The sequence below is a fragment of the Piscicoccus intestinalis NBRC 104926 genome, from assembly GCF_001515525.1.
Taxonomy (GTDB): Bacteria; Actinomycetota; Actinomycetes; order Actinomycetales; family Dermatophilaceae; genus Kineosphaera; species Kineosphaera intestinalis.
Genome location: NZ_BCNQ01000018.1, coordinates 1 through 52,809, shown reverse-complemented (window position 1 = coordinate 52,809; position 52,809 = coordinate 1). Strand labels below are relative to the sequence as shown.

Here is a 52,809-nt window from a genome sequence, read left to right as displayed (position 1 = left end):
AGGCCAAGGCGGACGAGTTCGTCGCGGCGACGCTGGCCGAGACCGGCGCGCCGGGCCACTGGGCGCAGTTCAACCTGGGGCTCGCCGCCGGCATCCTGCGCGAGGCCGCCGGGCTGACGACGCTCGTGCGCGGCGAGACGATCCCCTCCGACGTGCCCGGCAGCCTCGCCATGGCGGTCCGCCAGCCGGCCGGGGTCGTGCTCGGCATGGCGCCCTGGAACGCCCCGATCATTCTCGGCGTGCGCGCCCTGGCCACACCGCTGGCCGTCGGCAACACGGTCGTCTTCAAGGCCAGCGAGAAGTGCCCGCGCATCCACCGGCTCATCGTCGACGCCCTCCTGGAGGCGGGCCTGCCGGCCGGAGTCGTCAACTTCGTCTCCCACGCGCCGCAGGACGCCCCGGCGGTCGTCGAGGCGATGATCGCCCACCCGGCCGTGCGGCGCGTCAACTTCACGGGATCGACGCAGGTCGGCCGCGTCATCGGCCGGTTGTGCGGCGAGCACCTCACGCCGTGCGTGCTCGAGCTCGGCGGCAAGGCCCCATTCGTCGTGCTCGACGACGCCGACGTCGAGCAGGCGGTCGACGCCGCGGCGTTCGGCGCCTTCGCCAACTCCGGGCAGATCTGCATGTCGACCGAGCGGATCATCGTCGACGAGGCGGTCGCCGACGAGTTCGTCGAGGCGCTCGCCGCCAAGGCGGGCTCGCTGCCCGTCGGCGACCCGAGCGGGCACGTCGTGCTCGGCTCGGTCATCGACGCGGGCACCGTGGAGCGCTGCAACGAGCTGCTCGACGACGCGGTGGCCGCCGGGGCGCGGGTCGTCGCCGGCGAGCGGGCCGACTCCACGCTGATGGGCGCGACGCTGCTCGACGGGGTCACCGCGGACATGCGGATCTGGCGCGAGGAGTCGTTCGGTCCGGTGAAGTCGATCATGCGGGTCGCGGGCGTCGACGCAGCGGTGGCCGCGGCGAACGACACCGAGTACGGCCTGTCGGCGGCGGTCTTCGGGCGCGACGCGGCGCGGGCGCTGGAGGTGGCCGGGCGCATCGAGTCGGGCATCTGCCACGTCAACGGGCCGACCGTGCACGACGAGCCGCAGATGCCGTTCGGGGGCGTCAAGGCCTCGGGCTGGGGGCGCTTCGGCGGCGAGGCCGGGGTGCGCGAGTTCACCGACCTGCGCTGGATCACCGTGCAGCAGGGCGCGCGGCACTATCCGTTCTGACCCTCACCGGCCGTGGCGAGCCGGCGTTTAGCCTGGTCGGGTGGGTAACGACAGGGCTGGGGACGAGGGCGATCCGAACGGGCCGCTCGTGCTGCTCGTCGAGGACGACGAGACGCTGCAGGTGACGACGCGATTGGTGCTGCAGCGGCACGGGTTTCGGGTGGCGACCGCCGACGACGGCATCGACGGCCTGGAGAAGCTGGCGACGGTCGACCCCGACGTGCTGCTCGTCGACGTCGTCATGCCGCGCATGGACGGCATCACGTTCGTGCGGCGCGCCCGCGAGCGCCTCGACGTGCCCGCGGTCGTGCTCACCGCGCGCGACCTGCCGCACGACCAGCTCGCGGGCTTCGAGGCGGGCGCCGACGACTACGTCGTCAAGCCGTTCGACGGCGACGTGCTCGCCGCGCGGCTGCGCGCGGTGCTGCGCCGGGGTGGGGCGCCGCGCTCGCAGGAGGTGCGCCTCGGGGCGCTGCGCATCGACCGCCCGGGCATGGTCGTGCATCGCGACGAGGAGCGGATCACCTTGTCCAGCACCGAGTTCCGGCTGCTGGAGGCGTTTCTCGACCACACCGGACGGGTGCTCTCACGGCCACAACTTCTCGACCTCGTCTGGGGCGACGCCTCGTGGGGCGACCCGCACGTCGTCGAGGTCACCGTGCAGCGACTGCGCGCCAAGATCGGCGCCGAGCACATCGTCACCGTGCGCGGGGCCGGCTACAAGCTCGTCGGGGCCTGAGCCGACCCCCTCTGGAGCGGGCCCCGCGGCGGGTCGAGACGAAGTTGGCATACATACTCGTCCTGACGTGCGTCGCGCTCGCGCATCACCGCAGTTCACGAGCCCGTCGGCGGCGCGGCGACGCGAGTATGTCAGCGATTCTCGTCTTCGGCTCCCGGCCGGGCGGCGGCCGACGGGTCGTCGCGTGCTCAGCGACCATCAGGAGGGAACTCATGACGAACGTCCTCGGTCCCGAGGAGAAGATCGGCGTCGACGGCGAGCGCCTGTGGCGGTCGCTGCACGAGCTCGCCACGATCGGCGCCTACGACGACGCGGAGACGGGACTGGTCGGGGTGAACCGCCAGTCGCTCACCGACGCCGACGCCCAGGGCCGGCGGCTGCTCGTCTCGTGGCTGCAGGAGGCGGGCCTGCAGGTCAGCGTCGACGAGCTGGGCTCGATCTTCGGCCGTCGGGAAGGCACCGACCCGAGCCTCGCGCCGGTCATGGCCGCCTCGCACATCGACAGCGTCGGCACGGCGGGCGCCTTCGACGGCTGCGTCGGCGTGCTCGGGGCGCTCGAGGTCATCCGTTCGCTGAACGAGCAGGACGTCGCGACGCGCCGCCCGATCGTCGTCGCCGCGTTCACCGAGGAGGAGGGGGTGCGCTTCGGCACCGACATGCTCGGTTCGGCGGTGGCCGCGGGCCGGCTCGGCCTGGACTACGCGTACGGCCTCACCGACTCCGCGGGGTTGCGGCTCGGTGACGAGCTGGAGCGGATCGGCTTCAAGGGCAGCCGGCCGGTTCGGCTGGAGCCGCCGTACGCGTACGTGGAGTGCCACATCGAGCAGGGCCCGGTGCTGCTGCGGGAGGGCTACGCGGTGGGCGTCGTCACCGGCGTGCAGGCGATCTCGTGGCAGCAGGTGACGTTGCACGGTCGCGCCGCGCACGCCGGCACCACCCCGACCGAGCTGCGCATCGACGCCAGTCTGGCCGCCGCTCAGGTCGTCGTGCACGTGCGCGAGATGGTGGACTCGGGCCGGTACGGGCAGCTGCGCGCCACGGTCGGGCGGATCACCGTCTCCCCCGGGCTGCCGAACGTCGTGCCCGACCGCGCCGAGCTGACCGTCGACCTGCGCAACCCCGACGACACCCACATGGCCGCCGCCGAACGCGACCTCGCCGCCTTTCTCGCCGAGCTCCCCGACCGCCAGCCGGGGTTGCGCGTCGAGACCGCCCAGATGGCCCGGACGGCGCACGTGCCGTTCGATGAGTCGGTGCAGCGCGAGATCGAGGCGGTCGCGGCCGACCTCGGGATGCCGACGCGCCGCCTCATGAGCGGCGCCGGCCACGACGCGCAGGAGATCGCCGCGATCGCGCCGACCGCGATGGTCTTCGTGCGCGGCCAGTACGACGGGATCTCACACAACCCGCGGGAGTACTCCACGCCGCAGGACTGCGAGGCCGGCGTCACCGCGCTGGCGAACACGGTGCTGCGGCTGGCGCAGCGCCCCGATTGATAAATTGTTCGGGTGGCCATGGAACTCCAGGGAGTCAACCGACAGACGCTGCGCGAACAGGTGCTCGACCTCCTTCGCGCCGCGATCACCAGCGGCCGGCTCCCGCTGGGGTCCTCGCTCATCGAGACCGAATTGGCCTCGACCTACGGCGTGAGCCGCGGCACGGTGCGCGAGGCGCTGCGCGAGCTGCAGGCCGCGGGCCTCGTCGCCGGAGACAGCCGAGGCAAGCTGCACGTGCGCACCCCCGGGCGGCGCGAGATCGCCGAGCTGTTCCGGGTGCGCGGGGCCCTCGAGGGCCTGGCCGTGCGTGAGATCGTGCGCTCCGAACGGCTCGAGGACGCCGCCGCCGACCTGCGCGCGCACCTGCCCGCCGACAGCGGCGACTTCACCGAGCGGATGAACGCCGACCTCGCCTTCCACGAACGACTCGTGCAGCTCAGCGAGAACGCGACGCTGCTGACCCTGTGGAAGGGCCTGGAAGACCGCATGCGCATCATCTTCTTCGCCGGAGACGGCCCCGAGGACTCGCCCCTCATGACGTACGCCCAGCACGAGCCGATCGTCGACGCCATCGCCTCCGGCGACCTGCGCGCCGCCCACGACACCCTCCTCGCGCACATGGAGGACGCCGCCCACCGCTGGGCCGCCCAGCCGCTGTCCGCGGCCTCCGCCGACTGACGGCCGCCCACCTCGGCCCAGCCTCGCCCTCGGCTTCGCCTCACCTCGATTCAGCCTCACCTCGATTCAGCCTGGCCTCGGTTCAGCCTCGCCGCGGCTCACCTAGGCCTCCGGTTGCCTCGGCCTCGTGTCGCCCTCCCTCACACGCGCGCCCTCGCCTCTCCTCCCCCATTCGACGCCAATTCTCACCTACGCGTTGACTGTCAACAGTCAACACTGACATACTCGTCCTAGCCGATCACCGCAGATCGCAGGAAAGGACAGAGTGTGATGCAAGTGCAGTCCCCCGCCCGCCAACGCACCGCCGTCGTCACCGGAGCCGGGTCGCCGCGCGGCATCGGGCTCGCCACGGCGCGCCGGTTCGCCCAGGAGGGCTGGGCGGTCGTCGTCACCGACCTCAACGCCGAGGGCGTCGCCGCGTCCGCGCAGACCCTCACCGACGAATTCGACGTGCCGGTCCTGGGCGTCGCCAGCGACGTCGCCGACCCCGCCAGCGTGGCGGCGCTCGCCGAGCAGGTCGCCGCCTCCGACCTGCCGCCCGTCGGCGCGGTCGCCAACATCGCCGGAATCCCCTCGCCCTCCTCGTTCCTCGAGATGGGCATCGAGGAGTGGAACCGGGTCATCGCGGTCAACCTCACCGGCGACTTCCTCGTCGCCCAGGCCTTCGTGCCGCAGATGATCGAGAACGGGTACGGCCGGGTCGTCAACATGTCGTCGGTCACCGCCCAGCACGGCGGCGGGGTGTTCTCCAAGACGGGGTACGCCGCGGCCAAGGCCGGCGTCATCGGGCTCACCAAGGGCATGGCCCGTGAACTGGCGCAGTACGGCATCACGGTCAACGCGGTGGCGCCCGGCGTCGTCGACACCGACATTCGCGTCGGCTCCAGCGACGAGAACGAGAAGGCCCTGTCGGCCGCGGTGCCGCTCGGGCGCCAGTGCCGGCCCGAGGAGATCGCCGCCCTGTACGTCTGGCTCTGCAGCGCGGACGCCGGCTACATCACCGGCACCACGCAGAGCATCAACGGCGGCACGTACGTCTACTGACGCAGGAGAGACGATGAACGCAATCAAGGAAACCAACCGCGACAAGGATCTGCAGACCCGCGTCAAGGAACTCACCGACGCCGCCTACCGCGTGCGGATGGGCGTGCTCGACGAGGGCGAGGCGCAGGGCGAGGGCTACGTCGGGCAGGCGCTCGGCGCCGCCGACATCATGGCCGCCCTGTACGGCGACGCGATGCGCTACCAGCCCGGCGACCCCGACTGGGAGGACCGCGACCGGCTCCTCATGTCGGTCGGCCACTACGCGCTGCTGCTCTACGCCGGCCTCGCCGAGGCCGGGGTCATCCCGTTCGACGAGCTGGGCACCTACGCCGCCGACGACTCGCGGCTGCCGATGTCGGCCATGTCGACCTACACCCCCGGGGTCGAGATCTCCGGCGGCTCGCTCGGCCACGGTCTCGGTCTCGGGGTGGGCACCGCGCTCGGCCTGCGCCACCAGGGCAAGACCGACCAGAAGGTGTTCGTGCTGTTCAGCGACGGTGAGCTCGACGAGGGCTCGACGTGGGAGGCGGCGATGTCCGCCTCCAACTGGCAGACCGGCAACCTCATCGCCCTCGTCGACATGAACGGCATGCAGGCCGACGGCCGCACCGCCGACGTGCTCTCGATCGACACCGCCTCGCAGGCGAAGGCGCAGGAGCACCGCTGGGAGTCGTTCGGCTGGCACGCCCAGCGCGTCGACGGCAACGACCTCGAGGCGCTGCTCACCGCCCTCGACGCCGCGACCGACGAGGCCTCGGCCCAGGGCCGGCCGCACATCATCATCTGCGACACGAAGCTGGGCAAGGGCGTACCGATGCTCGAGTCCCGCGAGAAGCTCCACTTCATGAAGATCGCCGCCGAAGAGTGGCCCGTCTGCAAGCAGCAGCTCACGGACGGTTACGAGGGGAAGGATGCGCGATGACCTCCGCACCTGAGAAGAAGCAGCCGCCGCTGCGGTCGGCGGCGATGATCGCCTCGATCGCCGACCCGGGCATGCGCACGACGAAGGCCCCGTTCGGGGAGGCCCTCGTGGCGGCCGCGGAGCAGGACGAGCGGATCGTCGGGCTCTCGGCCGACCTCAGCAAGTACACCGACCTGCACATCTTCGCGCAGGCCTATCCGGAGCGCTTCTACCAGATGGGCATGTCCGAGCAGGCCCTGATGATGGCGGCCGCGGGCATGGCGCAGACCGGTCTCGTGCCGTTCGCCTCCACGTACTCGGTGTTCGCGACCCGCCGGGCGTACGACTTCATCTGCCTCGACATGGCGGAGCCGGAGCTCAACGTCAACATCGTGTGTGCGCTCCCGGGCCTGACCACCGGTTACGGGCCCTCGCACCAGGCCACCGAGGACGTCGCGATCCTGCGCGGCATGCCGAACCTGACGATCGTCGACCCGTGCGACGCCGTCGACCTCGAGCAGGCCGTGGCGCAGCTGGCAGCCACGCCCGGCCCGACGTACACCCGCCTGCTGCGCGGGGCGGTGCCGCGGATCCTCGACGACTACGACTACTCCTTCGAGCTGGGCAAGGCCAAGGTCGTGCGCCCCGGCGACGACGTCGTGTTCGTCTCCAGCGGGCTCATGACGATGCGCGGCCTGCTCGCCGCCGAGGAGCTCGCCAAGCAGGGCGTCGACGTCAGCGTCGTGCACGTCGCGACGATCAAGCCGTTCGACACCGAGGCCGTGCTGCGCGAGATCGACACGGACCGCGCGGTGTTCACGCTCGAGAACCACACGGTGGTCGGTGGGCTGTTCGAGGCGGTCGCGGGCGAGATGGCGCGCCGGGGCCTGGGCAAGAAGATCAACCCGATCGCGTTGCCGGACGAGTTCATCGACGCCGGTGCGCTGCCGACCCTGCACGACCGGTACGGCCTGTCGACCCAGGCGGTCGTCGACCGAGTCACCCGGGAGCTGCGGGGCTGACGCGCAGCCGGAACGCCGAACGGGCCGGTCGTATCGACCGGCCCGTTCGCCGCGTCTGCGGGAGCCACCGCTCGGACTATTATCACGCTCGCGCCGGGCGTCGGCTCAACGCTGTGACCAGGCCTTTCTTCGCCAGGGCCTCGGTCGGCCGGCCGCGGTGATGGTCCGAGCGGTGTCCACAGCCCTGTGGATAACCCGTCGGGGCTACGGCGTGATGATGACCTTGTTGGCGGACTTGTCGGAACGCACGGTGTCCAGGGCGGTGCCGTAGTCGTCGAGGCCGAAGCGGTGCGTGATGATGCCGTCGGTGCGGGCGCGGCCGGCGCGCAGGGCGGCCAGCGCCTGCGGGAACGACTCGATCTCGGCGAACGAGCCCTTGATCGTGATCTCGCGGCGGAACACGTCGTAGGGCGAGATGGAGATCGTCGCCGACTCGTCGGCGACGCCGTAGAACACGGCGGTGCCGCCGTTGCGGGTCATGGGCACGAGGGCCTCGGCGATGGCGGGCACGCCGGTGGCGTCGACGACGATGTCGTAGCCGGAACCGCCGGAGAGTTCGCGCAGCTTCTCCAGGTCGCCGGGAAGGTCGCCGCGGTTCATCGTGTACGAGTCGTCGACGCCGAGCTCCACGGCGGTGTCGAGCTTGAACTGGGTGGGCGCCGCGATGCGCACGTGCGAGGCGCCGGCGGCCTTGAGCAGCTGGGCCAGGATGATGCCCGTGGGGCCGGCGCCGAAGACGAGGGCGGTGGAGCCGTGCCGCGGGGCGATGACGTCGATGCCGTGGGCCACGCACGAGGTGGGCTCGGTGAAGACCGCCGTCTCGACGGGCAGCCCCTCGGCGGAGAACACCTGGGCGATGGGGGCGAGCACGAACTCGGCGAAACCGCCGGGCAGGGTGGAGCCGATGCCGCTGAAGTTGCCGCACAGCAACCGGCGTCCCTCGCGGCAGTATTCGCAGCTGCCGCAGGCGGCGTTGGGGTTGATGACGACCTGCTCGCCGACCTTGAAGTCGTCGACGCCCTCGCCGAGCGCATCGATCAGGCCGACGGTCTCGTGGCCGGGGGTCATCGGGTACACGGCGAGAAACTGGCCCTCGTGCAGATGCAGGTCGGTGCCGCACACACCCGCGGCGAGCACCTTGATGCGCACCTCGCCCGGGCCCGGCTCCGGGACCGGCACGTCGGTGACGGTGAAGCTGCGGGGTGCGTCGTAGACGACAGCCTTCATCTCAAACTCCCTTTGATTGTGGCCGGGCGCGTCATCGCGCACTGCCTCGGCTGGGTCCGACGCTAGTGGTGCCGGGTGGGCTCTCGGGGCGTCATCGAGGGGGTGACGAAGATTTGTCCCGCCGCGACGGCGGCGGCGACGACCGCGCGGCGGCGGGCGGGATCGACGAGCAGGTCGACCGTGTCGGTGAGCTGTTCGACGGAGCCGACCCCGGGCGGGAGGGTGGGCACGGTCGGCCCGCCCGGCCCGCTCGGCCCGGTGGGCCTGGTGGGTACGGCGCAGGTCGGTTCGGCCGAGGATCGCTCGGCCGCCAGGGCGGGGATGATCTCCGGGGCGATCTGCAGGTAGGGCCGGTCCCAGAACGCGGCGGTGGCATGCGGCGCCGGGCGGCCGAGGCCGGCGGACTCCTGCCGGTCGAGGAGCGCGTCGAGCGCACGGGCGCAGGCGGACTGCCGCTCGGGCCAGGCGTCGGCGTCGAGCATGGCGTCGACGTGGGTGCGCAGCGGTTCGACGCCGGGGAGGCGGTCGAAGAGGGTGCCGCGCCACTTCGAGTAGGGGGCCCAACGCTTGGAGAGCACGAACGCGAGGTGCGTGACGACGCCGGCCAGTCGCGCGGCGATGAGCCGGGAGCCGGTCTCGTCACCACGGTCGGCGGCCCGGCTCATCAGGGGCAACTCCTGGTCGAGGCGCTGCCAGCCGGCAGCGACGATGTAGCGCCAGATGTCGTCGGGGTACCACGCGAGGGCGTCCCGTCGGCGCGTCAGTTCCCCGGTGCGGTCGACGAAGACGGGTCCGGCGATGACCTCGAGGACGGCCTGTCCGGTGAGACTGAGCCAGTCGACGGGCCCCGGGTCGTCGACCGGGTCGAACCCGAGCCGATCGAGCACGAACCCGCGGGGGGTGTCGACATCGACGCGGTGGCGCGTTCGGCTCGACCCGGTGAACGTGAATCTCGTCGGCAAACCGAGGAATTCGGTCGGCAGGTCGGCCTCGAGCGCGGCGTCGACGGGCCCGCGCAGCTCGTCCGGAACGAACAGGCTCAGCCGCGGCCCCCAGTCGTGATCGCGCGACATCGCATCGTCGAGTCCGAGCACCTCCGAGCCGTGGCCGAGGCGCCCCGCCGCGTACGGCAGCCGCGGCCAGCGGGCGAGCAGCAGCGGCCGCACCGCCTCCTCGTGGAAGCGGCGCGAGAGCTCGCTGCCGGTGAGGCTGTGGGCGGCCGTCATTCAGCGCGACCCGATCGCGCCGGTGATGCCGACCCCTCCGTCGGGCCCTGCGTCGGACCCTCCGTCCGGCCCTGCGCCGGGCCCTGCGTCGGACCCTGTGTCGGGCCCGGCGTCGGGTGCTGCGTCAGCCCTTTCTGTCACCTGCTTCGGGCCCTGCCAACCGACGAGGTCGGGGTGGTGCGCGGCGGCGACGTCGGGGTGGGCGCGCAGCCGCGACTTCAGGCTGTTGGCGCCGTAGCAGTCGAACAGTCGGTTGTGCGCCTGTTCGCTGACCCCGCCGGAGCGCGCGGCGAGTTCGGCCAGGTGCGGCGGCAGCTCCAGCGGGACGAACCGCGCGGACAGGCCGGGCGCGTGGAAGAACGGGATCGAAAGGCGTTCGCGGTCGCCGGGGCGCAGCACGCGGTGCTCGGTGGCCTTGAGCAGGCCGCCGGTGGCCACCTCGAGCAGCTCGCCGATGTTGACGATGAACGCGCCCGGCAGCGGGTCGGCATCGATCCACCTGCCCTGGTGCTCGACCTGCAGGCCGCGCGTGCCCGGCTCCGGGAGCAGGAGGGTGAGCACCCCGGCGTCCTTGTGGCCGCCGACGCCCTGGCCCTGCGTGTCGGTGCCGGTGCCCGTGTCGGTGTCGGTGCCGGAGGCGGGGTAGCGCACGATCTTCAGCAGCGGAGCGGGGCGGTCGGCGAAGGCGTCGTCCCAGACGTCGGGGCGCTGACCGAGCGCGGTGGCCCACAGCCGCAGCGGCCGAATGCCGACCTGCGACAGGTCGCGTTGCCAGGCCTGCACGACCGGCAGGTCGTCGGCGAGGGCGGCGGGCCACAGGTTGGGACCCTGAAGCACGTACCAGGGCTCGTCGGCGGGCACGTCGATCGCGGGGCGCTCGATGCCGACGTCGATCTGCTCGCGCCAGTCGACGCGGCCGCGGGTCAGCTCGCCGCCGAGGCGGGTCCAGCCGCGAAAGTGCGGGCTGCGCAGCATCTCGACCTCGTGCTTGGCCGCCTCCGGCAGCGCGAACAGGCGCCGCGCGACGTCGAACATCTGCTCCTGCCGCTCGGGGCCGATGCCGTGGCCGACGAGGTAGAAGAAGCCGACCTCGTGGCTGGCCGCGAACAACTCCGCCCGCAGCGCCTCGACCTGCGCGGCGTCGTCGGCGCGCGCGAGGTCGATGACGGGCAGCGCCGCCTGCGCGGCGCCCGACACGGAAGCGGTGTGCTGGGCCATGGATTCAGCCTAGGACCGCCGCGACGTCGACCTCGCGGGCCTGCTCGACGTAGCGGCACAGGGCGTTGACCGCGCGCAGCTGCTCGGGGGTGGAGACAGAGGCGTCGAGGAGTGCCGGTGAGGCGACGACGATCGCGAGCGCCTTCGCGCGGCTGATCGCCACGTTGAGGCGGTGGATGTCGAAGAGGAAGCCGACGCCGCGGGGCGCGGTCTGCGCCGTGGACGACGCCATCGAGTAGATGACCACGGGCGCCTGCCGCCCCTGGAACTTGTCGACCGTGCCCGCGCGCACCCCCGGCGGCAGCACCGCGCACAGCCGCGCCACGTGGGCGTTGAAGGGCGCGACGACGAGCACGTCCGCGGGCGTCATCGGCCGCGTCACCCCGTCGGAGTCGGTGAACGTGCCGGTCAGCAGCCGCCGCACCAGCCGCGCGACCGCTGCGGCCTCGACCTCGCTGTCGGCCGAGCAGCCCTCGTGCCGGCACGGCGCCCACACCAGCCCCGAACCGGCCAGCGGGTCGGTGGCCGGCGCGTCGCTTCGCTCGTCAGCCGCCGGGCCGCCGCTTCGCTCGTGATCGACCGGGTCATCGCCCGGCGACGCCGTCGGCTCGCTGTCTGGCGACACCGCTCCGCTGTCGGGCGGCCCCGCCGCATCACCAGGCAGGTCGATGCGCTGCCGCTCCCGGTCGGGGGCACCGAGCAGCCGCTCCTCGTACGACAGCTGCGAGACGAACCAGGCGAGCTCGGGGTGCATGCGGTAGGTGCGGTCGAGGAACACCCCGCGGTCGGGCGGCACGGTGTCGTGCAGCACCCCGTCGACGGTGAGCAGGTGCTCCAACGCCGAGACCCCGCCTCCGTCGGGGTGCGCGGCCTGGGTGGGCTGGGTCAGCTGCTGCGGGTCGCCGAGCAGCACGAGGCCCCGGGTTGCCGCCGGGGCGACCGCCACCGCGTTGGCCAGCGAGAACTGCCCGGCCTCGTCGATGACGAGCACGTCGACGGCGCCGGCGAATTCCTCGCGCGCCCACAGCCAGGCGGTACCGCCGACGAGCGCGACCTCGCCGTCGCACAGTCCCCGTGCGATGTCGGCCGGCTGACCCACCCCGCGCACCAGGCCCGCCGGCTCGTCCGCGTCGGAGCCGGCCGCCGCGGCTGCGGCCCCCGCGGCGTCCACGGCGTCAGCGGCGTTCACGGCGTTCGCGGCCCCCGCGGCGTTCACGGCGTCTGCGGCGTTCACGGCGTCTGCGGCGTTCACGGCGTCTGCGGCGTTCACGGCGTCTGCGGCGTTCACAGCGTTCGTAGCGTTCACGGGGTCTGCAGCGTCCACAGCGTCTGCAGCGTTCACGGCGTTCCTAGCGTTCACGCCGCTCGCGGCATTCGCGGCGCCCGTAGCGTTCGCCGCCGCGGCAGACTCCGACGCACCTCCGCCGGTCGAGGCCGCCGCATCCGACGAGCCGTCGAGGCGCACCTCGCTGCCGCCTCCCCCGCGCGACGACGAGGTCTTGTGCCACGCGGGCCGCTCGACCTCCTCGAGCAGGTTGAGGATGACCGAGTGCGACTGCGCGGTCACCCCGACGCGCAGCCCGTCGTCGAGCAGCCCGCGGATCAGGGCCGCCGCAGCGGTCGTCTTGCCGGTGCCCGGCGGCCCCTGCACCGCGAGCACCTGCCCGTCGAGCCCGCGCCCGACGCGCACGACGACGTCACCCGCCGACTCCCCCGCGCGCCATCGCAGGACGTCGGCAGGCGGCACCGCCGGCTCCAACAGACGCGTGCCCATCGTCGACTCCCCCGCGAGCACCGCCCGGCCCGTGCGCTGGATCGAGTCGCGCAACACCTGATCCTGAATCGGGGCGGGCACCCCCGCGGCCCGCGCGCGCACCGGCTCCTTGCGCGCGGCTCGCTTGAACTCCGCCCACCCGGAGACGGGGTCGACGCGGTGCAGGGTGCCCATGCCCTCGAGCGTGTCGACGCTGGGCAGGCTGTCGCCGGGGCGACCGCCGTAGTCCTGCGGCGGCAGCGGATAGCGCCACACTTTCGAGGAGACGCGCCCGCGTTTGTCGAGCAGATCGGCGACGTGCACGGGCTCCCCGAGATCGGCGAGGGCCTTGGGATCGGCGACCAGCTCGTCGGTGGCCAGCTGCCCGAACCGGAAGTACTCCCACCAGGCCGGTCGCTGCTCGCGCCGGTGCCACCCGACGCACGCGGCGGCCAGCGGGTGGCCCGCCTCCCGCAGCCGCTGGGCGAGCTCATCTTCGGCCGCGACCCGCGCGAGCAGCTCGGAGTCGGGCTCCGGCTCGGCGTCGGCCGCTCGCGGCCGCGGCACCGCCCGACCAGCCGTCGTCAGCTCGGCGCGCCGCTCCTCCAGCCAGTCGTGCAACGCGAGCGTGGACAGCACGTCCTGCCGGTTGTACTCCGCGATCGAGTCGAGGATCGCCTGGTCGCCCGAGGCCAGCCAGCGCTCGTACTCGACGACCGAACTCAACGCGTCGGCCACCTCGCCCTGCGTGGCCGTGCGCGTGTGGTGCCAGTAGAACGCCTCGAGCTTCTTGATCGAATACGAGCCCTTGCTGATCCGCAGCCCCTGCCGCACCACCGCGTACAGGTCGACGAACACCCCGGCCCGCAGCAGCTCGTCGAACTCCGCCTCCCGCGTGCCGTAACGCGCGGTCATCCGCGCCAAGGCCGTGCGCTCGTAGGCCGCGTAGTGATAGACGTGCATGCCCCGGCCGGCCCGGTGCCGCGCGACGAGATCGTCGAGCAGCCCCTCGACCAGCCGCTTCTCCGCCTCGTCGTCGTGCGCCCACCACGTCACGAAGCGCTTGTCGCGATCGAGCAGCCCGGCGAGGTACTCCATGCCGCGCCCGCCGCCGGCCCACGGGTTGCCCTCGAAATCGAGATACACGTCGTGCGGATGCGGCTCCGGGAGCAACCCGAGCCCGAGCCCGGGGTGCGGGTCGAGCAGCTCGTACACCGGCTGCCCCTGCTCCCGCTCGGCCAGCTGGAGCCGGGCCTGCTGGGTGACCCGGCGCGCGGTACCCGGCGAGAGCACCCCCGCCAGCTCGGCCGGCTGCAGCCGGGCCAGCTGAGCGAGCGTGCGGACCCCGGCCCGACGCAGCGCCTCCCGGCGATCCCGGTGCACCCCGGCGACCCGGCCGACGTCGTCGGTCGACTCCCACACCCGCTCGCAGTGCCCGGCCCAACGGCACTGGCGGCAATGCGGGTTCGGCACCGCCTGCGTCGGCGCGCCGGAGGCCACCGCGCCCTGCAGGCGTTCGGCGACCCGCCGGGTGTACGCGGCCACGTCACGCGGCGCCCAGGCGTGCTGCTCCGCGTCGCCGGTGACGACGACGAGCCGCTGCGGCGGCACCCCCTGCACCGCGGCGAGCGGCTCGGCGTACGTGGCCATCTGCAGCAGCGCCGCGACCGTGAGCCGGCGGGCCAGCTTGGTGTCGGCGATGTCGTACCGCCACGGCCCCAGCGCGCTCGGCTCGTCGGGGGTGTCGACCCGCAGCAGGAAGTCGGCGTAGCCGAGCCACGAGCCCTGCGCGAGGCAGGCCTGGTAGATGACGTCGACGCCCGCACGCATCGCCGCCACCGTCTCCGCCGCGGCCCGTGAGCCGGACGACTCGATCGCCACGACCTCACGGCCCTGCGCGCGCAGCTGCTCCAGATAGGCGCGCTCGTGCGCGAGCCCTTTCGCGAAGATCAGATCGAGCGCCTCGTCGGGGGCATCGGGCACGGGCGCGTCGAGCGTGGGCTGCGGATCAAGGTCGCCCAAATCGAGCGTCGTCACGTGCGCGCAGGCGACGTGCTTGGTGAGGTCGGTGGCGCTGAGCACCAACCGCCCGTCGACTCGTCGCACCGTGACCACTCCTTTCGAAACACCCCTGCGATCAGCCTCTTTCGGCGCGCGATACCGGTCGTGCCCGGCCGGTCGTCGCCGTCGCAGGCCATCCTGACAGGCAGGTCCGACAAGACTCGGCAGGCACCGGTCGACCTGGCGGTCAACCGCCCGCCACCCGCCCGCACCCGCGACCCCGAAAGGGCAGTTGACAACGGGTTTCGTGGCGTGTCCGACCCGATCTCACCGGATCGACACCGGCCGTCGGCCACTCTGGGGGCATGCCAGCGAACGTCGGATTCCGCTCTCGCACGCGGTTGACCTGCACCGTGACGACCGTCCTGCTCACGGCGTCGGCGGTCTTCGTCGCTCCCGCCGCAGCCGACGAACCCGCGATCACCGCCCGCACTACCCCCGCCGCCGCATCGTCCGCGGCGACCGCCGGCGGGCCCCGTGCGGTACCCAGCACGGGCGGCGTCCGACTGGCCCCCACCGGAGGCGGGTCGCTCAGCGGCCGCGTCATCGTCGTCGACCCGGGCCACAACGGCCGCTACCTGCGCGCCGTCAACACCCGGCTCGTGCCCGACGGCCGCGGCGGCCGCAAGGCGTGCAACACCAGCGGCACCGCCTCGACCGGCGGCTACGCGGAGCACGCGTTCACGTGGTCGGTGGCCACCAAGCTCGCCGCGCAGCTGCGTGCCCGCGGCGCCACCGTCATCCTCACCCGCCCGAACGACCGTGGCGTCGGGCCCTGCGTCGACGAACGCGCCGCGATCGGCAACCGCGCGCGCGCCGACCTCGTGTTGTCCATCCACGCCGACGGGGCCCGCGCGCGCGACCGCGGGTTCCACATCATCCGCTCCACCCGCATGGCCGGGGGCACCGACGTCACCCGGCGCTCGGCCCGGCTCGCGACGATCACCCGGGAGTCGGTCTCCCGAGTCACCGGCATGCCCCGCTCGAACTACCTGGGCGGGGGCACCGCCATCACCCCGCGGGCCGACATCGCCGGGTTGAACCTCAGCCGCGTGCCGGCCGTCATGCTCGAGGCCGGCAACATGCGCAGCGCCGCCGACCTGCGGCTGCTGCGCTCCAGGTCGTTCCACACCAAGCAGGCGAACGCCCTCACGCAGGCCGCGGTGCGCTTCCTGCGATGAATCCTGCTGCGGGGCACTGACGCTCACGACCGCCTCCGGCCGCGCAGGCATCTTGTCGGTGCGGACCACTACGCTCCGCGACATGAACTACGAGATCGGCGGCAACATCCCTCAGGTCGACGGCGACGCCTTCGTCGCACCCACCGCGACCCTCGTCGGGCAGGTGCGGGTGGCGGCGGGGGCCAGCGTGTGGTTCGGCGCGGTCGCGCGCGGCGACGGCGACGCGATCAGCCTGGGCGAACGCAGCAACCTGCAGGACAACGCGGTGATCCACGCCGACCCGGGCTTTCCGGCGACGATCGGCGCCGACGTCTCCATCGGCCACGCCGCGGTCGTGCACGGCTGCACGATCGGAGACCGGGTGCTCGTCGGCATGGGCGCCACCGTCATGAACGGCGCGGTCGTCGGCGACGACACGCTCATCGGGGCCGGCACCCTCGTCTCCGAGGGCACCCAGATCCCACCGCGCTCGCTGGTCGTCGGCGTGCCGGGCAAGGTGCGCCGCGAGCTGACCGAAGCGGAGGTCGCGGGTCTGGCGGGCAACGCCGCCCGCTACACCGAACGCGCGGCCGACTACCGGGCCAACGGCCGTGCGCTGGCCTGATCCGGCGCGGCGGTGAGTGCCGCCGCGCCGCACCCGGCTCCCGATCCCGACCGCGACCTACCGGGCCCCGCCTGGGCGACGATCGCGCTCCTGGCGGCGCTGTCGATGTTCGGGCCGTTCACCATCGACACGGTCTTTCCCGCGTTCGCGTCGATGGCGGCGCAGTTCGGCTCCGACACCCTGGCGATGCAGCAGGTGACCAGCGTCTACCTGTTCTCCTTCGGCGCGATGAGCCTGTTCCACGGGCCGCTCTCGGACGCGGTCGGGCGCAAACCGGTCATGGTCGTCGGCATCCTCGCGTACGTGGCCGCCTCCATCGGGTGCGCGCTGTCGACGAGCCTGCCGATGCTGCTGGCGTTCCGCGCGTTGCAGGGCGCGACGGCCGGAGGCGGTCAGATCGTCTCCCGCGCCGTGGTGCGCGACCTGTACTCCGGGCCGCGAGCGCAGTCGGCGATGAGTCAGATCGTCATGATCTTCGCCGTCGCCCCCGCGGTGGCGCCGATCGTCGGCGGCTGGATCCTGGCGGTCGGGCCCTGGCCGTGGATCTTCTGGTTCCTCGTGGTGTTCGGCCTGCTCATGGCCACGCTGACGGCCACCCGGCTCCCGGAGACCCATCCGCCGCAGGCCCGCACGCCGCTGCGGGTCGGGCCGCTGCTGCGGGGGCTGTGGGAGGTCGGCCGCGACCCGGCGTTCCTGCGGATCGCCATGGCGGGCTCGCTCGCGTTCGCCGGGCAGTTCCTCTACATCGCCTCGGCGCCGATCTTCGTCGTCGACCTGCTCGGTCTCGGGGCGCAGGACTTCTGGGTGCTGTTCGTGCCGCTCATCAGCGGGATGGTGCTGGGCGCCCACCTCACTGGCCGCGCCGCGGGCAAGATCCTCCCGGGCCGGCTGACGTCGATCGGTCTGACGATCGCCACCGTCGGCGGCGCGCTCAACGTCGCCCTGCAGGTCAGCGGCGTGCCCGCCCTCCCGTGGGCGGTCCTCGGCCCGGCGGTCGTCGCGTTCGGCATCGCGCTCGTGTTCCCGGTGCTCCAGGTGGCCATGCTCGACCTGTTCCCGGCCCGCCGCGGAGCCGCCGCCTCGGTGGGCGCGTTTCTCACCCTCATGCTCAACGGGGTGCTCTCCGGGGCGATCGCGCCGCTGGTCACCGGCTCCCGGCTGCATCTGGCGCTGGCCAGTCTGGCGTTCGTGCTCGCCGGGTGGCTGCTGTGGCGGCTGCATCAGCGGGCCGAGTGGCGCGCGGCCGAGCACGAGTCATGACGACCGGTGGCTCAGGCCCCCGCGCCGCACACCGCCTCGTCGAGCCGCTGCAGACCCCCGAGCTGCGTGGCGAGCAGGCTCAGCTGCCAGTCCTGACCGAGGTCGTGGTCGAGACCCGAGCACTCCGGGCAGGCCCGCGTGCAGGTCTCGTGCGCGAGGTCGGCGGCGCAGTCGAGGCATATCAGGCCCGCGCACGTCTGACACGTCAGCCCCCAACCGACGATGATCTGCGCGTTGGGCGCACTCGTCGCGGTCTCGCGAAGCGCCGTTTCGGTGAAGCTCATTCACGTTCCCCTGTTGTCGATCATCCCGGTCCCCACGCCGGGTCAACTCACTCATCGACACTGGACACCCGGTCAACAGGAAAACGCGGAAGAAAGAAGTCGGACGTCCAACTTCTTTCTCGGGCGGGCACTGATGAGGGCGCGGAGAACCTTGCCGCACAGCCTAATTCGCCAACTCCGAGGATGCTCGGGTGTTCCGCGGAGTGAGCGGCGTCGCAGGCCCCGTCGGACCCGAGGTGACCTGACCCTCAGACCTGTCGCACGGCGTCGAAGGGGGCGTTGGAGGAGATCCGGGCCTCGATGCCGCGCGTGACGAAGTTCTTGGCGGCGCGGGCCGCCTCCAGGGGCGTGGCGCCCTTGGCGAGCTCGGCGGTGACCGCGGCGGCCAGGGTGCACCCCGCGCCGTTCACCGCGACCTCCCCGACCTTCGGGGTGGCGAGCACTTCGAGCGTCGTGCCGTCGTAGAACACGTCGACCGCGTCGGGGCCGCTGAGCCGCACCCCGCCCTTGGCGAGCACCGCCGCCCCGCACAGGTCGTGGATGCGCCGCGCGGCCTCGGCGAGGTCGTCGACGGAATCGATGCTCTCCATGCCCGAGAGCGCCATCGACTCGAAGTGGTTCGGCGTGACGAACGTGGCGAGCGGCAGGATGCGCTCCTTGAGCGCGTTGTCGGTGTCCAGCGCCGCGCCGGGCTCCTGCCCCTTGCAGATGAGCACGGGGTCGACGACGACGTGCCCCGGGCGCGCCTGCCCCAGGCCGCCGAGCGCGTCGGCCACGGTGTCGATGGTCACCGGGGTGCCGAGCATGCCGAGCTTCACCGCGTCGACCGGGTAGCACGCGAACTGCGCCTCGAGCTGGTCGGCGATGACGCCGGCGTCGACCGGCACGAAGCGGTGCGCCCAGTCGGCCTTCGGGTCGAGGGAGACGATGCAGGTCAACGCGACCATGCCGTAGGTGCCGAGGGCCTGGAAGGTCTTCAGGTCGGCCTGGGCACCGGCTCCTCCGGTGGCCTCGGAACCGGCGATCGTCAACGTGACCGGCGGCGTCTTGGTCGCCGAGGAGTCGGAGGGAACGGGGGCGGAAGCTGCAGACATAGGTGCCATCATCGTCCGTCGCCCGCCCCGGTGCGCAAGCGGTCCATCCGGGAGCCGGGCCCGACCTGCCCGTCCGACTTGCCGCCCGCACGGCCCGCCCGCACCACGGCCCGCCCGCCCGCACGGGGCCGGACGACGACAGGCCGGCGTCAGGAGCCGGCGCAGGCCGAGCAGGTGCCGAAGATCTCCAGGGTGTGGGTGATCCCGCTGAACCCGTGCACCTCGCCGGTGGTCTGGGCCCACTGCTCGACGGCGGGGTCGTCGACCTCGACGGTGTAGCCGCAGCTGCGGCACACGAGGTGGTGGTGGTGCGAGCTCGTCGAACAGAGCCGGTAGCGCGCCTCGCCCTCCTGGGTGCGCAGCACGTCGACCCGCTCGTCCTGGGCCAGCGCCGACAGGGTGCGGTAGACCGTGGCCAGCCCGATGGAGTCGCCGCCCTGGCGCAGGCGGGCGTGCAGGTCCTGGGCGGAGACGAAGTCCTCGGTGCGGCGCAGCCCGTTCTCCACGGCCTGGCGCTGGCGGGTGCTGCGACGCTCGGGCTCGCTCATGCCGACACCCCCGTGGATCGCGCTCCGGGCCGGTGTTCGGGCGCATGCCCGGGCGGGGCACCGTGCCCGCCGCCCGGGTCGTGTTCGTCGTAGTGATCCCCGTGCGGGGAGTGCAGGTGACCGTCGTGCAGGTAGTCGATGTGACCGTCGTGTTCGACCGGCTCGTGGCCGCAGTTGTCGCCGTGCTCGTGGGCGTGGTGTTCGGCGAACCGGTGGCTGCGCGCCAGGATCGCGTCGCGCACCGCGCTGAGCATCGCCAGCAGGGCGAACACGAAGATCGCGGCGAGCACGATCGTGCCGCCCGAGGGGGTCTCCAGATAGAACGAGCCGGCGACCCCACCGACGGCGCACGTCACGCCGATGAGCACGGCGAGCGTCATCGCCGACCGGAAGCTGCGGGCCACGAGCTGGGCGGCGGCGTTCGGCACGATCATCAGCGCGCTGATGAGCAGCAGCCCGACGACCCGCATCGAGACAACGACGGTGACCGCCGTGAGCACCGCGAGCACGATGTTGAGGCCGAGCACGGGCAGGCCCGCGGCCCGGGACCACTCCGGATCGTTGGCCACCGCGAACAGCCGGGGCCGCAGCACCGCGACCGTGACCAGCACGCCGAGCGCGAGCACCGCGAAGGTGACGATGTCGCCGGTGCCGGTGGTCGTGATCGCCCCGAACAGATAGGAGTTCATCGAGGCGGCGGCGCTGCCCGCACGGGCCATGAGCACGACGCCGAGCGCGATGCCGCCGTAGAACATGATCGCCAGCGCCTGGTCGGCGCTCGTGTGCCCGCGGGCCCGGACGACCTCGATGGCGACCGCGGCGCCGACGGCCGCGAGCAACGCGACCCACACCGGCGAGGTCTGCGTGAGGGCGCCGACGGCCACCCCCGCGAACGCGACGTGGCCGATGCCGTCGCCGATGAGCGACAGCCGCCGCTGCACGAGGAACACCCCGACGAGCGGCGCGGCGCAGCCGACGAGCAGCGCGGCCAGCAGCGCGCGGCGCATGAACTCGTAGTCCAGCAGCTCAAGCATGGCGAGCGGGCTCCTCTCGCGGGTAGGCGGTCTGGGTCGGCGGCACCGGTTCGGGCACGAGCAGCGAGCCGGTGTCCGGCTCCGCCGTGTCGTGGCAGTGCCCGTGCGACACGGGCGTCGCGCCGGTGGGCTGCGCCGACACGCCGTCCAGGCTGCCGTCGGCCACGATCCGCCCCGCGTGCATCGTCACGGCGCGGGCCAGCACCGGCCGCAGGGCCTCGAGTTCGTGGGTGACGACGAGCAGCGTCACGCCCTCGTCGACGAGCCGGCGCAGCACCCGCACGAGCACCCCTTGGTTGGCGATGTCGACACCCGCGGTCGGCTCGTCCATGACGAGCACCTGCGGCTGCGCGGCGAGCGCACGGGCGATGAGCACCCGCCGCTGCTGGCCCCCGGAGAGCGTGGCGACGTCGTGCCGGGCGAGCGAGCCGAGGCCGACGAGGTCGATGGCCTGCGCCACGATGCGGCGGTCCTCGCGACGCATCCAGCCGAGCAGCCCCTGATGCGGCAGGCGGCCCGCGGAGACGATCTCGGTGACGGTCGCGGTGACCGAGGCCGACAGGGTGTGCCGCTGCGGCACGTAGCCGATGAGGTACCGGCGGGTGAAGCGCTGCTGCGGCGTGCCGAACAGGTCGACGTCACCGCCGAGGTGGTCGGCGATGCCGAGCAGGCCCTTGACGAGCGTCGACTTGCCGCTGCCGTTGGCGCCGAGCAGCGCGACCGTCTCCCCGGCGCGGATGTCGAGGTCGACGCCGGTGACGACCCGCCGGTCGGAGTAGCCGAACGACGCACCGCGCAGCCGGATCACCGGCTCCCCCTCGTGGGTGGGCGAGAAGGTGGGTGAGACGTTCACGTGCACTGTTGCCCCTTCTGCAGGGTGGTGAGGTTGGCGCGCATGATCTCCAGGTAGTCCTGCCCCGCCGAGGAGTCGCTGACGCCCTCGATGGGGTCGAGCACCGCGGTGGTCGCGCCGGTCTCGGCGGCCACGGTCTGCGCCACCGCCGGGTTGACGAGCGTCTCCGTGTAGATCGTCGTCACGTGATGTGACCTGACGTAATCGGCGATCTGCGCGATTCGGGCGGGCTCGGGCTCGGCGTCGGGAGTGAGCCCGGCGATCGGCACCTGGTTGAGGCCGTATCGATCGGCGAGGTAGCCGAAGGCGGCGTGACTGGTCACCAGATCCTTGGAGGCGCACTGCCGCAGGCCCGCGGAGAAGTCGCCATCGAGCGTGGTCAGCTCCTTGGAGAAGGTGTCGAAGTTCTCGTAGAAGTCGCCCTTGTGCGCCGGGTCGAGGTTGCCCAGTTCAGTCGCGATCGCCTGCGCAACCTTCTGATAGCGGATCGGGTCGAGCCAGAAGTGCGGGTCGGTCGCGCCGGCCTCCGACGCGTGGTCGTGCCCGTCGTCGGGCGAGTGCCCGCCTCCGATCGCCTCCGGCTCGGTGAGGGTGAGGTCGGCGGACTCCGAGACGTCGAGCACGGTCGGCACCTGCTGTTCGGTGATCGCCGTGTCGACCGCCGGCTGCAGGTTCTTCTCGTAGACCGCCAGCCGGGCGGTGGAGACGGTGGCGACGTCTTGCGGAGTCAGCTCCAGGTCGTGCGGCTCGACGCCCGGCTTGGTGAGGTTGGTGACCTGCACGAGATCGCCGCCGACCCGCTCGACCGCATACGCCAGCGGGTAGAACGACGCGACGACCTCGATGCGCCCCGCGCTGGTGTCGGCCGCCGTCGGCGCCCCGGTCGCCGGCGCGCCCTCCCCCGACGGTCCACCGCAGCCGGCGAGGCCGAGTGCGAGGGCGGCGACGACGCCGAACGTGCGGGCGGTGCGCGCCCGGGGCGCGAGGGGTCGGTCCATGGCGACGATCCTGACAGCGGCTGATAATCATTGTCAAAAAGGGCTGATTTCTCAGCGTCCTCATAAGGTCGCGCAGGGTTCGTGACAGGCCCGGTGCCGACGGTGAGTACGTCGCCAGGATTCCGCCGGGATCCCGACGACCTCGTCAACCTCGAGGTCGTCGATGCAGACGTCGATCCGAACGAGAGCAGGCTGAGGAACCACATGATGACGAAGAAGGTTGCGACGGGCGCCGCCGCCCTTGCCGCTGCGGGGGCCATCGTCGCCGGAGGCGCCGCGATCTCCAACGCGTCCAACGAGACCGCCGGGAGCGGAGCCGGTTACGGCGGGTACGGCCAGAAGGCGCCGGAGGGCGCGGGCGGGGATCGCCAGGGCGACCGTCCGCAAGGACAAGGGCGCCACGAGCACACCGACGTGACCGGCTCGGAGAAGACCAAGGTCACCGACGCGGTCAAGGCCAAGGACTCGGCCGTCACCGTGCAGAGCGTGCGCAAGGACCCCGACGGCTCCTACGACGTGCTCGGCACCAAGGGCGGCGAGCAGGTCATGGTCGAGGTCAGCGCCGACCTGAAGACCATCGAGGTCCGCACCGGCGGGCCGGGCGGGCACGGCGGGCCGGGCGGACCGGGCGGGCACGGCGGACCTGGCCGCGGAGGACAGGACGGGGCCGGTGACAGCCAGAGCCGCCAGGGCTCCAGCGAGCAGGGCGGGCAGGGCCGCCCGGGCGGAAACGAGCAGGGCGGAAGCAAGCAGGGCGGCAGCGAGCAGGGCGGGCAGGGCAGCACGCAGGCTCCGTCGCAGGGCTCCAGCGCCACCTCGTCCTCGACCGCCTGACGCCCCGTCGGCCGCCGGGCCTCGCCTGAGCCGGCTGAGCCGGCCCGACCAGCCCCACCGGACTGAGTCGGCCCAACCGGACTGAGTCGGCCCGACCGGCCCCGCGCCCCGAGCGCGGGGCCGGTTCGCGCGGGCGATCAGTCTCCGGCTATGAACGCGCCCCAGCCACCGTCGGCGCCGATCAGCACGCGCCAGCCGAGATAGCCGCTGCCCTGGGCGCGCATGTCCCGGGCCTGGGCGCGGGTGAGCAGTCCGGCCGAGACGGCCTCGTCCCAGGCTTTCGGGTCGCCGGCGCCCTGGCTCGTCGAGACGCGTGGCCACACGTAGTAGCCGGAGAGCTTCTCGTACCCCGGGCGCGACTTCACGAGCGCGTCGACGAGATACCGGTACTTGGTCTCCTTCTCCGGCAACGCGAAGAACTCGCGCGGGGTGACGATCCCGAAGCTCAAGCGGGTCCTGTCACGCTCGGCCCGGCGGGCGAGTTCGCGCGACTGGCAGCGTACGGCGGCACCGATCAGGGCCCGGGCCGTCGTGCGAGTCGCTGTCGGCATGCCGCGCACGGTGACGAGCCGGCCCGGGCGGTTCTCGCCGGTGCAGCGCGGGCCGCGGGTGGCCTGTGACCGCGCTGCCTCCGATGCCCGCGTCGCCTCGGTGCCGGCACCACCGGCTGTCTCGGTGGTCACGGAACCGGCCGCCTGCGCGCTCGGCGCCGTCGTCGCAGGCGTCGAGGGCGTCGAGGGCACAGCGGCGGGGGCGGCCACCGCCGGCGCGGCGACACCTCCCGCCACCAGCACCGCGGCGATCAGGCCGGCCGACCCGGTGCGCCGCACTCGTGAACCCGGCCGGCCCGGCTCCGTGACCGGCGAGCGCCGCCTCCCCAGCGGCGATCCCGTCGAGCGCGTCGATCGCTCCTGCAGTGTCATCGTCGAATCCCCCAATCGCGGGCGAGTCGCGCCCGCCTCCGTGTGGATCGGCCTTGACCCACACGAGTCAGCGTGGCACCGCCGCAGCGGTGTTCGCGAGTGCAGGAATACTCAACCGGCGCGCGAACACCCAACCGGCGCGCGCCGCGACTCGATCGCGCCGCCGACCCGCGAGGCCAGTGGGCTCTCATACCCTGTCCTCGTGCCTCGGCTGCCCTTGTTCCCGCTGGCGACCGTCTTGTTCCCCGGCGCGGAGCTGCCGCTGCGGGTCTTCGAACCGCGCTATGTGGCGCTGCTGCACGACCTCACCCAGGCCCCGCCGCCGCGGCGCTTCGGCGTGGTGGCCATTCGCAGCGGTCACGAGGTCGGCGCCGGCAACGCGCGCGCCCTGCACCGGGTGGGCACGGCCGCGCTGCTCACCGACATCGAACGAGACGGCGACGGCACCTTCGCGATCCAGACCGTCGGGGAGCGCCGGTTCGCCCTGCGCGGCCTGAGCGACGACGCGCAGCACCCGTACCACGTGGGCAGCGTCGAGTGGCTCGCCGAACCGGTCGGCGACCGCGACGACGCGCTCGAGCGGGCCGGCCGGGTCGGCGCCCGGCTCGTGGACTACCGGCGTCTCTTCGGCGCGTCGCAGACCGACACGCTGACGCTGCTGCCGAACGACCCGACGGCCATGTCGCACCGCGTCGCCGAACTCGTCGCGTTGCCGCTGGAGGATCGCCAGGCGCTGCTCGCCTGCGAGCGCACCACCGACCGGCTCGCCCTCGCCGGGCACCTGCTCCGCCGCGAGACGACCCTCGTCGAGGCGCTGCGCGCGGTGCCCGGCGCGGTGCAGTCGCCGCCGTTCAGCGCGAACTGAATTCGCGCCCCTCAGGCGGCGCGCAGGGAGTCGGCGATGGCCTGCGCCATGACGCCCATGTCGTCGGCGGTGGCGACGAGGGGCGGCGCGAGGCGGATCGTCGAGGTGTGGGCGTCCTTGGCGAGCACACCGTGCTGCGCCATGCGGGTGCACAGCTCGTACCCGGTCATCAGAGCCGGGTCGATGTCGAGCGCGGCCCACGCGCCGCGCACCCGCAGCGCGATGACGCCGTGCCCGAGCAGCGGCTCCAGCCCGGCGCGCATGTGCTCCCCGAGCCGCCGGGCGTTCTCCTGGAACTCACCGGTGCTCAGCATCGCGACGACCTCGTGGCCGAGCGCCGCGGCGAGCGGGTTGCCTCCGAACGTCGAGCCGTGCGAGCCCGGGGTGAAGACGTCGATCACGTCGGCGTCCGCAGCGATCGCGGAGACGGGCGCGATGCCGCCTCCGAGCGCCTTACCCATGATGTAGATGTCGGGCACGACGCCCTCGTGGTCGCACGCGAACGTGCGTCCGGTGCGCGCCAGCCCGGACTGCACCTCGTCGCCGATCATGAGCACACGCTGTTGTGTGCAGATCTCCCGCACGCGCGTGAGGTACCCCTGCGGCGGGATGATGACGCCCGCCTCCCCCTGGATGGGTTCGAGCAGCACCGCGACCGTGTTCTCGTCGATGGCCGCGGCGAGCGCGTCGGCGTCGCCGTAGGGCACCGAGCGGAACCCGGGGGTGAACGGGCCGTAGCCGTGGCGCGCGTCGGGGTCGGTGGAGAAGCTGATGATCGTCGTCGTGCGGCCGTGGAAGTTGCCGGCCATCGTCACGATGTTGGCCTGTTCGGGCGCCACGCCCTTGACCTCGTACCCCCACCGGCGGGACACCTTCAGCGCGGTCTCCACGCCCTCGGCGCCGGTGTTCATCGGCAGGATGCGGTCTTTGCCGGTCAGTCGCGCGAGGTCGGCCACGAACGGGCCGAGCTGGTCGCTGTGAAACGCGCGGCTCGTGAGTGTGAGCCGGTCCAGCTGGGCCTTCGCGCGCGCCACGAGCCGAGGGTGGCGGTGCCCGAAGTTCAGCGCCGAGTAGCCGGCGAGGCAGTCGAGATAGCGGCGCCCCGCGACGTCCGTGACCCAGGCGCCCTCGCCGACGGCGAGCACGACCGGCAGCGGGGAGTAGTTGTGCGCGGCGTGCTCATGCACGAGGTCGATGTGCCGAGCGGCGTCGAGCGCCTCGATGGTCTGGGCATCGACCGATCCACCGGAGGGGGACTGCATGATCGTGGCTCCTTTCGAGCGTGGGAGGGGACGGGCCGTGCGCCCAGCATGACTCACGTCGTCATCGCGAATCGGACAGGTCCCGCCGCGCGGCGAGCCGCAGCCACCCGCGTGACACCGACTGCCACCCCGTTGCCACCCGCCGCCACCCGCCGCCACCCGCCGCCACCCACCGGTTACCCCGCGGCCACCCCCGGCCACCCAGGGCGAGGTTGGGGACCGCCCTGCGCGTGGGCTGCTCGCGCACGTAACGTCGGGGGTAATCCCGCTCGACCATGGTGACCATGGGCCGCTGACTCCGCCGACCCGAAGGACCGCGATGACCGACCGCACTCCGCTGGCCCCCTACGACGGGCTGTTGCTGCACTCCTTCGGCGGCCCGGAGGGGCCCGACGACGTCATGCCGTTCCTGCGCAATGTCACCGCCGGGCGCGGCGTGCCCGACGACCGGCTCCGCGAGGTGGCCCACCACTACGACAAGCGCGCGGGGCGCAGCCCGATCAACGACGAGAACCGCGCGCTGATCGCCGGACTGACCAGGGAGCTGACCCGCCGCGGCGTCGACGTGCCGGTGTTCTGGGGCAACAAGTTCTGGCCGCCGTACACGCACGAGGCGCTGCAGCAGGCCCGCGACGCCGGGGTGCGCCGGCTGCTGACGGTCGTCACCAGCGCCTACTCCAGCTATTCGGGCTGCCGCTCCTACCGTGAGGACCTCGCCGCGGCGCTCGAGCGCGTCGGCGGTGGCCTGGAGATCGACGTGCTGCGCCCGTACGGACACACCCGGGCGTTCCGGGAGCCGACCCGGCGGCACATCGTCGAGGCCTTCCGCACCCTGCTCACCAGCAGCGCCCTGCAGCCGAGCGAGGTGACCGTGCTGTTCGTCACCCACTCGATCCCGGTCGCGATGAACGACTCGTCGGGCCCGCCCGGCGAACCGGGCGTCTACCAGCAGCAGCATCTGCAGGTGTGCGACGACGTCATGTCGGCCGTCCGCGCGCAGTGCGGCGTCGACGTGCCGTGGCAGCTGACGTACTGCTCGCGGTCGGGCCCGCCGAGTCAGCCCTGGCTCGAGCCCGACGTCAGCGACGCCATCGCCCAGCTGGCCGGCACCGGCGTGCGGGGCGTGCTCATCGCCCCGATCGGGTTCGTCTCCGACCACATGGAGGTCGTGCACGATCTCGACGAGGAGGCGGTCGAGGCCGCCCAGGAGCGCGGGCTCGCCGTGGCGCGGGTCAGCACGGTGCGCGACGACCCCGTCTTCGTCGCCGGACTCGTCGACCTGCTGCTCGCCCGCGCCGCCGCCGAACGCGACGCCCGGCCCACGCCCGGTCTGCGCTGCCCCGTCGGCTGCTGCGCCGGGCGCGGCCCCGCCAAGCCGACGGTCAGCGAAGAGTCCTGAGTTCGGACGCTGCCCGAGTGCTGGGCGTGCGCTCGACGGGCCCCTGACCAGCCGGAGGCTGTGTCCCCCGGCCGACTGACCCGCGGCACGGGTGCGAGAGTGAGTGGGGCCCGACGCGTGGCCCGACTCCCTCGAGGCAAGGAGACCGCGGTGCTGGGTGCGCTCACCGGGTTCGTGACGATCGGCATCGTCATCGCCGTCGGCATGCTCGTCGCCCACATCGGTCTGTTCGACATGCCGGCCCAGCGGGTGCTGGCCCGCCTCGCCTTCTACGTCGGCAGCCCGTGCCTCATGCTGCTGACGATCGCGGAGGCCGACGTGCACCGGCTGCTGTCGGCCAACCTCGTCGCGAGCTTCACGGCGGTGGTCGTCGTCTGCCTCATCTGGGTGCTGCTGGCCCGGTTCGTCTGGAAGCTCGACGTGGGGGCGACGACGATCGGCGCGCTGTCCAGCGCCTACGTCAACGCCGGCAACCTCGGCATCCCGATCGCGGCCTACGCCCTCGGCGACGCCGCGCTCGTCGCCCCGACGCTGCTCATGCAGTTGCTGTTCCTGCAGCCACTGGCCCTCGTCGTGCTCGACCGGCACGTGCGTGGCGGAGGCGGGGTGCGCCGCGTGCTCGTCACGGCCGTCACCAACCCGTTGACCGTCGGCTCCCTGCTCGGGTTGCTCATGGCGATCTTCGGGGTGCGGCTGCCCACCCCGATCCACGCGCCGATCGAGCTGCTCGGCGAGCTCGCGGTGCCGGCGATGCTGCTGGGGTACGGCATCGCGCTGCGGCTGGGGCCCGGACTGGGTGCGGGCATCGGCGGGCAGCTGTGGGCGACGTCGCTGCTCAAGCTCCTCGTGCAGCCGCTGGTCGCGTGGGCCGTGGCCGCCGGGCTGCTCGGCGCCGAGGGGCTGCCGCTGCTCGCGATCGTCGTCACCGCGGCGCTGCCGACTGCGCAGAACATCTTCGTGCACGCCACCCGGTACGACGTCGGCACGGCGGTCTCCCGCGACACGATTCTCATCACGACGCTGGGGTCGGTGCCGGTCATCCTGCTCGCCGTGCTGCTGCTGTCGTAGCCGCCCGTGACCACGGTTGCGGCGTGCCCGATGCTTGGATGCATGCCCCTGCCCTCGCTGCTGCTCACCGGCGTGCGGCTCGTGCCGTTGGGCACCCCGATCGCGGCCGGGCCGGCCCCCACCGGACACGCCACACCCACGGATGTGCGCATCATCGACGGCCGGGTCACCGAGGTCGCGCCCGGTCTCGTCTCGCGCGGCGAGCCGGTCGTCGACGCCGGCGGCGTGTGGGCCATGCCCGGCCTGTGGGACCAGCACGTGCACGCTCTGCAGGCGGGCGCCGACCGGGAGCGCCTCGACCTGTCGGGGGCGACGAGCGCACCGGCCGCCGCCGCCCTCATCGGGGCGCACGCCGCGGCGCTGCCCGACCCGTCCTCGCTGATCAGCGCCTCGGGATACCGCAGTGTCGCCTGGCCGCGGCTGGGCAGCGTGGCCGACCTCGACGCGGTCAGCGGCGCGCACCCGGTGGTCGCGATCAGCGCCGACTGCCACAACGGCTGGCTCAACTCCGCGGCGCTGCGGCTGCTCGGTCTCCCGCCGCGCGAGGGCCCCATGCAGGAGTCGGAGTGGTTCGCGGTCATGGGCCGGCTGCGCGACCTGCCCGGGGTGCGCGAGGCCGGGGAACGCGGGCTGCGCGGCCTGGTCGCCGACCTGCAGGCCCGCGGCGTCGTCGGCATCGTCGACATGGAGCACTCCGCCGCCTACCGGGACTGGCCGGCCCGGGTGGGCGCCCTGTCGCCGTTCCGCGTGCGCGCGAGCGTCTACCCCGAGACGCTGGCGCAGGTGGAGGCGGCCGGGCTGCCCAGCGGCGCGGCGCTGGCCGGGCCGCTGGTGACGATGGGGCCGCTGAAGATCATCAGCGACGGGTCGCTGAACACCCGCACCGCCTGGTGTTGCGAGCCCTACCCGGCCGCCCACCCCGACTCCCCCGTAACCGCGAATCCGCTTGGGGTACAGAACTATTCGCGGCAGGAGCTGCTGGCTTTGGCGGGGCGGGCGCGCGCGGCCGGCCTGGACGTCGCGCTGCACGCTATCGGCGACGCGGCCGTCGCGCAGGCGCTCGACGTCATGGCGGCGACCGGTGTGCGGGGCTCGATCGAACACGCCCAGCTGGTGCGCTGGCAGGACGTGCCGCGGATGGCGGCGGTGGGCGTGCGCGCCAGCGTGCAACCGGCTCACCTGCTCGACGACCGTGACGTCACCGACCTGTGCTGGCCGACCGGGGCGCCCCGCTCGTTCGCGCTGCGGGCGATGATCGACGCGGGGGTCGACGTGCGGCTCGGCTCCGACGCCCCGGTGGCGCCACCCGACCCGTGGCTGGCGATGGCCGCCGCGGTGCACCGCAGCGCCGACGACCGCGACCCGTGGCACCCCGAGCAGGCGCTCACCGTGCCGCAGGCGCTGGCCGCGAGCACCGACGGCTGGGGCACGATCGCACCCGGCCACCCGGGCGATGTCGTTCTCCTGCAGGAGGATCCGCGCGGCGCGCCCGGCGAGGGGTCGGCGCAGGCGGCGGCGCGACTGCGCGCCACCCGGCCGGTGGCCACGGTCATCGCGGGCCGCGTCGTGGCCTCGCGGTGAGCCTCGGGGCGGGCTCCTGCAGTCTGAGGCCGCCCCCAAGCCGCCCCCGGTCCGCCTCGGGGATCGCGCCCGGTCACCCCGTCGCGGCCTCCCGTCGGTGGGCCTAGCGGGGCCGTCCCGAGTGGCGAAGACGAGAATGGCTCACACACTCGCATCCAGGCTTCGGGGGCGCGCTCGTGACCTGCGGTGATGCCCGGCCTCGGCGGCCGTGAGGGCGAGTGTGTATGCCAACGTCGTCTTCGACCCACCGACTGCCGCTTTCCTTGCGACGGAAATGCGCCGCTTGAGCGGGTGGAGCAGTCGTCGGGACGCGTCGGCACGGCGGCGCGTTCGACGAACGCTCGAGCCCGGCCTGGCCCGGCGGTGCTGGCGCGAGTCGGCCCGGCCGCCGCTCCGGTAGCGCGAGTCGGCCCGGCCGCCGCTCCGGTAGCGCGAGTCGGCCCGGCCGCCGCTCCGGTGGCGTGCTTGCGCGAAGCGGTGCACACACTCCTCGCAGACTCCACCCTCGATATCTGAGGTTCAGGCGCGCCTCGGGTGATGATGTCCTAGTCGAACGTCAGGAGGCACGCATGGTCGGACGGACACCTCAGCCGCTCAACCCGTGGTCGAGCGAGCAGGTCATCACGTGTGCCGACGAGACCGTCGGGTTGCGCGCGGTCATCGCGATCGACGACACGTCGCTGGGTCCCGGGCTCGGCGGCGTGCGCTTCTCGGAGTACCCGGACGCCTCCGCCGCGCTCATCGAGGCTCAGCGGCTCGCGCGCGCCATGACGTTCAAACACGCGCTGGCCGACCTGCCCTACGGCGGCGCGAAGGCCGTCATCGTCACCGACGGGCCGGCCCCGGCGGGAGCCGACCGGGAGCGGCTGTTCACGCGGTTCGGCGAGTTCGTCAAGCGCGTCGGGGTTTTCATCCCCGGCATCGACATGGGCACGACCCGCGCCGACATGGTGACGATGCGGGCGGCGGGCGCCAAGGTCTACAGCGCCGACTTCGATCCCTCGCCCTGGGGCGCGCGCGGCGCGTACGCCGCGCTGCGGGCCGGTGCGGTGCACGCCCTCGGCACCGACGACCTGCGCGATGTGCGGGTCGCCGTGCAAGGAGTCGGTCACGTGGGCGCCGCGCTGGCGCGGCTGCTGGCCGCGGACGGGGCGCGCGTGCTGGTCGGCGACATCGACCACGACGCCGCCCAGCGCCTCGCCGACCAGATCGGCGGGCTGGTCATCGATCCCGCGGACGCGCCGTACGCCGTGTGCGACATCTTCTCGCCGTGCGCAGTGCCGCAGGTGCTGCGGGCCGACTCCGTGGGACGGCTGCAGTGCCGCCTCGTGGCGGGGGTCGCGGCCGACATCTTCGACGACGACACGACCGCCGACGCGCTGCACGCCGCGGGAGTGACCGTGGTGCCCGACTACATCGTCAACGCGGGCAGTGTCATCCACGAGCACGCCCGCGCGATGGGCTGGGACGAGGAGCGCCTCAGCAAGGACGTCGACCGCATCGGCGCCCGCGTGGCCGACCTGCTCGAGGAGTCGGCTCGGGTCGACGAGGCCCCCACTCGGGTGGCGCAGCGCCGCGCGCGGGAACGGCTCACGCAGGAGCTGTGACCCCGCCTCCGCGCTGAAGCGGAGGACGCTGCGGCGGAGTCGGTCAGCCCACGGCGGGCGAGACGAAGCCCTGCACCTGCACGACGAACGGCCGTGTGCCGTCGGTGTGCTCGGCGGCAGCGCCGTCGACACCGTCACCGGTGGTCTCGTCGGTCTGCGGGGCCGCGTCGGTGCTCTCGCGCCCGGCCTCGTCGATGAGGTGCGCGATGTCGCCGAACAGCCGCTCGGCTCGCTCCGGCGTGAGGTTGACGATGTGCGTGCTGAGGTCGCTCACCTCGCTCCACTCGCGCCCGAGGCCGTGGTGGGCCTCGATCGCGGCCTGGGCCGCGTCGGTCTGTTCGACGAGCCGGGCCTGCAGGTAGGCGGAGCGGGCCTCGACGTCGCCGACGGGGCCGCGCTCGGGGCGGGCGGTCGGGGTGGGGGCCTCGCCGCCTTCGGGCACCTTCCAGTAGCGGTCCCGTCGGTTGCCCAGATCGTTGGCCTCGACGATGAAGCCGTAGGCCGCCAGCTGCCGCAGGTGGTAGCTGGTGGCGCCGGAGTTGAGTCCGAGCTGTTGGGCGAGCGCCGTGGCGGTCGAGGGGCCGGCGGTGCGCAGCGCGGCGAGCACCCGGACCCGGACGGGATGCGCGAGACCGCGCAGACGGTCCGGGGCTGGCACGCGCTGCCGGGCGCGAGCGACCCCTGAGCGGGAGTCCATTGTCTTCGAGTCGGTCACCATAACTGCAAACTTATCTTTGGTCGTCAACTTCGGGCAAAACAGACGCGCCGTCAGTCTGGACTCGTTCAGGCCGCTGACCTGCACATATCAACGGTTATGGGTCGTGAGCACCACCGTGGAGGGCCGAAAATGGGTGCTGACACGGATCGGTTCTGAGCGCGATAACTGGTGCACAATGGGGGTCTTGGCTCAGAACTCCCCGGGGGAGGATCGACCCGCACCCGAACTTTCCCGGTGGAGGGTCGGCACGAGGGCGGCATGCGGGCACCACCGCGGCCGCCCTCGTCACATCCCCGAGCCGCCTCCCTGCCGGTGATCCCGCGGGCGTCCGCGGCTCGCCTCGCCCGCGCGGCAGGCTCCCGACGTCGCCGCCTGAACCTACCGGGTTATCCGCTCGAACGCGTGGGCCCGGTGCAGTCGGCTACCGATCGCGCCGCCGAGGGCGACGAGCACGAGCACGGTGACGGCGAGCAGCGCGTCGGGCCACAGCCAGCCGTCGGAGGCCTCGTGCAGCAGACCGAGCGCCACCGGCCCGGCGGCCGCGGCGAGATAGCCGATCCCCTGAGCCAGCGCCGACACCGCCGGCACGTCGTGCGGGTCGGGCTGGTCGGCGATGAAGGTCAGGGCGATGGAGAACCCGGCACCCTGGGTGAGCCCACAGATCAGTGTGCCGATGAGGGCCGCGGTCGGCCCGACGAGCAGCAGCAGCGTGGCCAGGGCCTGCAGCCCGTAGGCGCCGGCGATGTAGGCCCTGGCGTGACGCCCGGTGGCGAACTGGGGCGAGATGAACGCGCCGGGCAGCCCGAGCAGGGAGAAGGCTCCCAGCGCGAGACCGGCGGCGTGCGCCGAGATGCCGTGCGAGGTCAGCTGCGCGGGAATCCACGTGAGCAGCGCATAGAACACCCCGGCCTGCAGCGCCAGGAAGAGCGTGATGGCCCACGGCATGCGGCGCCCGACGACGTGCCCGAGCCCCACCGGCAGGCGCCCGGAGGCGGGCCCGCCCGGCCGGCGGGCGATGACGAACCACAACGGCAGCAACGCCAGGACTGGCACCGCCCACACGGCGAGCGCGCCCCGCCAACTCCACCCCAGCACCTCCTGCAGCGGCACGGTGAGCGCCGACCCCGCGGCACCGGACAGCTGCAGCGTGGAGACGTAGACGCCCATGACGACGGCGACCTGACCGGCGAATCGGGCGCGGATGAGCGCGGGGAGCAGCACGTTGCCGACCGCGATCCCGACTCCGAGGAGCACGGCCCCGAGGAAGAACGCGGCCGCGCCGGCCGCGCTGCGCAGCAGCAGGCCGAGGAGCAGGGGAACGAGCAGCAGCAGGGCGGTGCGTTCGAGGCCGTGACGGGCGATGAGCAGCGGCGCGAGGAAGGCGAACACCCCGAAACACACGAGCGGCAGCGAGGTGGTCGCTCCCGCGGCGGCGGCGGACAGCTGCAGGTCGGCGGTGATCTCCGCGAGCGCGGGCGGCACGGCGGTGATCGGGGCACGCAGCAGGGCGGCCACGGCGATCACGCCGACGATCATGAGCGCACCTGCGCCGAACCGTCTCATGGCACCTCCTTCGGCTCTCGGCGACGTCGCGCAGGGTCGGGCTCCGCGCTGAGCTGTCACTGTAGGGCAGGGCACCGACAGGGTTCGCCGCACTCGGGATGGCAGGTGCGGGCAGGCGCGGCACCATGGAGGGATGCGGTACGAGAGCTGGGTCGAGCGGCAGATCCGGGAGGCGACGGAGCGCGGCGAGTTCAGCGGTCTGCGCGGGTCGGGCAAGCCGCTGAACCTCGGTGATCCCGACGATCCGGACTGGTGGGTCAAGCGTTTCCTCGAACGCGAGGGCCTCGATCGGTCGGCCGCGATGCCACCGGTCATGCAGTTGCGCGCCGAGGCCGCGTCGTTTCCGGAGTCGCTGCTCGACGTGACCCGCGAGGAGTCGGTGCGCGAGATCCTGCGCGACTACAACCGCCGGGTGGTGGAGGACCGGCGGCGCCCCGCCGTCGGGCGCGCGATGCCGGTCGTCGCCCCGCGCGTCGACGTGGACGCCATGGTCGAACGCTGGCGGCATGCGCGCGAGGCACAGCAGGCGCACCAGGCGCAGCAAGCCCAGCAGGCTCGGCTGGCACAGCAGGCGGCCGCCGCCGACCCCGCCGGGGAGGCGGTGTCACCGCAGCCGTCGAAACCGCCGAACCGGGGCGGGTGGTGGCGGCTGTCGTGGTGGTCCGGGCTGTGGGCGCCGCGAGGTGGCCAAGGTCGCGCGGGCGGCCGCTGAAGAAGCTCAGGCCCAGGGCAGCCCGACGAGCTTGCCGACGTGCCGGCCCGACTCCAGATCGGCGTGGGCCTGCTGGATGCGCTCGAGCGGGTAGGCATGCACCGGGCCGAGGGTCACCGTCTCGTCAGCCATCCGGTCGAGGTACTCCTGGAGCACGGCCGGAGGCAGATCGGCTGCCTCGCCGGCGTAGGCCGTGAGCCGGACACCGTTGGGCAGGTAGTCGATCGGGTAGAAGTCGCGCACCGTCCACTCGTTGGAGAGCATGCCGGCGAAGCAGACGGTGCCCTGAACCCGGGTGGCGGCGAGGGTGTCGGGCAGCGTGGGGGTGCCGACGAGTTCGATCGCGGCATCGACCCCGTCGGGCAGGAGCCGGCGCACCTACGCGGCCACGTCGCCGTCGTCGAAGAGCGGGTGGTCGACGCCGTGCCCGGCGAGTTCGTCGAGGCGGCTGTGGCTGCGGGTGGTGGCCAGCACGGTGGCGCCTTCGCTCGTGGCGAGGGTGGCGGCGGCCAGCCCGAGCGCCGAGGTGCCGCCGCGGATGAGCAGGGTCTGGCCGGGCTGCAGGTCGAGGCCGACGGTGAGGCATCCGTAGGCGGTCTGCAGGGTCTCGGGCACGGCGCCGAGTGCCGCCCAGGGCAGGTCGCTGTGAAAGGCGATGACGTTGTGCCGGGGCACCACCGTGTACTGGGCGTACCCGCCGTCGAAGGTGCGCCCCATGCCGCCCATCATCGCGACCACCTGCGTGCCGTGCGCCAGCACACCGTCGGGGTCGAGGTCGACGGTGCCGGTGGCTTCGATGCCCAGGACGCGCGGAAAGGTGACGCCCTCGGCGAGCCCGAGGCGGGTGTGCAGCTCGGAGCGGTTCATGCCGAACGCCTTCACCCGCACCCGCACCCACCCGGGTGGCGGCTGCGGCACGGCGACCTCGCGCACCCGCAGGTTCGTCACCGGGCCGGGCCCGTCGAGAACCGCCGCGCGCATGGTCCGCGGCGGCGCAGCTTCGCCGTCGGTGCGGCCGTGCGTCGCGCCGCTGCTCTGTGATTTGGTCATGGTCGACCTCCCTGTGGTGACGCCCACGCTCGTGCCCGGGCTCGCTGCCGAGAACCCTAGGGTCGAGCACCGACAAGGCGAGGGCGCGCTCGTCTCGAAGGTCTTGTCGGTGCCGCCGGGTAACGTCCGGCGTGCCGGTCTTCGGCAACGGGGCGAGGAAGGAGACGACCATGGCGAGCACGCGCATCGATGCCGGCCGCGAGGAGGTCGCGGCCTCGACGGGCGGTGCGTCGCAAGGCAGCTCGCAGGAGGGGCCGGCGCAGGCGTCGAGGGCGCCGACGCCCGCCGGGGCGCGCATCGGCACCGACTGGGCGGCCTCCGACGAGCCCGACGGCTCACCGCGCCAAGCGGTCGTGCTCATCCACGGCCTCGGCGACCAGCCGCCGATGCGCTCGTTGCGCTCGTTCACGGTCGGCATCGGCCTGCCGCGGTTGTTCTCGAGCCCGGATCGGGTCACCGACTCCACGGAGCTGCGTCGCCTCTCGGAGCCGCCCACGCCGCACCTCCGGGCGCACACCGACTTCTTCGAGCTGTATTGGGCACATCTGGCGCCGGACGCCGACCTGCGCACCAGCCTGAGCTGGGGTCTTCAGCTGCTGCTGAGCCGGCGGTGGTGGAGCGTGGGCGGGGCCGCGGCCCGCCTCGTCATCGCGTTCCAGATCGCGATGGCCGTGCTCGCGGCGCTGCTGCTGTGGGGGCTGGTCGACGCGATCGTCTCCGGGGGCCTGCCCGGGCTACGTGAACTCCTCGCCACGTGGCAGGTGTGGTTGGCCCTCGCGCTGGCGGTCGGCGGAGGCTTCATGGGCCGGCTCGTGCGCGCCTATCTCTCGGACGCCGTGCGCTATCTCGCGCCCCGGCCGGCGAACATCGAGTCGCGCCGCCGCATCCGCGAGGAGGGTCTGACGCTGCTGCGCCGGCTGCACGCGGGGCGCTATGAGCGCATCATCATCGTCGGGCACTCGCTGGGCACCGTCATCGGCCTCGACCTGGTGCGCAGCCTGTGGGACGAGTTGCGTCACCCCGACCCGTGCCGGGCGGGGGATCAGGCGTACGCGGCAGTCTTCGACGAGGCCTGCGACCGACTCGATCCGGGCGGTCCGGCCGACGGGGCCCAGCCGGTACCGGCCGTCTCCACCGCCGAGCTCGACGCCTTTCAGGCGGCCCAGTTCGACCTGTGGCGGGCCGGGCGGGCCGCCGGGGTGCCTTGGCTCATCAGTGATTTCGTCTCGACGGGCTCCCCCTTGACGTACGCTCCGCTGCTGCTCGACGAGGCCGACGTGCCCTTCGGGGGCCGGCCCGGGCTCACCCTCGCCGACCTGCAGAACCGCAAGGAGGTGCCGCGCTGCCCGCCCATCCACGACGAGTTGGAGGACTCGCGGTTCTACCGCCGCCGCTACCGCTATCCGGGCGGGGAGCGTTGGCTTCGGGTCGGGCACACGGCGGCGCCGTTCGGGCCCACCCGCTGGACCAACCTCTATCTGCCCGCCGGGAGTGTGCTGCGCGGCGACTTCTTCGGCGGCCCCATCGCCCGTCATTTCGGAGCCGGGGTGCGTGACGTGCCCGTGGCGGTCACCTCGCACGGCCGATGGTCCGGGCTGCGGCGCCATTTCCCGCTGGCGCACCTGAGTTACTGGTGGGCACCGGGCGGTGGCCCGCCGGCGATGCCAGACCCCGTGCCGTTGCCGTCGGCCTCCGGCGCCGCGCCGGTCGACGCGCCCGACACGATCGCGGCGCTCGTCAGCGCGCTGCGGCTCGACGACATCCAGCGGGTGCCGGCCCCGGGGCCGGACGCGCGCGAACAGCCGCCGTGACGTCCTGACGCCGTGACGCTCCGTGTCGTCCTGCGCCTCGGATTACCGTGGCGTCCATGAGGCCGACACCACCGGCGGGCGGCGAGGCCCGGCTGACCGCCTCGGAGCCGGTGCCGGGCACGATCGGGAACGCCGGGGGCGCCGTGCGCGCAGGGAATTCAGGGCGCCCGGCCAGCACCGCACGCTCGCGCGCCCACGCCCGCCACCAACGCATGACGACGTATTACGCGGTGGCCTTCCTCGTCTTCCTGCTGTTCCCGCTGGCGCAGATGTGGTCCGAGGGCGGCATTCGACGGTGGGGCGGGGTGGTGCTGCTGGCGCTGTTCTCGCTCGTCTACGCCGGCGGCTACCTGGGGGGCTGGCTGGGGGTCCGGCCGTTCCGGGTGTTCCGGCGGATCATGCCGGTCGGGTGGCTGGTCGGCCTCGGGGTGCTCACCGCGCTGACCGTCGCGGTGGCCGGACCGATGGGGTTGACGTGCCTGACGTACATCGCCGCCGGCGCGGCCGCCACGCTGCCCACTCGTCGGGGGCTGGTCGTCGTGCTCCTGTGCGGCGTGGTCATGACCGGCGGGGGCCTGTTGCTGGGGGTGGATGCGGCCTGGGCGATCGGCCTGGGGCTGTGGGCCAGCGGCATCGGGCTGAGTGTCTGGGGCGGGGTCGTCGGCGAACGCAACCAGGACGCGCTGACGCGAGAACGGGAGGAGAAGGCCGAGCTCGCGGTGGAGCTCGAGCGGGCCCGCATGGCCCGGGACCTGCACGACATCCTCGGTCACAGCCTCACGGTCATCACCGTCAAGGCCGAGCTCGCCGGTCGACTGGTCGACGTCGACCCACGGCGCGCGAAGACCGAGATCGCCGACCTGGAGCGTCTGTCCCGGGACGCGCTGGCCGAGGTGCGCGAGACCGTCTCCGGCTACCGGCAGCTCTCGCTGCCCGCCGAACTGGTCCGGGCGCGACGGGCGCTGGACGCCGCCGGGATCGAAGCTCGGCTCCCGGGCGCGACGGACGACGTCGATCCAGGGCTGCGGGACCTGTTCGCATGGGTCGTCCGCGAGGGCGTCACCAACGTCGTGCGCCACTCCGGGGCGCGCCGCTGCGAGGTCGAACTCACGGCGACCACGGTGCGGGTCTGCGACGACGGCGTCGGGGTCCGGGACGACACCGCGATCGAAGCGGGCAACGGGCTGACCGGGCTGCGGGAGCGGGCCCGCAAGGTCGGGGCCGTCGTCGGCGTCGCCCGCGAACCCGGCACCCCCACCGCCGGCGGAGCGGGCGGAGCCGGCCCGGACCAGCGGCGATTCGTGCTGAGCGCCCGGGCGCGGGAGTCCGCATGATCCGGTTGCTGCTGGCCGACGATCAGGCGCTGGTGCGCGGCGCGCTGGCCGCGCTGCTGTCGATGGAGTCCGATCTGGAGGTCGTCGCGGAGGTCGGACGCGGCGACGAGGTGCTCGACGCGGCCCGGGCGCATCGGCCCGACGTGGCGCTCCTCGACGTCGAGATGCCCGGCATCGACGGCATCGAGGCGACCGCCGCGCTGCGTTCCGCCCTGCCGGCGGTGCGGGTTCTCATCGTCACGACCTTCGGGCGCCCCGGTTACGTGCGGCGCGGGCTGCAGGCGGGGGCAGCGGGATTCGTCGTCAAGGACACGCCGGCCCGGCAGCTCGCGGAGGCGGTGCGGCGGGTGCACGGGGGGCTGCGGGTCATCGACCCCGCGCTCGCGGCCGACTCGATGACGGCCGGCGAGTCTCCCCTGACGGCCCGGGAGACGCAAGTACTGCGCACGGCGCTCGACGGCGGCTCGGTGGCCGACGTGGCCAAGGCGGTGTTCCTGTCCGAGGGCACCGTCCGCAACCATCTGAGCAGCGCCATCGGCAAGACCGGAGCCCGAAATCGCGCCGAGGCAGCCCAGATCGCCCAGGCCAACGGCTGGCTGTAGTTCGCGCCGTTGTCATTCGGGCTACGCCCGTACGTCGGGCTGCCGGTAGTTCGGCCTTCCCCGGTAGCGCGCGCTGCGCCGGCGCCTCAGCGCAGCGGCACGAACCGGTAGGCGCCGAACTGCTCGAGGGTCACGTCACCGGCCGGGGCGCGGCGGGCCCGCACCATCCGCCCGGCGACCGGCGCGAGCAGCACCCCGCCGGCGGCCAGCTGCTCGACGAGCGCGTCGGGGAGCCGACGCGCCATGGCCGACACGAGGATCCGGTCGTAGGGGCCGAGTTCGGGCCGCCCCAGGACGCCGGGGGCGGCCGCCTCGATCCGCGCCCAGGGCCGCCGCATGCGGTCGAGGCGGTCGCGGCCGAAGGTGACCAGTTCCGGCTCGATCTCGACGCCGATGACTTCCCCGTCGGGTCCGACGAGGTGGGCGAGCAGCGCGGTGGTCCAGCCGGAGCCGGAGCCGACGTCGAGCACGCGGGCGCCGCGGCGCACGCCGAGCAGCCGCAGCATGTCGCGCACGGTGCTGGGCTGGGAGTTCGTCATGCCCGCCGCGAGCGGAAGCGGCCGGTCCTCGGCCCAGCGGGCCCGCACCGACTCCGGCAGGAAAGCGGTTCGCGGGGTCGCCTCGAAGGCCTCGTCGAGCCGTGCGTCCTCGGTCTCCCCGCGCTCCCCGGGCGGCTCGTCGGTCATGACCTCCAGTCTGACGGCGCCCGCCCCGAACCGCATCATCGCAGGTCAGGCAAGCCTTTCCTGCGATGACATCAGGTGCCTGACGGGTTACCTTCAACGCGCGAAACGATCAGGACCACCCAGGAGGACATCGTGAGCGAGCACCCGAACGAGCCACACGGCGGCTCGCTCAGCCAGCGCCTGAACGCCCTGCGGGCGGCGGTGCTGGGCGCCAACGACGGCATCGTCTCCACCGCCGGAGTGGTGCTCGGCGTGGCCGGCGCGACCACCGACCACCAGGCGATCATGGTGGCGGGCGTCGCGGCGCTCGTCGCCGGCGCCGTGTCGATGGCCCTCGGCGAGTACGTCTCGGTGAGCAGCCAACGCGACAGCGAGCGGGCGCTGGTGGAGAAGGAGCGTCGCGAACTGGCCGACATGCCCGACGAGGAGTTCGCCGAACTCGTCGCCCTCTACGTGAACCGGGGCCTGTCGCAGTCGACCGCCACCGTCGTCGCGCGCGAACTCACCGACAAGGACGCGCTGCGGGCCCATCTGGACATCGAACTCGGCATCGACCCCGACGAGTTCGTCAGCCCGACCGTCGCCGCCGCCTCCTCGGCCGTGTCGTTCGTCGTCGGCGGCCTGCTGCCCGTGGCCGCGATCCTGCTGGCCCCCGCGGCCTCCCGCGTGATCATCACCTACCTCGGCGTGCTCGTCGCGCTCGGCATCACCGGGGCGCTGGGGGCCCGCATGGGCGGGGCCCCAGCCGGCCGCGCCTCGCTGCGCGTGATGATCGGCGGCGCGATCGGGCTCCTGCTCACGTACGGCATCGGCATGGCGTTCGGCACCACGCTCGGCTGACTCGTCCGCGCGTGCACCGCTGACCTCACACATCGGCGACGTCAGGCGTCTCCTTGATATGACAGCCTGCATCGCACCGATCCGTGAGCCGAGGACTTCGATGAGCACCACCGCCGACCACCGCACCCGGCATGCCGTCGTGCGGTCCGCCCTCGGCGAGTTGCTGTTGACCGGCACGGGTGACTCCCTCACCGGCGTGTACTTCGAGGGGCACCGGCACCCGCCGGCCCCGCAGCACCTCGGCCCTCGGGTCGAGGTCGGCGACGACCCGAGGGCCGAGGTGCTGCGCGCCGCCACCCAGTTGGGCGAGTACCTCGCCGGCGCGCGGACCGTCTTCGACCTTCCGTTGGCGGCGCGCGGCGAACCGTTCCAACAGCGGGTGTGGCACCGACTGCGGCAGATCGGCTACGGGCAACGGGCCACGTACGGCGCCATCGCCGAGGAGCTCGGAGGCCGTGACCTGGCCAGGGCGGTCGGCGCGGCTGTAGGGCGCAATCCGATCTCCATCATCGTGCCCTGTCACCGCGTGGTCGGGCGCAACGGCTCCCTCACCGGCTACGCCGGCGGCCTGGACCGAAAGGCGCGGTTGTTGGCGCTGGAAGCGAACGACGTTCTCTTCTAAGGCGGTTCGCAGCCAGCCCCGCGGTCGCACGGATCTTGTCGGTGCTCGGTGGCAGGGTTCGCCCATGACGCAGAACCCGCTGAACCCCGACCTGATCGTCGGGCCCGATGGCCTGGCCCGCCCGACCTGGGCGGCCACCGACCCACTGCTGCGCGCGTACTACGACGGCGAGTGGGGCATGCCCGTGCGTGACGAACGCGGGGTGTTCGAGCGCCTCTCGCTGGAGGCCTTCCAGTCCGGCTTGTCGTGGGCCACGATTCTGCGTAAACGCCCCGCCTTCCGGGCCGCGTTCGACGACTTCGACCCCGACCGGGTGGCCGGCTACGGGGAGGCGGAGGTCGCGCGCCTCATGGCCGACGCCGCGATCGTGCGCAATCGCCGCAAGATCGAGTCGACGATCGCCAACGCCGCGGCCACGGTCGCTCTGCGCGACGACGGGGGGCTCGCGCAGCTCGTCTGGTCGTTCCGGCCGAGCCACACCCCGGCACCGCGTCGTCGGGCCGAGGTCCCCAGCAGTTCAGCGGAGTCGGTCGCGCTCACCAAAGAGCTCAAGCGGCGCGGGTTCCGCTTCGTCGGGCCGACCACCGTGTTCGCGCTCATGGAGGCCATCGGCATCGTCGACACCCACCTGGTGGGCAGTCACCGGCGCGGCTCCTCGGGGGTGTGGCCGGCATGACGACCGCCCGGCGGGCGCAGCCCCGGCCACCGGATGACAGGGGTCCGGTCGGCGGCCGGTTCCGGTACGGGCCGGGCCTGGTCGACGGCGCCCGCTGCCTGGCGGGCCGCCTGTTCCTGGGCGCGGGCCGCATCCTGCGCGCCGTCCTCGGTGTCGACACGCAGGTCGTGCACGACGAGCCCGTGGCCGACCACGCTGCGATTGCGCGTCAGCGCGGTGTGGGCGATGTCGAGTTCCCAATCCGGCAACGCCATGAGCCCGTCCTCGCGCAGTCGGCTTCCGGGCAGGATCGTCGCCGCCAGGGTGAGGTCGCGCCCACCGAATCGGGCCAGCGCCAACAGGCCCGCGAGCCGCTCGGGGTCGCGCTCGCCCACCGCCCGCAGGTCCACCCGCTGCCGACGCAGGGCCGGCATCCGCGCAGCCTGACGCACGATCCCGGGCGTGCGCGCGACATACAGGTGCAACAGCGCCGCGAGTTCACCGACCACGTCGGTCTCGGCCGACGCCTGCCAGAGCACCCCGGGCGGGTCGTCCATCGCCTGCGACGGCAGGTCGGCGCCGCTCAACTGCAGCCTCAGCAGCTGCCAGGCGTAGCCGCGATCCTCGTGCAGCAGAGCCAGCCAGCCGGGCCGGATCCCGGGTCGAGATCGGTCCCGACGGCCCACGAGGATGCTCGCGGTCACGGCGCTCATGCGTCGCCACCTCCCACCCCGAGCACGCGGCTGCTGCGTTCCGTGCTCCACATCGGCCGCGCGGCCACCGGAGTTAGCGCTGTCGACTGTGTACCCCGTCCTGACCTGCGCCTTCGCCGCGCTCGGTCGGGTGGCGACCTCGTGAGTCGGGTCCGCCGCGGGCGGCGCGCCCGGCCCGCCCAGTGGACACCGGGGGCATCGGAGGCGAAGTTGGGGCAGCCTCTCTCGGGTGCCCGGTCGGTCGAGGGGCACGGGACCGCCCCGCGACCGATGCGTCCGAGACCCGGAAGGGGACCCCTCCGTGACCTTCACCAGGATCACGTCCGACACCAGCACACCCGATTCGCCGACCGCCCGCGGCACCCGAGCCGGGCGCGGCTCCCGCAGATCCCGGCAGGCCTCGGCAGCCCTCACGCTGTGCGCCTTCGTCGCCGCTCCGCTGGCCGTCGGCGCCCAGGTGAGCGCCCCCACGGCTGTCGCGCCGGCAGCGGCATCGGCTCCGGCACCGGCGGCCTCCGGGTCGTCCGCGTCGTCCGCGGCGTCCGCGGCGTCGTCGTCAGCGTCGTCGTCAACGGCAGACACCGCCTCACCCGCATCCGCGGCGTCAGGGGATGGATCGGTGCCGACGCCCTCGACCGGAGCCGGTGGCGGGGCGCTGCAGGCCGGCGGTTCGGGAGCGGTCACGGCCGCCGTCGGGCGAGGCAACCCCAAGTCGGTGGGGTACCTCACCACGCCCCCGTCGAAGTGGGATCCCTGCACGACGATCCGGTACCGCGTCAACCTCACCGGGGCCCCGAAGGGCGCGGCCGCCGACGTCGACACCGCGATCGCGCGCATTGCCGCCGCCAGCGGCCTGCGCTTCCAGAAGGTCGGCACCACCAGCGTCGTGCCCGGCTCCAAGGGCAAGGACGTCCTCGACGACTACCCGTCCGGCACCGACCTCGTCGTCGCCTTCGCCCGCCCGAACAACCCGGCCAAGGCTCGTCGCTCGGCGTACCTGACGGGCGGCGCCGACACGGTCGGAGTCGGCGGTGCCTTCTACGACCTCGACACGGCGCGCGCCGGCACGCGGTCCTGGCACCGCATCGTGCAGGGGTACGTCGTCCTCGACCGCACGAAGTCGATGCCGTCCGGATTCGGCGCCGGCAACACCACGGGGCTCATCGGCACCTGGGGTCAGGTGCTCATGCACGAACTCGGCCACGTCGTGGGGCTGGACCACCCGAAGATCTCCGACCCCGCGCAGATCATGTACCCCGCCACCACCCGCAAGCCCGCCGTCTGGGGAGCCGGGGACCTCGTCGGCCTCAAGACGGTCGGCAAGCCCTCCGGCTGCTTCAGCTCGGCGAGCGGGGCGATGACGGCGCTGACGGTCCCGACGGCGCAGAAGCAGCCGAACGACGCAGCGGTGAGGGTCCTCCCACGCAGCGGCCACTGAGCCGATCCGTTCGGCCAGGTGGGGTGTCGCGAGCAGCGCCTTTGGGTGATCCTGGGCGGATGGAGCCGACACCGCAGACGGAACCAGCCCACCTCGCCGGGCGCCGCCCGAGCGAGACCGTCGCCTCCCCGGCCGATCTCGGCACGCGACTCGAGCAGACCGGTTACCTCGCCGACGGGGCGCTGGCGACGATCGCGTGGCTGGCGGTGCGGATGGGCCGCCCCCTGCTGCTCGAGGGCGAGCCCGGCACGGGCAAGACTGCGCTCGCCGAGTCGCTCGGGCGTGCGCTGGACCTGCCCGTGCTCCGGCTGCAGTGCTACGAGGGGATCGACGCGAGCCAGGCCCTGTACGACTGGGACTTTCCGCGCCAGATCCTGCACCTGCGCGCCCTCGAGGCGACCCGGGCGGCCCCGGCGCCGGGCCCGCCCGAGGCCCGGAACTCCGCCGCGCCCGGCCTGCCCGAGGCGGGCCTGACCACCGCGCCCGGCTCGGCGGGCACCGATCTCGCCGCCGTGGAGGACCAACTGTTCACCGAGCGGTTCCTGCTCGCCCGCCCGGTGCTGCGCGCGCTCCGGGACGCCCCGGTCGTGCTGCTCGTCGACGAGATCGACCGGGCCGACGACGAGTTCGAGGCGTTCCTGCTCGAGGTGCTCTCGACGTGGCAGGTGAGCATCCCCGAGCTCGGCACGGTCCGGGCGCCCACCCCGCCCGTCGTCGTCCTCACCTCCAACCGCACCCGCGACCTGCACGACGCGCTCAAGCGGCGCTGCCTCTACCACTGGATCGACCACCCCGGCCTGGAGCGCGAACTGCAGATCGTGCGCCGGCATCTGCCGCACATCCCCGACCTTCTCGCCGAGCAGGTCGTCCTCGCCTGTCAGCGGCTGCGCGAGGGTCATCAACCCGCCGGTGACCTGGTCAAACCGCCCGGGGTCGCCGAGACCATCGACTGGGCCCGCGCCCTTCTCGAACTCGGCGCCGTCGACCTCGACGTCGAAACCGCCGCGGCCACCCTCGGGGTCGCCGTCAAGCACCGCGACGACGCCGAACGGGTCCGCGCTGCCCTCGACCGGGTGCTGACACGATGACCGGCCCCACCGCGCCCGGCCCCACCACGGCCGGCCCCACCGCGACCGGCCCCACCGCGACCGGCCCCACCGCGAAGGGCCCCGCTGCTCCCACGGGCGCGGCCGCGTCGACGTCGCCGGACCCCAACCCACGTGCGAATCACCGACCCGAGGCCGCGTTGCTCGGGTTCGCCCGCGCGCTGCGCGCCGCCGGCGTGACCGTCACCGCGGACCGTGAGCGCAGCTACCTGCAGGCGGCCGCGCAGGTCGGGCTGACCGACCCGACCGGGGTGTTCTGGGCCGGGCGCGCCACCCTGTGCTCCTCCCCCGACGACCTGCGCCGCCACGACCAGGTGTTCGCCGCGTGGTTCGGGCGGCAACCCACCGGACCGCGGCAACAGCGATCCACGGTGACGCACCCCCAGGCCGCCCTGCAAGCCACCGACCGCGACACCGACACCGGCGGAGCCGACGACACCCACGCGCAGGACGTGCGGGCCCGAGCCAGCGACGACGACATCCTGCGCCACCGCGACGTCGCCACCCTCAGCGCCGCCGAGCGCGCCCGGATCGCCCGGCTTTTCGGGCAGCTGAACCCGCGCCCGCCGCGCCGCCGGACCCACCGGCACACCCCGTCCCGCTCCGGCGCCGTCGACCCGCGACGCACCCTGCGCGACCAACTGCGCCGGATGGGCGAATCCGGCCCGATCCGGCGGCGGCGACGCGGCACCAGGCCGCGGCGCATCGTGCTGCTCATCGACGTGTCCGGGTCGATGTCCGCCTACGCCGACTCCCTGCTGCGGCTCGCCCACCAGTTCGTCACCGGCCCGGGCGCCCACGGCACGCACGACGTCGAGGTGTTCACGATGGGCACCCGCCTCACCCACATCACGCGGGCGTTGCAGCACCGCGACGCCGAGCGGGCGCTGATCGCCTGCGGCGACGCGGTACCCGACTGGTCCGGCGGCACCCGGCTCGCGCAGAACATCGACGTCTTCCTGCGCCGTTGGGGCCGGCGCGGCATGGCCCGCGGCGCCGTCGTCGCGGTGTTCAGCGACGGCTGGGAGCGCGGTGACCCCCGCGACCTCGGCGACCAGATGCGCCGGCTGCGCGCGGTGGCCCACCACGTCGTCTGGGTCAACCCGCACCGGGGTAAAGCCGGGTACGAGCCGGTGCAGGGCGGCATCGCGGCCGCCCTCCCGCACGTCGACGACTTCGTGGCCGGTCACTCGCTGGCCGCGTTCGAGCACTTCGTGAGGGTGGTCCAGCATGCGTGACGTTCTCGACGAGCTCCTGCAATGGTGGCGCGCCGGCGACACCGTCGGGGTGGGCACGGTCGTCGCCACGTGGCGCTCGGCGCCGCGCCCGGCCGGGGCGTCGATGCTCGTCGGCCCGGGCGGTCAGGCGGTCGGTTCGGTCTCCGGTGGCTGCGTCGAAGGGGCCGTTTACGAGCTGGCCCAGCAGGTCGTCGCCGACGCCCGCCCCGAGCTGCAGCGGTACGGGGTCAGCGACGACGACGCGTTCGCCGTCGGCCTGACCTGCGGCGGCATCCTCGATGTGTTCGTCGAGCCGGTCAGCAAGCGGACCTTTCCCCAGCTGGAGGCGGTGGCCGCCGACATCGCCGCCGGCCGCCCCGTCGCGGTGGCCACGATCATCGAGCACCCCGACCGCGAGCGCGTGGGGCGCCGGCTCGTCGTGCATCCCGCCGAGCACGACCCACCGACCGGCAGCCTCGGCAGCGAGCGCATCGACGCCGCCGTCACCGACGACGCCCGGGGGCTGCTCGCCGGCGGACACACCGGCACCCTCACCTACGGTCCCGACGGGGAGCGTCGCGGCGAGGGCCTGCGGGTGTTCGTCGCCGCCTACGCCCCGCGTCCGCGGTTGATCGTCTTCGGCGCGATCGACTTCGCCGCCTCCGTCGCGCAGGTCGGCGTCTTCCTCGGGTACCACGTGACGGTCTGCGACGCCCGGCCCGTCTTCGCCACCGCGAGCCGCTTCCCCGATGCCGACGAGGTCGTCGTCGACTGGCCGCACCGCTACCTGAGCGCCGAACGCGACGCGGGGCGCCTCGACGAACGCACAGTGGTCTGTGTGCTGACCCATGACCCGAAGTTCGACGTGCCGGTGCTCGAGGTCGCGCTGCGCACCCCGCTCGCCTACGTCGGCGCGATGGGCAGCCGCCGCACCCACACCGACCGAATGGCCCGTCTGCGGGAGGCGGGCCTGAGCGACGCCGAGCTCGACCGGCTGGCCAGTCCCATCGGACTCGATCTCGGCGCCCGCACCCCGCAGGAGACCGCGGTCAGCATCGCCGCGGAGATCATCGCCCAGCAATGGGGCGGGCGCGGCGACCGCCTGTCCGAGCGTGACGGCCCCATCCACCACCACGACCCGAGCGACCCCAGCGACTCGAGCGACCCCAGCGACTCGAGCGACCCCAGCGGCCCGACTCCCCCGGACCGCACGTGATTCCACCCACGTCGACGGTGACGAGTGCGCACCCCGGCGCGGCGCTGTGTCGACACGGTGGTCGGACACCTGTTGTCACCGGCGCGGCAACAGGTGAGGATGCCTCCACGGGCCGGTGCGTGCCGGCGGACCGACGGGCGATCACGCCACAGCCGCAACCGACACGAAGGAGTGACGGATGACCCGCATCAACGTCAAGGTCGACGGCGTCGACCACAGCGACGAGGTCGAACCGCGGATGCTGCTCGTGCAGTACCTGCGCGAGCGCCTCGGCAAGACCGGCACCGTCATCGGGTGCGACACGAGCAACTGCGGCGCCTGCACGGTGCACCTCGACGGGCGCAGCGTCAAGTCGTGCAACATGCTCGCCGTGCAGGCGGACGGGCACGAGGTGACGACGATCGAGGGGCTGGCCGTCGACGGCCAGCTGCACCGCATGCAGCAGGCCTTCCACGAGGCCCACGCCCTGCAGTGCGGGTTCTGCACGCCGGGCATGATCATGCAGTCCGTCGACCTGCTCAACGACAACCCCACGCCCAGCGAGAGCGAGATCCGCCACGGGCTGGAGGGCAACCTGTGCCGCTGCACCGGCTACCAGAACATCGTGCGGGCCGTGCAGCAGGCCGCCGGAGTGGGTGAGCGGGCATGACGAGCACCACCGAGCACCAGACCGAGACGGGCCGCGAGGTCGGCAGGGCCCGCCGCCGCAAGGAGGACCAGCGCCTCATCACCGGCCGCACCCGCTGGACCGACAACATCGTGCTGCCGGGCATGCTGCACCTGGCGATGGTCCGCAGCCCCTACGCCCACGCGACGATCACGTCGATCGACACGAGCGCCGCCGCGAAGGCGCCGGGCGTCGTCACGGTCTTCACCGGCCAGGACGTCAAGGACGTACAGGGGTCGCTGCCGTGCGCGTGGCCGATCACCACCGACCAGAAGGCGCCCGACCACCCCGCGATCGCCGTCGACCGGGTCGCGTTCTCCGGCGAGGTCGTCGCCGTCGTGGTCGCCGCCACCCCGGCACAGGCGCGCGACGCCGCCGAGCTCGTCGACGTCGACTACGAGCAGCTGCCGGCCGCGCTCGACCTGAAGAAGGCGGCCGCCGACGAGACCCTGGCCCACCCCGATCTCGGCACGAACAAGAGCGCGTTCTGGCAGTTCGACTCGGCCACCGCCGGCACGGGAGGCAGCGTCGACGAGCTCATCGAGCAGGCCCGCGCCGACGGTGTCGTCGTCGAACGCGAGTTCCGCAACCAGCGGCTCATCCCCAGCTTCATGGAGCCGCGCTCGACGGTCGTCGACCCCACCGGCGAGCAGCTCGTCATGTGGTCGGCCACCCAGGTGCCGCACATCCTGCGGCTCATGCTCGCGATGACGCTCGGCGTGCCCGAGTCCAAGGTGCGGGTCGTCGCCCCCGACGTCGGAGGCGGTTTCGGCGGCAAGCTGCAGGTCACCCCCGAGGAGGTCATCACCTTCCTCGCCGCGCAGCGCACCGGCAAGCCCTGCAAGTTCACCGAGACCCGCAGCGAGTCGCTCATGGTCGCCCACCACGGCCGCGACCAGTGGCAGAAGCTGGTGCTGGCGGCCGACAAGGACGGCCGGGTGCGGGCTCTGAAGGTCGACATCACCACCGACATGGGCGCCTACCTCGGGCTCGTCACCGCGGGCACGCCGATCCTCGGCGCGTTCATGTACAACTCGATCTACAAGTTCGATGCGTATCAGTTCAACGCCACCAACGTCTTCACCAACAAGACGTGGACCGACGCCTACCGCGGCGCCGGCCGCCCCGAGGCCACCTTCGCCATCGAGCGGATGATGGACGAGCTCGCCGCGCAGCTGGGCCGCGACCCCCTGGAGGTGCGCGAGCAGAACTGGATCGCCCACGAGCAGTTCCCGTTCACGACGGTGTGCGGGCTGGAGTACGACTCGGGCAACTACGAGGCCGCCACCGCGCGCGCCAAGGAGCTGTTCGACTACGACGGCCTGCGCGCCGAGCAGCGCGAGCGCCGCGAGCGCGGCGACCGGGTGCAACTCGGCATCGGCATCTCCACCTTCACAGAGATGTGTGGATTGGCGCCGTCGCGGGTGCTCGGGGAGCTCAACTACGGCGCCGGCGGCTGGGAGCACGCCAACGTGCGGATGCTGCCGACCGGCAAGGTCGAGGTCGTCACCGGCTCCAGCGCGCACGGCCAGGGTCACGAGACGGCCTGGAGCCAGCTCGTGGCCGACAAGCTCGGCGTCGCCTTCGACGACGTCGAGGTGCTGCACGGCGACACCCACATCTCCCCCAAGGGCCTGGACACCTACGGCTCCCGGTCGCTGGTCGTCGGCGGGCAGGCTGTGCTCAAGGCGGCCGACAAGGTCATCGAGAAGGCCAAGCCGATCGCGGCGCACCTGCTCGAGGCCTCCGCCGACGATCTCGAATTCGACGGCGGCGCCTTCGGCGTCAAGGGAGCCGGCGAGGGCGGCAAGACCGTCTCCCTGCCCGAGATCGCGCTCGCGGTGTTCGCCGCGCACGACCTGCCCGACGGCGTCGAGCCGAGCCTGGACAGCGAGGCCACGTACGACCCGAGCGCCTTCTCCTACCCTCACGGCACACATTTGTGTGCCGTCGAGGTCGATACGGAGACGGGGCAGGTCAGCCTGCGCAAGTACGCCTGCGTCGACGACGTCGGCACGATCGTCAACCCGCTCATCGTCGAGGGTCAGATCCACGGCGGCCTCGTCCAGGGCATCGCCCAGGCGCTGTGGGAGGAGGCGGTCTTCGACGAGCAGGGCACGCTCGTCTCCGGCTCCTTCGTCGACTACACGCTGCCGACCGCGGCCGACACGATCAGCTTCGACACCGACAACACCGTCACCCCGTCGACGACCAATGACATCGGCGCCAAGGGAGTCGGTGAGGCCGGCTGCATCGCCTCGACCCCCGCGGTCGTCAACTCGGTCATCGACGCGGTGCGGCACCTGGGCGTCGCCGACATCCGGATGCCGTGCACCCCGCAGCGGGTGTGGACGGCGATCCAGACCGCGGGCGCGCAGGCCCATGAGACGACGACGGCGCAGCCGACCTCGCACTTCGACCCCGACCAGCCGAACCAGGACCCGCCCGGACCGGCCGGTGAGCAACCGCCTCCCGCGTCCGGTGGCGAGCAGGACGGAGCCCCGCGATGATCCCCGCATCCTTCGACTACGTCGCCCCGACCTCGCTGGTGCAGGCCCTGGAGGCGCTGCGCGACCACGGCGACGGCGCGAAGATCATCGCCGGCGGGCAGAGCCTGCTGCCCATCCTGCGCATGCGGATGGCCGCGCCGGAGGTGCTCATCGACCTCGGCAACGTCGCCGAGCTGCGCGGGGTGTTCGACGACGGCGAGGGCATCGTCGTCGGCGCGATGACCCGCTACGACGAGTTCCTGCGCGACGAGCTGGCCCGGGAGCACGCGGGGCTGCTCGTCGAGGCGGTCAAGACCGTCGCCGACCCGCAGATCCGGCACCGCGGCACGATCGGCGGGGCGCTCGCCCACGCCGACCCGGCCGGCGACGTCGGCGCGCCGGCGCTGGCGCTCGACGCGGAGTTCGTCATCGTCGGTCCGTCCGGTCAGCGGGTCGTGCCCGCCGCCGAGTTCTTCGTCGACCTGTTCACGACGGCGGTCGGTGACGACGAGATCCTCGCGGCGATCCGCATCCCCAAGCACACCGGCTGGGGCGCGCACTACGAGAAGTTCGTGCGGGTCGTGCACCAGTGGTCGATCGTCGCGGTCGCCGCGACGGTGCGTGTGGAGGACGGGCGGATCGCCGAGGCGAAGGTCGGCCTGACGAACATGGGCCCGACTCCGTTGCGGGCCCGTTCGGTCGAGGGCGCGCTCGCCGGGTGCGAACTCACCGAGGAGGCGGTCGGCGCGGCCTGCGCGTCGGCGGCCGACGGCACCCATCCCCCGGAGGACCTGCAAGGAGACGCCGACTACCGCCGCCACCTGGCGACGGTGCTGACCCGCCGCGCGGTGCTCGCGGCCGCCGGAGCGTGATCGCATGGAACTGACCCACTCGTTCGCCGTCCCCGCCTCGATCGACCAGGCGTGGGCCCTGTTCATGGACCTGCGTGAGGTCGGCGAGTGCTTCCCGGGCGCGACCGTCACGGAGGTGACCGACGAGGGCTTCACCGGTCAGGTCAAGGTGCGCCTCGGGCCGATCGCCATGGTCTACGCCGGCACCGGGCAGATCACCGAGCGTGACGACGCGAGCCACCGGGCCGTCATCGACGGCCGCGGCAAGGACAAGCGCGGCAACGGCATGGCCGGCGCGACCGCGACCATTCAGCTCTCGCAAGGCGATTCGGGCCACACCCAGGTCGACGTGAGCACCGACCTGACCATCACCGGCAAGCCCGCGCAGTTCGGCCGCGGCGTCATCCAGGACATCTCCGACAAGCTGCTCGGGCAGTTCATCTCCTGCATCGAGGGCAAGCTGTCGACCCCGCGCTCGGCGGACGCGCCGGCCGGCACGCTCGGCGCTGGCGACGCCGGCGGAGCCGGGGCCGCTGGGG

The 52,809-nt window shown here is 73.0% G+C and carries 49 protein-coding genes; 31 read left to right on the top strand and 18 right to left on the bottom strand.

Going from position 1 to position 52,809, the window contains the following annotated elements:
• The 7 genes from PINTE_RS05515 to PINTE_RS05485 all read left to right on the top strand — a co-directional run.
• On the top strand, positions 1-1,220 hold a 1,220-nt coding region (locus tag PINTE_RS05515; RefSeq protein ID WP_068427314.1), incomplete at its 5' end, for an aldehyde dehydrogenase.
• A 40-nt stretch (positions 1,221-1,260) separates the two neighbouring features.
• Positions 1,261-1,959: a response regulator transcription factor gene (locus PINTE_RS05510; RefSeq protein WP_068427313.1), complete on the top strand. Its 699-nt coding sequence runs from the start codon at positions 1,261-1,263 to the stop codon at positions 1,957-1,959.
• Between the two features lie 212 nt (positions 1,960-2,171).
• Positions 2,172-3,455 (top strand): Zn-dependent hydrolase, encoded by a 1,284-nt coding sequence (locus tag PINTE_RS05505; protein ID WP_068427309.1) that lies wholly within the window; start codon positions 2,172-2,174, stop codon positions 3,453-3,455.
• A gap of 18 nt (positions 3,456-3,473) precedes the next feature.
• Positions 3,474-4,133: a GntR family transcriptional regulator gene (locus PINTE_RS05500; protein ID WP_068427307.1), complete on the top strand. Its 660-nt coding sequence runs from the start codon at positions 3,474-3,476 to the stop codon at positions 4,131-4,133.
• 270 nt (positions 4,134-4,403) lie between these two features.
• Positions 4,404-5,177 (top strand): SDR family NAD(P)-dependent oxidoreductase, encoded by a 774-nt coding sequence (locus PINTE_RS05495; RefSeq protein WP_068427322.1) that lies wholly within the window; start codon positions 4,404-4,406, stop codon positions 5,175-5,177.
• Positions 5,178-5,190: 13 nt separating this feature from the next.
• Positions 5,191-6,099 (top strand): transketolase, encoded by a 909-nt coding sequence (locus tag PINTE_RS05490; protein ID WP_068427305.1) that lies wholly within the window; start codon positions 5,191-5,193, stop codon positions 6,097-6,099.
• Positions 6,096-7,100: a transketolase family protein gene (locus tag PINTE_RS05485; RefSeq protein WP_068427303.1), complete on the top strand. Its 1,005-nt coding sequence runs from the start codon at positions 6,096-6,098 to the stop codon at positions 7,098-7,100. Before PINTE_RS05490 ends, PINTE_RS05485 begins: the two co-directional genes overlap by 4 nt.
• Positions 7,101-7,304: 204 nt before the next feature.
• On the opposite strand, the gene PINTE_RS05480 is transcribed toward PINTE_RS05485, so the two are convergent.
• The 4 genes from PINTE_RS05480 to PINTE_RS05465 form a co-directional block, all read right to left on the bottom strand.
• Complete coding sequence (locus tag PINTE_RS05480; protein WP_068427301.1) at positions 7,305-8,327, bottom strand: zinc-dependent alcohol dehydrogenase family protein; 1,023 nt, start codon at positions 8,325-8,327, stop codon at positions 7,305-7,307.
• A 62-nt stretch (positions 8,328-8,389) separates the two neighbouring features.
• On the bottom strand, positions 8,390-9,553 hold the full coding sequence (locus PINTE_RS05475) for a DUF4037 domain-containing protein (RefSeq protein ID WP_068427300.1): 1,164 nt from the start codon (positions 9,551-9,553) through the stop codon (positions 8,390-8,392).
• On the bottom strand, positions 9,554-10,771 hold the full coding sequence (locus PINTE_RS05470; RefSeq protein WP_217996507.1) for an isopenicillin N synthase family dioxygenase: 1,218 nt from the start codon (positions 10,769-10,771) through the stop codon (positions 9,554-9,556).
• Positions 10,772-10,775: 4 nt separating this feature from the next.
• A complete protein-coding gene (locus PINTE_RS05465) occupies positions 10,776-14,630 on the bottom strand; it encodes a TM0106 family RecB-like putative nuclease (RefSeq protein ID WP_157087093.1) in 3,855 nt (1,284 codons plus the stop codon).
• 260 nt (positions 14,631-14,890) lie between these two features.
• Here PINTE_RS05465 and PINTE_RS05460 point away from each other — a divergent pair, with 260 nt between their 5' ends.
• From PINTE_RS05460 to PINTE_RS05450, 3 genes are all read left to right on the top strand, one after another.
• The gene (locus PINTE_RS05460) at positions 14,891-15,766 is read left to right on the top strand and encodes an N-acetylmuramoyl-L-alanine amidase (RefSeq protein WP_068427294.1); all 876 of its coding nucleotides are present in this window, start codon (positions 14,891-14,893) and stop codon (positions 15,764-15,766) included.
• 82 nt (positions 15,767-15,848) lie between these two features.
• Positions 15,849-16,370 (top strand): gamma carbonic anhydrase family protein, encoded by a 522-nt coding sequence (locus PINTE_RS05455; RefSeq protein ID WP_068427292.1) that lies wholly within the window; start codon positions 15,849-15,851, stop codon positions 16,368-16,370.
• Positions 16,371-16,382: 12 nt separating this feature from the next.
• A complete protein-coding gene (locus PINTE_RS05450) occupies positions 16,383-17,630 on the top strand; it encodes a multidrug effflux MFS transporter (protein WP_084343275.1) in 1,248 nt (415 codons plus the stop codon).
• Between the two features lie 11 nt (positions 17,631-17,641).
• Here the strand turns inward: PINTE_RS05450 and PINTE_RS05445 are convergent, their stop codons facing one another.
• The 6 genes from PINTE_RS05445 to PINTE_RS05420 all read right to left on the bottom strand — a co-directional run bounded on the left by PINTE_RS05445 (position 17,642) and on the right by PINTE_RS05420 (position 22,441).
• A complete protein-coding gene (locus PINTE_RS05445; RefSeq protein ID WP_068427286.1) occupies positions 17,642-17,914 on the bottom strand; it encodes a hypothetical protein in 273 nt (90 codons plus the stop codon).
• Between the two features lie 248 nt (positions 17,915-18,162).
• Positions 18,163-19,008: a hydroxymethylpyrimidine/phosphomethylpyrimidine kinase gene (locus PINTE_RS05440; RefSeq protein WP_068427285.1), complete on the bottom strand. Its 846-nt coding sequence runs from the start codon at positions 19,006-19,008 to the stop codon at positions 18,163-18,165.
• 149 nt (positions 19,009-19,157) lie between these two features.
• The gene (locus PINTE_RS05435) at positions 19,158-19,556 is read right to left on the bottom strand and encodes a Fur family transcriptional regulator (protein ID WP_068427282.1); all 399 of its coding nucleotides are present in this window, start codon (positions 19,554-19,556) and stop codon (positions 19,158-19,160) included.
• Entirely contained in the window at positions 19,553-20,590 is a 1,038-nt protein-coding gene (locus PINTE_RS05430; protein ID WP_068427278.1) for a metal ABC transporter permease, read from the bottom strand. The genes PINTE_RS05435 and PINTE_RS05430 overlap by 4 nt, the downstream gene beginning before the upstream one ends.
• Positions 20,583-21,443, bottom strand: a complete 861-nt coding sequence (locus tag PINTE_RS05425) for a metal ABC transporter ATP-binding protein (RefSeq protein WP_245642821.1) — start codon at positions 21,441-21,443, stop codon at positions 20,583-20,585. The genes PINTE_RS05430 and PINTE_RS05425 overlap by 8 nt, the downstream gene beginning before the upstream one ends.
• Complete coding sequence (locus tag PINTE_RS05420; RefSeq protein WP_068427273.1) at positions 21,440-22,441, bottom strand: metal ABC transporter substrate-binding protein; 1,002 nt, start codon at positions 22,439-22,441, stop codon at positions 21,440-21,442. Before PINTE_RS05420 ends, PINTE_RS05425 begins: the two co-directional genes overlap by 4 nt.
• 102 nt (positions 22,442-22,543) lie before the next feature.
• On the opposite strand from PINTE_RS05420, the gene PINTE_RS22565 reads away from it, so the two are divergent.
• Positions 22,544-23,275, top strand: coding sequence for a hypothetical protein (locus tag PINTE_RS22565; protein ID WP_157087092.1), 732 nt, complete (start codon positions 22,544-22,546; stop codon positions 23,273-23,275).
• Between the two features lie 137 nt (positions 23,276-23,412).
• Here the strand turns inward: PINTE_RS22565 and PINTE_RS23125 are convergent, their stop codons facing one another.
• On the bottom strand, positions 23,413-24,198 hold the full coding sequence (locus tag PINTE_RS23125; RefSeq protein WP_169798462.1) for a hypothetical protein: 786 nt from the start codon (positions 24,196-24,198) through the stop codon (positions 23,413-23,415).
• 202 nt (positions 24,199-24,400) lie between these two features.
• On the opposite strand from PINTE_RS23125, the gene PINTE_RS23120 reads away from it, so the two are divergent.
• Positions 24,401-25,063, top strand: a complete 663-nt coding sequence (locus PINTE_RS23120) for an LON peptidase substrate-binding domain-containing protein (RefSeq protein WP_068427267.1) — start codon at positions 24,401-24,403, stop codon at positions 25,061-25,063.
• 11 nt (positions 25,064-25,074) lie between these two features.
• On the opposite strand, the gene rocD is transcribed toward PINTE_RS23120, so the two are convergent.
• Positions 25,075-26,325, bottom strand: a complete 1,251-nt coding sequence (gene rocD / locus PINTE_RS05400) for an ornithine--oxo-acid transaminase (protein ID WP_084343271.1) — start codon at positions 26,323-26,325, stop codon at positions 25,075-25,077.
• Between the two features lie 319 nt (positions 26,326-26,644).
• Between rocD and PINTE_RS05395 the strand changes: the two genes are divergently transcribed.
• The 4 genes from PINTE_RS05395 to PINTE_RS05380 all read left to right on the top strand — a co-directional run bounded on the left by PINTE_RS05395 (position 26,645) and on the right by PINTE_RS05380 (position 31,980).
• A complete protein-coding gene (locus PINTE_RS05395) occupies positions 26,645-27,724 on the top strand; it encodes a ferrochelatase (RefSeq protein ID WP_068427265.1) in 1,080 nt (359 codons plus the stop codon).
• A gap of 150 nt (positions 27,725-27,874) precedes the next feature.
• A complete protein-coding gene (locus PINTE_RS05390) occupies positions 27,875-28,792 on the top strand; it encodes an AEC family transporter (RefSeq protein WP_068427263.1) in 918 nt (305 codons plus the stop codon).
• A 42-nt stretch (positions 28,793-28,834) separates the two neighbouring features.
• The gene (locus tag PINTE_RS05385; RefSeq protein WP_068427259.1) at positions 28,835-30,373 is read left to right on the top strand and encodes an amidohydrolase; all 1,539 of its coding nucleotides are present in this window, start codon (positions 28,835-28,837) and stop codon (positions 30,371-30,373) included.
• 569 nt (positions 30,374-30,942) lie between these two features.
• The gene (locus PINTE_RS05380; RefSeq protein WP_068427253.1) at positions 30,943-31,980 is read left to right on the top strand and encodes a Glu/Leu/Phe/Val dehydrogenase dimerization domain-containing protein; all 1,038 of its coding nucleotides are present in this window, start codon (positions 30,943-30,945) and stop codon (positions 31,978-31,980) included.
• Positions 31,981-32,023: 43 nt separating this feature from the next.
• On the opposite strand, the gene PINTE_RS23655 is transcribed toward PINTE_RS05380, so the two are convergent.
• Both PINTE_RS23655 and PINTE_RS05370 read right to left on the bottom strand, forming a co-directional pair.
• The gene (locus tag PINTE_RS23655; RefSeq protein ID WP_068427251.1) at positions 32,024-32,698 is read right to left on the bottom strand and encodes a winged helix-turn-helix domain-containing protein; all 675 of its coding nucleotides are present in this window, start codon (positions 32,696-32,698) and stop codon (positions 32,024-32,026) included.
• A 378-nt stretch (positions 32,699-33,076) separates the two neighbouring features.
• Complete coding sequence (locus PINTE_RS05370; protein ID WP_068427249.1) at positions 33,077-34,261, bottom strand: MFS transporter; 1,185 nt, start codon at positions 34,259-34,261, stop codon at positions 33,077-33,079.
• A gap of 133 nt (positions 34,262-34,394) precedes the next feature.
• Between PINTE_RS05370 and PINTE_RS05365 the strand changes: the two genes are divergently transcribed.
• Complete coding sequence (locus PINTE_RS05365) at positions 34,395-34,973, top strand: DnaJ family domain-containing protein (RefSeq protein ID WP_084343270.1); 579 nt, start codon at positions 34,395-34,397, stop codon at positions 34,971-34,973.
• 6 nt (positions 34,974-34,979) lie between these two features.
• Here PINTE_RS05365 and PINTE_RS24170 read toward each other — a convergent pair whose 3' ends face one another.
• The gene (locus PINTE_RS24170) at positions 34,980-35,351 is read right to left on the bottom strand and encodes a zinc-binding dehydrogenase (RefSeq protein ID WP_245642820.1); all 372 of its coding nucleotides are present in this window, start codon (positions 35,349-35,351) and stop codon (positions 34,980-34,982) included.
• Positions 35,352-36,023, bottom strand: coding sequence for an alcohol dehydrogenase catalytic domain-containing protein (locus tag PINTE_RS24165; protein WP_245642819.1), 672 nt, complete (start codon positions 36,021-36,023; stop codon positions 35,352-35,354). It abuts the gene before it with no gap.
• Positions 36,024-36,193: 170 nt separating this feature from the next.
• Here PINTE_RS24165 and PINTE_RS05355 point away from each other — a divergent pair, with 170 nt between their 5' ends.
• Genes PINTE_RS05355 through PINTE_RS05345 form a run of 3 tightly spaced genes read left to right on the top strand, consistent with a single transcriptional unit; the run spans position 36,194 to position 39,770 of the window.
• The gene (locus PINTE_RS05355; protein ID WP_068427244.1) at positions 36,194-37,834 is read left to right on the top strand and encodes a hypothetical protein; all 1,641 of its coding nucleotides are present in this window, start codon (positions 36,194-36,196) and stop codon (positions 37,832-37,834) included.
• 56 nt (positions 37,835-37,890) lie between these two features.
• The gene (locus PINTE_RS05350) at positions 37,891-39,168 is read left to right on the top strand and encodes a sensor histidine kinase (RefSeq protein ID WP_217996506.1); all 1,278 of its coding nucleotides are present in this window, start codon (positions 37,891-37,893) and stop codon (positions 39,166-39,168) included.
• Positions 39,165-39,770: a response regulator transcription factor gene (locus PINTE_RS05345; protein ID WP_068427242.1), complete on the top strand. Its 606-nt coding sequence runs from the start codon at positions 39,165-39,167 to the stop codon at positions 39,768-39,770. Before PINTE_RS05350 ends, PINTE_RS05345 begins: the two co-directional genes overlap by 4 nt.
• Before the next feature lie 86 nt (positions 39,771-39,856).
• On the opposite strand, the gene PINTE_RS05340 is transcribed toward PINTE_RS05345, so the two are convergent.
• Complete coding sequence (locus tag PINTE_RS05340; protein WP_068427317.1) at positions 39,857-40,456, bottom strand: protein-L-isoaspartate O-methyltransferase family protein; 600 nt, start codon at positions 40,454-40,456, stop codon at positions 39,857-39,859.
• A 132-nt stretch (positions 40,457-40,588) separates the two neighbouring features.
• Between PINTE_RS05340 and PINTE_RS05335 the strand changes: the two genes are divergently transcribed.
• From PINTE_RS05335 to PINTE_RS05325, 3 genes are all read left to right on the top strand, one after another.
• A complete protein-coding gene (locus tag PINTE_RS05335; protein ID WP_068427238.1) occupies positions 40,589-41,296 on the top strand; it encodes a VIT1/CCC1 transporter family protein in 708 nt (235 codons plus the stop codon).
• A gap of 100 nt (positions 41,297-41,396) precedes the next feature.
• Positions 41,397-41,918: a methylated-DNA--[protein]-cysteine S-methyltransferase gene (locus tag PINTE_RS05330; protein WP_068427236.1), complete on the top strand. Its 522-nt coding sequence runs from the start codon at positions 41,397-41,399 to the stop codon at positions 41,916-41,918.
• A gap of 64 nt (positions 41,919-41,982) precedes the next feature.
• Positions 41,983-42,594: a DNA-3-methyladenine glycosylase I gene (locus PINTE_RS05325; RefSeq protein WP_068427234.1), complete on the top strand. Its 612-nt coding sequence runs from the start codon at positions 41,983-41,985 to the stop codon at positions 42,592-42,594.
• Here PINTE_RS05325 and PINTE_RS05320 read toward each other — a convergent pair.
• Positions 42,558-43,286 carry a hypothetical protein gene (locus tag PINTE_RS05320; protein ID WP_068427232.1) on the bottom strand — a complete coding sequence of 243 codons (729 nt, stop codon included), beginning with the start codon at positions 43,284-43,286 and terminating at the stop codon, positions 42,558-42,560. The two genes, PINTE_RS05325 and PINTE_RS05320, sit on opposite strands and share 37 nt — an antisense overlap.
• 619 nt (positions 43,287-43,905) lie before the next feature.
• Between PINTE_RS05320 and PINTE_RS05315 the strand changes: the two genes are divergently transcribed.
• From PINTE_RS05315 to PINTE_RS05280, 8 genes are all read left to right on the top strand, one after another.
• Positions 43,906-44,724, top strand: coding sequence for a hypothetical protein (locus PINTE_RS05315; RefSeq protein WP_068427230.1), 819 nt, complete (start codon positions 43,906-43,908; stop codon positions 44,722-44,724).
• Between the two features lie 59 nt (positions 44,725-44,783).
• Positions 44,784-45,812: an AAA family ATPase gene (locus tag PINTE_RS05310; RefSeq protein ID WP_068427228.1), complete on the top strand. Its 1,029-nt coding sequence runs from the start codon at positions 44,784-44,786 to the stop codon at positions 45,810-45,812.
• The gene (locus PINTE_RS05305; RefSeq protein ID WP_217996505.1) at positions 45,809-47,068 is read left to right on the top strand and encodes a vWA domain-containing protein; all 1,260 of its coding nucleotides are present in this window, start codon (positions 45,809-45,811) and stop codon (positions 47,066-47,068) included. Before PINTE_RS05310 ends, PINTE_RS05305 begins: the two co-directional genes overlap by 4 nt.
• Positions 47,061-48,263, top strand: a complete 1,203-nt coding sequence (locus PINTE_RS05300) for an XdhC family protein (protein WP_068427226.1) — start codon at positions 47,061-47,063, stop codon at positions 48,261-48,263. Before PINTE_RS05305 ends, PINTE_RS05300 begins: the two co-directional genes overlap by 8 nt.
• A gap of 178 nt (positions 48,264-48,441) precedes the next feature.
• Entirely contained in the window at positions 48,442-48,912 is a 471-nt protein-coding gene (locus tag PINTE_RS05295) for a (2Fe-2S)-binding protein (RefSeq protein WP_068427224.1), read from the top strand.
• Positions 48,909-51,440 (top strand): xanthine dehydrogenase family protein molybdopterin-binding subunit, encoded by a 2,532-nt coding sequence (locus PINTE_RS05290; RefSeq protein WP_068427222.1) that lies wholly within the window; start codon positions 48,909-48,911, stop codon positions 51,438-51,440. The genes PINTE_RS05295 and PINTE_RS05290 overlap by 4 nt, the downstream gene beginning before the upstream one ends.
• The gene (locus PINTE_RS05285) at positions 51,437-52,291 is read left to right on the top strand and encodes an FAD binding domain-containing protein (RefSeq protein WP_068427220.1); all 855 of its coding nucleotides are present in this window, start codon (positions 51,437-51,439) and stop codon (positions 52,289-52,291) included. Before PINTE_RS05290 ends, PINTE_RS05285 begins: the two co-directional genes overlap by 4 nt.
• A gap of 4 nt (positions 52,292-52,295) precedes the next feature.
• On the top strand, positions 52,296-52,809 hold a 514-nt coding region (locus tag PINTE_RS05280; RefSeq protein ID WP_169798461.1), incomplete at its 3' end, for an SRPBCC family protein.

Coding starts and splice junctions, on each gene's coding strand:
- PINTE_RS05435 (WP_068427282.1), bottom strand. CDS start 19,556: ATGAGCGAGCCCGAGCGTCGCAGCACCCGCCAGCGCCAGGCCGTGGAG.
- PINTE_RS23655 (WP_068427251.1), bottom strand. CDS start 32,698: ATGGTGACCGACTCGAAGACAATGGACTCCCGCTCAGGGGTCGCTCGC.
- PINTE_RS05355 (WP_068427244.1), top strand. CDS start 36,194: ATGGCGAGCACGCGCATCGATGCCGGCCGCGAGGAGGTCGCGGCCTCG.
- PINTE_RS05300 (WP_068427226.1), top strand. CDS start 47,061: ATGCGTGACGTTCTCGACGAGCTCCTGCAATGGTGGCGCGCCGGCGAC.
- PINTE_RS05365 (WP_084343270.1), top strand. CDS start 34,395: ATGCGGTACGAGAGCTGGGTCGAGCGGCAGATCCGGGAGGCGACGGAG.
- PINTE_RS05445 (WP_068427286.1), bottom strand. CDS start 17,914: ATGAGCTTCACCGAAACGGCGCTTCGCGAGACCGCGACGAGTGCGCCC.
- PINTE_RS05440 (WP_068427285.1), bottom strand. CDS start 19,008: ATGTCTGCAGCTTCCGCCCCCGTTCCCTCCGACTCCTCGGCGACCAAG.
- PINTE_RS05480 (WP_068427301.1), bottom strand. CDS start 8,327: ATGAAGGCTGTCGTCTACGACGCACCCCGCAGCTTCACCGTCACCGAC.
- PINTE_RS05320 (WP_068427232.1), bottom strand. CDS start 43,286: ATGAGCGCCGTGACCGCGAGCATCCTCGTGGGCCGTCGGGACCGATCT.
- PINTE_RS05290 (WP_068427222.1), top strand. CDS start 48,909: ATGACGAGCACCACCGAGCACCAGACCGAGACGGGCCGCGAGGTCGGC.
- PINTE_RS05430 (WP_068427278.1), bottom strand. CDS start 20,590: ATGCTTGAGCTGCTGGACTACGAGTTCATGCGCCGCGCGCTGCTGGCC.
- PINTE_RS05370 (WP_068427249.1), bottom strand. CDS start 34,261: ATGAGACGGTTCGGCGCAGGTGCGCTCATGATCGTCGGCGTGATCGCC.
- PINTE_RS05455 (WP_068427292.1), top strand. CDS start 15,849: ATGAACTACGAGATCGGCGGCAACATCCCTCAGGTCGACGGCGACGCC.
- PINTE_RS05505 (WP_068427309.1), top strand. CDS start 2,172: ATGACGAACGTCCTCGGTCCCGAGGAGAAGATCGGCGTCGACGGCGAG.
- PINTE_RS05490 (WP_068427305.1), top strand. CDS start 5,191: ATGAACGCAATCAAGGAAACCAACCGCGACAAGGATCTGCAGACCCGC.
- PINTE_RS05330 (WP_068427236.1), top strand. CDS start 41,397: ATGAGCACCACCGCCGACCACCGCACCCGGCATGCCGTCGTGCGGTCC.
- PINTE_RS05325 (WP_068427234.1), top strand. CDS start 41,983: ATGACGCAGAACCCGCTGAACCCCGACCTGATCGTCGGGCCCGATGGC.
- PINTE_RS05420 (WP_068427273.1), bottom strand. CDS start 22,441: ATGGACCGACCCCTCGCGCCCCGGGCGCGCACCGCCCGCACGTTCGGC.
- rocD (WP_084343271.1), bottom strand. CDS start 26,325: ATGCAGTCCCCCTCCGGTGGATCGGTCGATGCCCAGACCATCGAGGCG.
- PINTE_RS05395 (WP_068427265.1), top strand. CDS start 26,645: ATGACCGACCGCACTCCGCTGGCCCCCTACGACGGGCTGTTGCTGCAC.
- PINTE_RS23125 (WP_169798462.1), bottom strand. CDS start 24,198: ATGACACTGCAGGAGCGATCGACGCGCTCGACGGGATCGCCGCTGGGG.
- PINTE_RS05285 (WP_068427220.1), top strand. CDS start 51,437: ATGATCCCCGCATCCTTCGACTACGTCGCCCCGACCTCGCTGGTGCAG.
- PINTE_RS05470 (WP_217996507.1), bottom strand. CDS start 10,771: ATGGCCCAGCACACCGCTTCCGTGTCGGGCGCCGCGCAGGCGGCGCTG.
- PINTE_RS24165 (WP_245642819.1), bottom strand. CDS start 36,023: ATGACCAAATCACAGAGCAGCGGCGCGACGCACGGCCGCACCGACGGC.
- PINTE_RS05350 (WP_217996506.1), top strand. CDS start 37,891: ATGAGGCCGACACCACCGGCGGGCGGCGAGGCCCGGCTGACCGCCTCG.
- PINTE_RS05380 (WP_068427253.1), top strand. CDS start 30,943: ATGGTCGGACGGACACCTCAGCCGCTCAACCCGTGGTCGAGCGAGCAG.
- PINTE_RS05310 (WP_068427228.1), top strand. CDS start 44,784: ATGGAGCCGACACCGCAGACGGAACCAGCCCACCTCGCCGGGCGCCGC.
- PINTE_RS05295 (WP_068427224.1), top strand. CDS start 48,442: ATGACCCGCATCAACGTCAAGGTCGACGGCGTCGACCACAGCGACGAG.
- PINTE_RS05475 (WP_068427300.1), bottom strand. CDS start 9,553: ATGACGGCCGCCCACAGCCTCACCGGCAGCGAGCTCTCGCGCCGCTTC.
- PINTE_RS05385 (WP_068427259.1), top strand. CDS start 28,835: ATGCCCCTGCCCTCGCTGCTGCTCACCGGCGTGCGGCTCGTGCCGTTG.
- PINTE_RS05460 (WP_068427294.1), top strand. CDS start 14,891: ATGCCAGCGAACGTCGGATTCCGCTCTCGCACGCGGTTGACCTGCACC.
- PINTE_RS05495 (WP_068427322.1), top strand. CDS start 4,404: ATGCAAGTGCAGTCCCCCGCCCGCCAACGCACCGCCGTCGTCACCGGA.
- PINTE_RS05485 (WP_068427303.1), top strand. CDS start 6,096: ATGACCTCCGCACCTGAGAAGAAGCAGCCGCCGCTGCGGTCGGCGGCG.
- PINTE_RS05500 (WP_068427307.1), top strand. CDS start 3,474: ATGGAACTCCAGGGAGTCAACCGACAGACGCTGCGCGAACAGGTGCTC.
- PINTE_RS05340 (WP_068427317.1), bottom strand. CDS start 40,456: ATGACCGACGAGCCGCCCGGGGAGCGCGGGGAGACCGAGGACGCACGG.
- PINTE_RS05345 (WP_068427242.1), top strand. CDS start 39,165: ATGATCCGGTTGCTGCTGGCCGACGATCAGGCGCTGGTGCGCGGCGCG.
- PINTE_RS05305 (WP_217996505.1), top strand. CDS start 45,809: ATGACCGGCCCCACCGCGCCCGGCCCCACCACGGCCGGCCCCACCGCG.